This is a genomic window from Mesorhizobium sp. M0954, assembly GCF_040319155.1.
Lineage (GTDB): Bacteria > Pseudomonadota > Alphaproteobacteria > Rhizobiales > Rhizobiaceae > Mesorhizobium.
In genome coordinates, this window is record NZ_JAMYNR010000035.1 from 1 (window position 1) to 56288 (window position 56288).

General features: G+C 63.4%; 54 protein-coding genes, 1 tRNA gene and 3 pseudogenes (1 of these 58 running past the window's edge). 47 read left to right on the top strand and 11 right to left on the bottom strand.

Annotation, left to right across the window (positions count from 1 at the left end):
- Positions 1 to 419: pseudogene (locus tag NKH93_RS29590) on the top strand (primosomal protein N'); the annotation flags it as partial.
- Between the two features lie 9 nt (positions 420 to 428).
- Here NKH93_RS29590 and NKH93_RS29595 read toward each other — a convergent pair.
- A complete protein-coding gene (locus tag NKH93_RS29595; RefSeq protein ID WP_352471284.1) occupies positions 429 to 884 on the bottom strand; it encodes a type II toxin-antitoxin system VapC family toxin in 456 nt (151 codons plus the stop codon).
- On the bottom strand, positions 881 to 1126 hold the full coding sequence (locus tag NKH93_RS29600; protein WP_254018681.1) for a type II toxin-antitoxin system Phd/YefM family antitoxin: 246 nt from the start codon (positions 1124 to 1126) through the stop codon (positions 881 to 883). The genes NKH93_RS29595 and NKH93_RS29600 overlap by 4 nt, the downstream gene beginning before the upstream one ends.
- 209 nt (positions 1127 to 1335) lie before the next feature.
- Here NKH93_RS29600 and NKH93_RS29605 point away from each other — a divergent pair, with 209 nt between their 5' ends.
- The 7 genes from NKH93_RS29605 (at position 1336) to lepB (ending at position 8210) form a co-directional block, all read left to right on the top strand.
- Complete coding sequence (locus NKH93_RS29605; protein ID WP_352681771.1) at positions 1336 to 1731, top strand: AGROH133_08824 family phage infection protein; 396 nt, start codon at positions 1336 to 1338, stop codon at positions 1729 to 1731.
- Positions 1732 to 1977: 246 nt separating this feature from the next.
- Positions 1978 to 2538 (top strand): F0F1 ATP synthase subunit delta, encoded by a 561-nt coding sequence (locus tag NKH93_RS29610; RefSeq protein ID WP_352636906.1) that lies wholly within the window; start codon positions 1978 to 1980, stop codon positions 2536 to 2538.
- The gene (gene atpA / locus NKH93_RS29615) at positions 2538 to 4067 is read left to right on the top strand and encodes a F0F1 ATP synthase subunit alpha (protein ID WP_352450899.1); all 1530 of its coding nucleotides are present in this window, start codon (positions 2538 to 2540) and stop codon (positions 4065 to 4067) included. The genes NKH93_RS29610 and atpA overlap by 1 nt, the downstream gene beginning before the upstream one ends.
- 28 nt (positions 4068 to 4095) lie before the next feature.
- A complete protein-coding gene (locus NKH93_RS29620) occupies positions 4096 to 4980 on the top strand; it encodes a F0F1 ATP synthase subunit gamma (protein ID WP_352681769.1) in 885 nt (294 codons plus the stop codon).
- A gap of 67 nt (positions 4981 to 5047) precedes the next feature.
- Positions 5048 to 6613 carry a F0F1 ATP synthase subunit beta gene (atpD, locus tag NKH93_RS29625; protein ID WP_023678097.1) on the top strand — a complete coding sequence of 522 codons (1566 nt, stop codon included), beginning with the start codon at positions 5048 to 5050 and terminating at the stop codon, positions 6611 to 6613.
- A gap of 118 nt (positions 6614 to 6731) precedes the next feature.
- Entirely contained in the window at positions 6732 to 7139 is a 408-nt protein-coding gene (locus NKH93_RS29630) for a F0F1 ATP synthase subunit epsilon (protein ID WP_352489184.1), read from the top strand.
- A gap of 90 nt (positions 7140 to 7229) precedes the next feature.
- Positions 7230 to 8210, top strand: a complete 981-nt coding sequence (gene lepB / locus NKH93_RS29635; RefSeq protein ID WP_502896518.1) for a signal peptidase I — start codon at positions 7230 to 7232, stop codon at positions 8208 to 8210.
- A gap of 1 nt (position 8211) precedes the next feature.
- On the opposite strand, the gene uxuA is transcribed toward lepB, so the two are convergent.
- Together uxuA and NKH93_RS29645 are read right to left on the bottom strand one after the other, a co-directional pair.
- Positions 8212 to 9390: a mannonate dehydratase gene (gene uxuA, locus NKH93_RS29640; protein ID WP_352974563.1), complete on the bottom strand. Its 1179-nt coding sequence runs from the start codon at positions 9388 to 9390 to the stop codon at positions 8212 to 8214.
- Entirely contained in the window at positions 9387 to 10913 is a 1527-nt protein-coding gene (locus NKH93_RS29645; RefSeq protein ID WP_352974568.1) for a mannitol dehydrogenase family protein, read from the bottom strand. Before NKH93_RS29645 ends, uxuA begins: the two co-directional genes overlap by 4 nt.
- Before the next feature lie 175 nt (positions 10914 to 11088).
- Here NKH93_RS29645 and uxaC point away from each other — a divergent pair, with 175 nt between their 5' ends.
- From uxaC to recQ, 9 genes are all read left to right on the top strand, one after another.
- The gene (gene uxaC / locus NKH93_RS29650) at positions 11089 to 12498 is read left to right on the top strand and encodes a glucuronate isomerase (protein WP_352974571.1); all 1410 of its coding nucleotides are present in this window, start codon (positions 11089 to 11091) and stop codon (positions 12496 to 12498) included.
- A gap of 37 nt (positions 12499 to 12535) precedes the next feature.
- On the top strand, positions 12536 to 13513 hold the full coding sequence (locus NKH93_RS29655) for a TRAP transporter substrate-binding protein (RefSeq protein ID WP_352613284.1): 978 nt from the start codon (positions 12536 to 12538) through the stop codon (positions 13511 to 13513).
- A gap of 103 nt (positions 13514 to 13616) precedes the next feature.
- Positions 13617 to 14144, top strand: coding sequence for a TRAP transporter small permease (locus NKH93_RS29660; RefSeq protein ID WP_352613552.1), 528 nt, complete (start codon positions 13617 to 13619; stop codon positions 14142 to 14144).
- A gap of 4 nt (positions 14145 to 14148) precedes the next feature.
- Entirely contained in the window at positions 14149 to 15429 is a 1281-nt protein-coding gene (locus NKH93_RS29665; RefSeq protein ID WP_292656436.1) for a TRAP transporter large permease, read from the top strand.
- A gap of 12 nt (positions 15430 to 15441) precedes the next feature.
- Positions 15442 to 16218 (top strand): FadR/GntR family transcriptional regulator, encoded by a 777-nt coding sequence (locus NKH93_RS29670; protein ID WP_352540929.1) that lies wholly within the window; start codon positions 15442 to 15444, stop codon positions 16216 to 16218.
- Positions 16219 to 16246: 28 nt separating this feature from the next.
- Positions 16247 to 17104, top strand: a complete 858-nt coding sequence (kduI, locus tag NKH93_RS29675) for a 5-dehydro-4-deoxy-D-glucuronate isomerase (protein ID WP_352974587.1) — start codon at positions 16247 to 16249, stop codon at positions 17102 to 17104.
- Positions 17101 to 17868, top strand: coding sequence for a 2-dehydro-3-deoxy-D-gluconate 5-dehydrogenase KduD (kduD, locus tag NKH93_RS29680; protein WP_352974591.1), 768 nt, complete (start codon positions 17101 to 17103; stop codon positions 17866 to 17868). Before kduI ends, kduD begins: the two co-directional genes overlap by 4 nt.
- Before the next feature lie 24 nt (positions 17869 to 17892).
- Positions 17893 to 18231: a cupin domain-containing protein gene (locus tag NKH93_RS29685; protein ID WP_352974594.1), complete on the top strand. Its 339-nt coding sequence runs from the start codon at positions 17893 to 17895 to the stop codon at positions 18229 to 18231.
- A gap of 362 nt (positions 18232 to 18593) precedes the next feature.
- Entirely contained in the window at positions 18594 to 20429 is a 1836-nt protein-coding gene (recQ, locus tag NKH93_RS29690) for a DNA helicase RecQ (RefSeq protein WP_352974598.1), read from the top strand.
- A gap of 21 nt (positions 20430 to 20450) precedes the next feature.
- Here recQ and NKH93_RS29695 read toward each other — a convergent pair whose 3' ends face one another.
- On the bottom strand, positions 20451 to 20669 hold the full coding sequence (locus NKH93_RS29695) for a hypothetical protein (protein ID WP_245274746.1): 219 nt from the start codon (positions 20667 to 20669) through the stop codon (positions 20451 to 20453).
- Between the two features lie 210 nt (positions 20670 to 20879).
- Positions 20880 to 21797, bottom strand: coding sequence for an alpha/beta fold hydrolase (locus NKH93_RS29700; RefSeq protein ID WP_352918554.1), 918 nt, complete (start codon positions 21795 to 21797; stop codon positions 20880 to 20882).
- A 742-nt stretch (positions 21798 to 22539) separates the two neighbouring features.
- On the opposite strand from NKH93_RS29700, the gene NKH93_RS29705 reads away from it, so the two are divergent.
- Both NKH93_RS29705 and NKH93_RS29710 read left to right on the top strand, forming a co-directional pair.
- Positions 22540 to 23136 carry a TetR/AcrR family transcriptional regulator gene (locus NKH93_RS29705; RefSeq protein WP_352974602.1) on the top strand — a complete coding sequence of 199 codons (597 nt, stop codon included), beginning with the start codon at positions 22540 to 22542 and terminating at the stop codon, positions 23134 to 23136.
- 77 nt (positions 23137 to 23213) lie between these two features.
- On the top strand, positions 23214 to 23789 hold the full coding sequence (locus NKH93_RS29710) for a DUF308 domain-containing protein (protein ID WP_352974605.1): 576 nt from the start codon (positions 23214 to 23216) through the stop codon (positions 23787 to 23789).
- Between the two features lie 74 nt (positions 23790 to 23863).
- On the opposite strand, the gene NKH93_RS29715 is transcribed toward NKH93_RS29710, so the two are convergent.
- A tRNA-Ser gene (locus NKH93_RS29715) sits at positions 23864 to 23953 on the bottom strand.
- 336 nt (positions 23954 to 24289) lie between these two features.
- Between NKH93_RS29715 and NKH93_RS29720 the strand changes: the two genes are divergently transcribed.
- From NKH93_RS29720 to NKH93_RS29730, 3 genes are all read left to right on the top strand, one after another.
- On the top strand, positions 24290 to 24997 hold the full coding sequence (locus NKH93_RS29720; protein ID WP_352834007.1) for a 50S ribosomal protein L21: 708 nt from the start codon (positions 24290 to 24292) through the stop codon (positions 24995 to 24997).
- A gap of 98 nt (positions 24998 to 25095) precedes the next feature.
- Positions 25096 to 25365, top strand: coding sequence for a 50S ribosomal protein L27 (gene rpmA, locus NKH93_RS29725; RefSeq protein WP_023678077.1), 270 nt, complete (start codon positions 25096 to 25098; stop codon positions 25363 to 25365).
- Positions 25366 to 25484: 119 nt separating this feature from the next.
- A complete protein-coding gene (locus NKH93_RS29730; RefSeq protein WP_352834005.1) occupies positions 25485 to 26072 on the top strand; it encodes a GNAT family N-acetyltransferase in 588 nt (195 codons plus the stop codon).
- Positions 26073 to 26082: 10 nt separating this feature from the next.
- Here the strand turns inward: NKH93_RS29730 and NKH93_RS29735 are convergent, their stop codons facing one another.
- Complete coding sequence (locus tag NKH93_RS29735; protein ID WP_352834002.1) at positions 26083 to 26952, bottom strand: endonuclease/exonuclease/phosphatase family protein; 870 nt, start codon at positions 26950 to 26952, stop codon at positions 26083 to 26085.
- A gap of 172 nt (positions 26953 to 27124) precedes the next feature.
- Between NKH93_RS29735 and obgE the strand changes: the two genes are divergently transcribed.
- The 5 genes and pseudogenes from obgE to NKH93_RS29760 all read left to right on the top strand — a co-directional run bounded on the left by obgE (position 27125) and on the right by NKH93_RS29760 (position 32729).
- Positions 27125 to 28156 (top strand): GTPase ObgE, encoded by a 1032-nt coding sequence (obgE, locus tag NKH93_RS29740; RefSeq protein ID WP_352450880.1) that lies wholly within the window; start codon positions 27125 to 27127, stop codon positions 28154 to 28156.
- A gap of 2 nt (positions 28157 to 28158) precedes the next feature.
- On the top strand, positions 28159 to 29313 hold the full coding sequence (gene proB / locus NKH93_RS29745; protein WP_352974614.1) for a glutamate 5-kinase: 1155 nt from the start codon (positions 28159 to 28161) through the stop codon (positions 29311 to 29313).
- 13 nt (positions 29314 to 29326) lie between these two features.
- Complete coding sequence (locus tag NKH93_RS29750; RefSeq protein WP_023678072.1) at positions 29327 to 30613, top strand: glutamate-5-semialdehyde dehydrogenase; 1287 nt, start codon at positions 29327 to 29329, stop codon at positions 30611 to 30613.
- A gap of 163 nt (positions 30614 to 30776) precedes the next feature.
- Positions 30777 to 31364: a nicotinate-nucleotide adenylyltransferase gene (locus tag NKH93_RS29755; protein ID WP_031212055.1), complete on the top strand. Its 588-nt coding sequence runs from the start codon at positions 30777 to 30779 to the stop codon at positions 31362 to 31364.
- A 74-nt stretch (positions 31365 to 31438) separates the two neighbouring features.
- Positions 31439 to 32729, top strand: a pseudogene (locus NKH93_RS29760) (MFS transporter).
- Between the two features lie 26 nt (positions 32730 to 32755).
- Here NKH93_RS29760 and NKH93_RS29765 read toward each other — a convergent pair.
- On the bottom strand, positions 32756 to 33613 hold the full coding sequence (locus NKH93_RS29765; RefSeq protein ID WP_352745856.1) for a mechanosensitive ion channel family protein: 858 nt from the start codon (positions 33611 to 33613) through the stop codon (positions 32756 to 32758).
- Positions 33614 to 33852: 239 nt separating this feature from the next.
- On the opposite strand from NKH93_RS29765, the gene rsfS reads away from it, so the two are divergent.
- The 8 genes and pseudogenes from rsfS to NKH93_RS29805 form a co-directional block, all read left to right on the top strand.
- Positions 33853 to 34230, top strand: a complete 378-nt coding sequence (gene rsfS, locus NKH93_RS29770) for a ribosome silencing factor (protein ID WP_023678068.1) — start codon at positions 33853 to 33855, stop codon at positions 34228 to 34230.
- A gap of 61 nt (positions 34231 to 34291) precedes the next feature.
- On the top strand, positions 34292 to 34774 hold the full coding sequence (gene rlmH, locus NKH93_RS29775) for a 23S rRNA (pseudouridine(1915)-N(3))-methyltransferase RlmH (protein WP_023678067.1): 483 nt from the start codon (positions 34292 to 34294) through the stop codon (positions 34772 to 34774).
- A 151-nt stretch (positions 34775 to 34925) separates the two neighbouring features.
- On the top strand, positions 34926 to 36269 hold the full coding sequence (locus NKH93_RS29780; protein ID WP_352974621.1) for a murein hydrolase activator EnvC family protein: 1344 nt from the start codon (positions 34926 to 34928) through the stop codon (positions 36267 to 36269).
- Positions 36270 to 37595, top strand: coding sequence for a S41 family peptidase (locus NKH93_RS29785; protein ID WP_023678065.1), 1326 nt, complete (start codon positions 36270 to 36272; stop codon positions 37593 to 37595).
- Between the two features lie 203 nt (positions 37596 to 37798).
- A complete protein-coding gene (locus NKH93_RS29790; RefSeq protein ID WP_352974624.1) occupies positions 37799 to 38995 on the top strand; it encodes a divergent polysaccharide deacetylase family protein in 1197 nt (398 codons plus the stop codon).
- Position 38996: 1 nt separating this feature from the next.
- A complete protein-coding gene (locus tag NKH93_RS29795) occupies positions 38997 to 39518 on the top strand; it encodes an RNA pyrophosphohydrolase (RefSeq protein WP_352974627.1) in 522 nt (173 codons plus the stop codon).
- Positions 39519 to 39547: 29 nt separating this feature from the next.
- A complete protein-coding gene (alr, locus tag NKH93_RS29800; RefSeq protein WP_352974630.1) occupies positions 39548 to 40699 on the top strand; it encodes an alanine racemase in 1152 nt (383 codons plus the stop codon).
- A 117-nt stretch (positions 40700 to 40816) separates the two neighbouring features.
- Positions 40817 to 42094 (top strand): annotated as a pseudogene (locus NKH93_RS29805) (D-amino acid dehydrogenase); the annotation flags it as partial.
- A 37-nt stretch (positions 42095 to 42131) separates the two neighbouring features.
- Here NKH93_RS29805 and NKH93_RS29810 read toward each other — a convergent pair.
- A complete protein-coding gene (locus NKH93_RS29810; protein WP_352683316.1) occupies positions 42132 to 43013 on the bottom strand; it encodes a LysR family transcriptional regulator in 882 nt (293 codons plus the stop codon).
- Positions 43014 to 43233: 220 nt separating this feature from the next.
- Between NKH93_RS29810 and NKH93_RS29815 the strand changes: the two genes are divergently transcribed.
- The 3 genes from NKH93_RS29815 to NKH93_RS29825 all read left to right on the top strand — a co-directional run bounded on the left by NKH93_RS29815 (position 43234) and on the right by NKH93_RS29825 (position 45952).
- The gene (locus NKH93_RS29815) at positions 43234 to 44730 is read left to right on the top strand and encodes a CoA-acylating methylmalonate-semialdehyde dehydrogenase (protein WP_352613323.1); all 1497 of its coding nucleotides are present in this window, start codon (positions 43234 to 43236) and stop codon (positions 44728 to 44730) included.
- Positions 44731 to 45037: 307 nt separating this feature from the next.
- The gene (locus tag NKH93_RS29820; RefSeq protein WP_352471247.1) at positions 45038 to 45334 is read left to right on the top strand and encodes a hypothetical protein; all 297 of its coding nucleotides are present in this window, start codon (positions 45038 to 45040) and stop codon (positions 45332 to 45334) included.
- Between the two features lie 303 nt (positions 45335 to 45637).
- On the top strand, positions 45638 to 45952 hold the full coding sequence (locus NKH93_RS29825) for a hypothetical protein (protein ID WP_352471246.1): 315 nt from the start codon (positions 45638 to 45640) through the stop codon (positions 45950 to 45952).
- Between the two features lie 13 nt (positions 45953 to 45965).
- Here the strand turns inward: NKH93_RS29825 and NKH93_RS29830 are convergent, their stop codons facing one another.
- A complete protein-coding gene (locus NKH93_RS29830; protein WP_502893709.1) occupies positions 45966 to 46556 on the bottom strand; it encodes a GntR family transcriptional regulator in 591 nt (196 codons plus the stop codon).
- Between the two features lie 166 nt (positions 46557 to 46722).
- Between NKH93_RS29830 and NKH93_RS29835 the strand changes: the two genes are divergently transcribed.
- From NKH93_RS29835 to NKH93_RS29875, 9 genes are all read left to right on the top strand, one after another.
- Positions 46723 to 47616 carry a dihydrodipicolinate synthase family protein gene (locus NKH93_RS29835; RefSeq protein WP_352471244.1) on the top strand — a complete coding sequence of 298 codons (894 nt, stop codon included), beginning with the start codon at positions 46723 to 46725 and terminating at the stop codon, positions 47614 to 47616.
- A 48-nt stretch (positions 47617 to 47664) separates the two neighbouring features.
- Positions 47665 to 48915, top strand: coding sequence for an NAD(P)/FAD-dependent oxidoreductase (locus NKH93_RS29840; RefSeq protein ID WP_352974641.1), 1251 nt, complete (start codon positions 47665 to 47667; stop codon positions 48913 to 48915).
- A gap of 28 nt (positions 48916 to 48943) precedes the next feature.
- On the top strand, positions 48944 to 49945 hold the full coding sequence (locus tag NKH93_RS29845) for a 4-hydroxyproline epimerase (protein WP_352683322.1): 1002 nt from the start codon (positions 48944 to 48946) through the stop codon (positions 49943 to 49945).
- Positions 49946 to 50280: 335 nt separating this feature from the next.
- Positions 50281 to 51183: a branched-chain amino acid ABC transporter permease gene (locus NKH93_RS29850; protein ID WP_352454929.1), complete on the top strand. Its 903-nt coding sequence runs from the start codon at positions 50281 to 50283 to the stop codon at positions 51181 to 51183.
- Positions 51184 to 51187: 4 nt separating this feature from the next.
- Entirely contained in the window at positions 51188 to 52816 is a 1629-nt protein-coding gene (gene livM, locus NKH93_RS29855) for a high-affinity branched-chain amino acid ABC transporter permease LivM (protein ID WP_352767577.1), read from the top strand.
- Positions 52816 to 53982, top strand: a complete 1167-nt coding sequence (locus NKH93_RS29860; RefSeq protein ID WP_352540330.1) for an ABC transporter ATP-binding protein — start codon at positions 52816 to 52818, stop codon at positions 53980 to 53982. Before livM ends, NKH93_RS29860 begins: the two co-directional genes overlap by 1 nt.
- On the top strand, positions 53982 to 54710 hold the full coding sequence (locus NKH93_RS29865; RefSeq protein ID WP_352471239.1) for an ABC transporter ATP-binding protein: 729 nt from the start codon (positions 53982 to 53984) through the stop codon (positions 54708 to 54710). The genes NKH93_RS29860 and NKH93_RS29865 overlap by 1 nt, the downstream gene beginning before the upstream one ends.
- Before the next feature lie 19 nt (positions 54711 to 54729).
- Positions 54730 to 55077, top strand: a complete 348-nt coding sequence (locus tag NKH93_RS29870) for a DUF6867 family protein (RefSeq protein WP_352471238.1) — start codon at positions 54730 to 54732, stop codon at positions 55075 to 55077.
- A 138-nt stretch (positions 55078 to 55215) separates the two neighbouring features.
- Positions 55216 to 56288, top strand: the 5' portion of a protein-coding gene (locus tag NKH93_RS29875) for a branched-chain amino acid ABC transporter substrate-binding protein (protein WP_352471237.1). It continues 46 nt past the right edge of the window; 1073 of the gene's 1119 nt are visible here — the first part of the coding sequence; the start codon lies at positions 55216 to 55218; the stop codon falls past the right edge of the window.

Genomic DNA, 56288 nt, shown 5'->3' on the forward strand with positions numbered 1-56288 from the left:
GCAAGGAAAGCCTCGGCCTGCTGCAGACCTTCCAACCCGACCACCCGGTGATGCGCGCGATCGTCTCAGGCGATGCCGAGGCCTTCTACGAGCGCGAGATCGCCGAGCGTGAGCGGGCGGGGCTGCCGCCCTTCGGCAGGCTCGCCGGCGTCATCGTCAGCGCGGCGACACGGGCCGAAGCCGAAGGGCACGCCCGTGGCCTGCGCCGCGCCGCGCCGCAAGCCACCGACCTGTTCGTGCTCGGCCCGGCCGAGGCGCCGCTGTCATTGATCGGCGGCCGCCATCGCTTTCGCCTGCTGATCCAGGGCGAGCGGCGCGCCGACATGCAAGGGTTCATTCGCACCATGTTGGCCGAGGGACCGAAGATAAGGGGCTCGGTGCGAGTCCAGGTCGACATCGACCCGCAGAGCTTTTTGTAAGCTGTCGAATTACCCTTTCGAGGCGCGTTCGGTGAATGGGTTCAGGTAAGGCACGTCGAGAATCGCAAAATGCCGGGTGTTGGCCGTCAAAACTGACAGGCCGTGCAAACGGGCAGTAGCTGCGATCAGAACGTCCGCCAGACCCGGATTGGCGCCTCTGGCGATAGTGGCGTCTTCCAGTTTTCCGGCTTCTCGCGCGATTGCTAAATCGATGGGAAGGATGCGCTGGTTGAACTCTAGAAGCAACCTTTCGAACCACTCATTGATGCGCTCTGCCTTCATATGCCCGCCCGCCCGCTTCAGTTTCGCGATTCCTCGTTCCACCTCCAAGATGACGATCGACGAGAGCTGCCAAGAGCCGCGTTCTCCTTGTTCGGCAACCCAGTTCTGCACGTGTGCCGGAAGCAGAGGCCGACCAGGTGCAAATGCCGAGAGAAAAGACGTATCAAGCAGATAGCCGGTCAAAACTCCACTTCCCGCGACGGCGATTCGTTTCGCTCAAGCTCGATGCCGCCTGGATACTGAAGCAGGAAATCCACGAAGTCTTTTTGGCTGTTCTGCGGATAAAGTTTCCGTCCCTCACCGATTGGCACCACCATGACTGCGGGCTTGCCGTGCTTGGTGATAACCGTGGGCTCACCGTTCTCAGCAGCCTCCACGAGCGCGGAAAGGCTGGCCTTTGCCTCTCGTAGTTGCATCGTCTTCATGCGCGGAACCTCTTGTGGTCTCATGTAGTCACAATATAGGAATTGTGCAGAAAAAAACAGCCCGTTGTGTAACGTCCTGTTAGCCCGGTCGATACAACGGCGCTCGCGTTGGGCTGACGCCCCGTAAATTGCGACGGCCCATCTGGCGCATGTCTCTTGCTTCGCTAGAATGCCCGAAAATTTTGAATATCCATTTACGAGGGGACAACATGGAATTTGCGTTTCCATGGCCGATGAGCCAGGGCGAGTGGCTGGCATGGTCGAGCGCCGTCGTGACCTTGCTGTTCGGCCTGCTGCTGTTCCTGGCGCCAGGATTGGCATTCCGCATCCTGCGGCTGCAGGTCAGACCGGAGAAGGCAGCGGCGATCGCCGAGGGGCGCGGCCGGATGTCGGGCTTCTATCTCGGCCTCAGCCTGTGCTGCATCCTCTTGGCGCAGCCGCTGCTCTATATGGCGCTCGGCTTCTCCTGGCTGTTCACCGCCTTCGGCCGGCTGCTATCGATGATGTCGGATGGCGCCAACACGCCGTTCAACTGGGCTTCCATCGTCGTCGAGCTGGTGCTGGCGGCGCTGCCTCTGGTCTTCGCCTTCGGCTTTTTGCCCTGAATCAGGGATCAATCCGGGGTTGGTTGCTGAACTCGCCCGGCGGATGCGACAATAGTGCCTGAAAACCATGCCGGACGACGCATTGCGGTCTGAAAATGCCTGTGCTAGACGGCAATCGACTTTCGACCGGGGATAGCGGAAGCCGCGCCTCCGTGCTTGGAAAAATGCAGTAAGGTCAAAGATTTAGCCAGAGTTTTTGCTCGCGCCAACAATCTGCGGCCTGTCAGACAAGAGAAAAGACGGTCCGTGGCCCAATCGTCATCGCCAATCTCAGGTGTCGCAGAACGCTATGCGGGTTCGCTGTTCGAACTCGCGCTGCAGACCAATTCGGTCGCCAGCGTCGAGGCCGACCTCAACAGTTTCGAAGCGATGCTCGAAGGCAGCGCTGACCTTTCGCGGCTGATCAGGAGCCCTGTCTTCTCCAGCGAGGACCAGGCCAAGGCGATCGCCGCGATCGCCGACAAAGCGGGGATCACCGGCCTCACCGGCAATTTCCTGCGCGTCGTTGCCCAGAATCGCCGGCTGTTTGCCGTGCCCGGCATGATCAAGGCGTTCCGCCAGATCGCCGCCGAACACCGCGGCGAGACCGCTGCCGAGGTCACCTCGGCGCATGCGCTGACGCCTGCCCAGGAAACCGAGCTGAAAGCTGCGCTGAAAAGCGTCGCCGGCAAGGACGTGGCGATCACGGTCACCGTCGATCCATCGCTGCTCGGCGGACTGGTGGTCAAGATCGGCTCGCGCCAGATCGATACGTCGCTCAAAACCAAACTCAATTCGCTCAAGCTTGCACTGAAAGAGGTCGGCTGATGGACATCCGCGCCGCGGAAATTTCCGCAATTCTGAAAGACCAGATCAAGAATTTCGGCAAGGAGGCCGAGGTCTCCGAAGTCGGCCAGGTGCTGTCCGTCGGTGACGGTATCGCCCGCGTCTACGGCCTCGACAATGTCCAGGCCGGCGAGATGGTCGAGTTCCCCGGCGGCATCCGCGGCATGGCGCTCAACCTCGAAGCCGACAATGTCGGCGTTGTCATCTTCGGCGCCGACCGCGACATCAAGGAAGGCGACACCGTCAAGCGCACCGGCGCCATCGTCGACGCGCCCGTCGGCATGGGCCTGCTCGGCCGCGTCGTCGACGCGCTCGGCAACCCGATTGACGGCAAAGGCCCGATCCAGGCCACCGAACGCAAGCGCGTCGACGTCAAAGCGCCCGGCATCATCCCGCGCAAATCGGTGAACGAGCCGATGTCGACCGGCCTCAAGGCCATCGACGCGCTGATCCCGGTCGGCCGCGGCCAGCGCGAGCTGGTTATCGGCGACCGCCAGACCGGCAAGACCGCGATCATCCTCGACACCATGCTCAACCAGAAATCGGTGCACGACAACGGCCCTGAGAAGGAAAAGCTGTACTGCGTCTATGTCGCCGTCGGCCAGAAGCGCTCGACGGTGGCGCAGTTCGTCAAGGTCCTGGAAGAGCGCGGCGCGCTCGACTATTCGATCATCATCGCCGCGACCGCCTCCGATCCGGCGCCAATGCAGTTCCTGGCGCCGTTCACCGCCTGCACCATGGGCGAATATTTCCGTGACAACGGCATGCACGCGCTGATCAGCTACGACGACCTGTCGAAGCAGGCCGTCGCCTATCGCCAGATGTCGCTGCTGCTGCGCCGTCCGCCGGGCCGCGAAGCCTATCCCGGCGACGTCTTCTATCTGCACTCGCGCCTGCTCGAGCGCGCCGCCAAGCTCAATGACGAAAATGGCGGTGGGTCGCTGACGGCGCTGCCGATCATCGAAACGCAGGCCAACGACGTGTCGGCCTATATCCCGACCAACGTCATCTCGATCACCGACGGCCAGATCTTCCTGGAAACCAATCTGTTCTTCCAGGGCGTCCGTCCGGCGGTCAATGTCGGCCTGTCGGTGTCGCGCGTCGGCTCCTCGGCGCAGATCAAGGCGATGAAGCAGGTTGCCGGGTCGATCAAGGGCGAGCTCGCGCAGTACCGCGAAATGGCTGCTTTCGCGCAGTTCGGCTCCGATCTCGACGCCGCCACGCAACGCCTGCTAAACCGCGGCTCGCGTCTGACCGAGCTGTTGAAGCAGCCGCAATTCTCGCCGCTCAAAGTCGAGGAGCAGGTCGCGGTGATCTTCGCCGGCGTCAACGGCTATCTCGACAAGCTGGCGGTCAACCAGGTCGGCAAGTTCGAGCATGGTCTGTTGTCGCATATGCGCTCGGCCGGCAAGGACGTGCTCGACGGCATCCGCAAGGAGAAGGCGCTGTCCGACGATCTGCGCGCCAGGCTGAAGGCAGAAATCGACGCCTTCGCCAAGACCTTTGCTTGAGCAGGACGGACGGGATCAGGTTTGAAGCATGCCTTCGTTAAAAGACCTTCGTAACCGTATCGCCTCGGTCAAGGCGACGCAGAAGATCACCAAGGCGATGCAGATGGTCGCCGCGGCGAAGCTGCGTCGCGCGCAGGAAGCGGCGGAAGCGGCGCGTCCCTATTCGGAGCGTATGGGCGCGGTGCTGGCCAATATCACCCAGGCGATCGGCGGCGGCGGCGATGCCCCGGCACTGATGACCGGCACCGGCAAGGACGACGTGCATCTGCTTGTCGTCTGCACGGCCGAACGCGGTCTGTGCGGCGGCTTCAATTCGCAGATCGCCCGCTTTGCCCGCGACCACATCCGCAAGCTTCTGGCCGACGGCAAGCAGGTCAAGATCATCTGCGTCGGCAAGAAGGGGTTCGACATATTGCGCCGCGACTACGGGGCGCTGATCATCGAGCGTGTCGACCTGCGCGAGGTCAAGACGCTGGGCTTCGTCAATGCCGATGCCATCGCCAAGAAGGTGATCCACCTGTTCAACGAAGGCGGCTTCGACATCTGCACGCTGTTCTATTCGCAGTTCAAGTCGGTGATCAGCCAGATCCCGACGGCGCAGCAAATTGTCCCGGCGGGCGCGCCTGCGGCTGCCGCGGAAGTGAAGGACGGCGGCAGCGCCGTCTACGAATACGAGCCGGAGCCGGGCGAGATCCTCTCCGATCTCATCCCGCGCAACATTTCCGTGCAGGTTTTTCGCGCGCTGCTCGAGAATGCTGCCGGCGAGATGGGCGCCAAGATGAGCGCCATGGACAATGCGACGCGCAACGCCGGCGACATGATCAACAAATTGTCGATCACCTACAACCGCCAGCGGCAGGCGCAGATCACCAAGGAATTGATCGAAATCATTTCGGGCGCCGAGGCGCTCTAGGCACGCCCACAAGGAGGTCATCGACCTCAAGCGTGTGAGAAACAAAGAGACGAAAAGGGTAAAGACGATGGCGAAAGCAGCGACCCCCAAGACGGCAGCCCCTAAGGCCGCGGCACCAGCGAAGGCTCCGGCAGCAGCAAAGGCCGCTCCGGCCAAGAAGGCGGCAGCAACCAAGGCCGCCGCTGTGAATACGCCGGCCGCCACCATCAAGAAAACCGGCCTGGCAGGCAAGGTTCGCCAGGTCATCGGCGCCGTTGTCGACGTCCAGTTCGGCGAACATCTGCCGGCGATCCTGAACGCGCTTGAGACGATCAATGTCGGCAATCGCCTCGTGCTCGAAGTGGCCCAGCATCTGGGCGAAAACACCGTGCGCTGCATCGCCATGGACTCGACCGAAGGTCTGGTCCGCGGCCAGGACGTCTATGACACCGGTGCACCGATTACCGTGCCGGTCGGCCCGGGCATGCTCGGCCGCATCATCAACGTCATCGGCGAGCCGGTCGACGAGGCAGGCCCGGTCGACGGCATCGAGATGCGCTCGATCCACCAGCCGGCGCCGACCTATGTCGAGCAGTCGACGGAAGCGCAGATCCTGGTCACCGGCATCAAGGTGCTCGACCTGCTGGCCCCCTATGCCCGCGGCGGCAAGATCGGCCTGTTCGGCGGCGCCGGCGTCGGCAAAACGGTGCTAATCCAGGAACTGATCAACAACGTCGCCAAGGCGCATGGCGGCTTCTCGGTGTTCGCCGGCGTCGGCGAGCGCACCCGCGAAGGCAACGATCTCTATCATGAGTTCATCGAGTCCGGCGTCAACAAGAAGGGCGGCGGCGAAGGCTCCAAGGCAGCGCTCGTCTATGGCCAGATGAACGAGCCGCCGGGCGCGCGTGCCCGCGTCGGCCTGACCGGGCTGACGGTTGCCGAATATTTCCGCGACCAGGGCCAGGACGTGCTGTTCTTCGTAGACAACATCTTCCGCTTCACGCAGGCGGGCTCGGAAGTGTCGGCGCTGCTCGGCCGCATTCCTTCGGCCGTGGGCTACCAGCCGACGCTGGCTACCGACATGGGCGCGCTGCAGGAGCGTATCACCACGACGACCAAGGGTTCGATCACCTCGGTGCAGGCGATCTATGTGCCGGCCGACGACCTGACCGACCCGGCACCGGCGACCTCGTTCGCCCACCTCGACGCGACGACCGTGCTCAACCGCGCGATTTCGGAAAAGGGCATCTATCCGGCGGTCGATCCGCTCGATTCGACCTCGCGCATGCTCGACCCGATGGTTGTCGGCGAAGAGCATTACCAGGTCGCCCGCCAGGTGCAGTCGATCCTTCAGCGCTACAAGTCGCTGCAGGACATCATCGCCATCCTGGGCATGGACGAGCTGTCGGAAGAGGATAAGCAGACGGTGGCCCGCGCCCGCAAGATCGAGCGCTTCCTGTCGCAGCCCTTCTTCGTCGCCGAAGTGTTCACCGGCGCACCGGGCAAGCTGGTCGACCTCGCCGACACCATCAAGGGCTTCAAGGGCCTTTGCAACGGCGACTACGACCATCTGCCAGAAGCCGCCTTCTACATGGTCGGCGGCATCGAGGAAGCGGTCGAGAAGGCACAGCGCCTGGCCGCTGAAGCGGCCTGATGGTGAATGGTCAATAGTGAATTGTGAATGGGGAGTAGCGGATAGGAAATCGGGGCTGAGTGAAGGTCATTCTTTCTGACCGTTCACCATTCACCATTCACCAGTCGCTAGATTGATCATGCCTGAAGCTTTCAAATTCGAACTGGTCTCGCCGGAGCGCCTCTTGGTTTCCGAGCAGGTCGAATCCGTCGTCATCCCGGGCGCCGAAGGCGAGATGACTGTCATGGCGCATCACGCACCGGTCATGACCACAATCAAGCCGGGCGTCGTTACGCTGAAGACCGCGCAAGGCAAGGAAGAGCGCTATGTGGTGTTCGGCGGCTTTGCCGACATCGTTCCGGCCGGCTGCACGCTGCTCGCCGAATCGGCTGTGGCCGTCGGCGACATCGACCGCGCCGACCTTGCCCGCCGCATCCAGGAGGCGAGGGAAGACGCCGCCGACGCCAAGGACGACCAGACCCGCAGCAAGGCCGAGCAGTTCCTCAACCAGCTCACCACGCTCGAAGGCGCCATCCTGCCGGCTTGAGGTTCGCTCAAATGACTAACTGAAAAAGCGGGCTTGCCCCGCTTTTTTGTTTGGTGGACAGTCTGGCTGCCTTGGCGTGGGGGGTGGCCGATGACAAAACAAGCAGTGCAACAAGAAACTATCTCGCGATCCAGATGGTCGACGGCCCTGGTGTCGGCCTTTGGCGGCCCGTTTGGCGGGTTCCTCTGGATCGGCAGCGGCAAACTGGCGGTCGCTAGCCTGGTGGTGATCAGCGCCGTCGTTTTCGCGCTTGTTTACATTGGCTTTCCGGTATTGCCTGGCGTCGATCTTGCTTGGTGGGCCAATTTTTCAGGGATCGGTTTGATGGCCCTGTGGGCAGCGATCGTTGTTCCCTTCGCGCACCGGTTCAAGCCGGACAGATGGTACGCGCGTGGGCTTTCGGTGCTGGTGCTCGTCTTTCTGACTTCGTATCCGGCTGCATTCGCAATACGCGCGTTCCTGCTCCAGCCTTTTTCGATTCCCTCCAGCAGCATGGTGCCGACGTTGCAGGGAGGCGACTATCTCTTCGTCTCCAAAATGGCATACGGCTACAGCCGCTACAGCGTGCCGTTCAACTTGCTTCCCGTTGATGGACGTATATTCGGCGCGGAACCCAAAAGGGGAGATCTGGTTGTCTTCAAGTTCCCGCCCGATCCGAGCGTGGACTACATCCAGCGGATCGTCGGCCTTCCCGGCGAGAAGATCCAGATCATCGGCGGGGTGCTTCACATCAACGATGTCGCAGTGGGACTCGACGATATCGGCACTTTTTCGTCCGACGAGTTCTCGAAAGCCAAACTTCAACGCGAAACTCTGCCGGGGGGCGTCACCACCCATTCCGTCCTCAACCTTACCGACAACTCGATCGGCGACAATACGCGTGTGTTTGAGGTGCCCGAAGGCCACTACTTCGTGCTTGGTGACAATCGCGACAATGCCTCCGACAGCCGGTTCAGTGTCGGGTTTGTTCCCTATGAAAATCTGGTCGGCAAGGCCGTGCGGCTGTTCTGGAATTCCAAAGGTACCGATTATTCGTCTCGACAGACGCTGAACGGCCAGGCGAGCAAGTAGCTCAAACTGTCAGTGCCTCTACTGCGCGCATGACGCCGCGCAGTTCGGCGAGGCCCTTCAGGCGGCCGATGCAGGAATAGCCGGGGTTCACCTTCTTGCCGATGTCATCGACAATGGCATGGCCATGGTCCGGACGCATCGGGATCTGCCAGTCCGCCCTGCCTGCCGCCTTGCGCCGCCGCTCTTCGCCAATCAGCGCCGACACAACCGCCACCATGTCGGTGTCGCCGTCGAGGTGCTCGGCTTCGTGGAAGGAGCCGTCTGGCTCCTTGGTGACGTTGCGCAGATGGGCGAAATGGATGTTTTCGGCGAAGGCCTTGGCCATTGCGGGCAGATCGTTCTGCGCGCCCGCGCCGTAGGAGCCGATGCACAGCGTCAGCCCGTTGGCTGGCGAAGCGACCGCGTCGAGCAGCGCGCGGGCATCATTGGCGTTGGAAACGATGCGCGGCAGGCCGAACAGCGAAAAGGGCGGATCGTCGGGGTGGATCGCCAATCTGACGCCGGCCTCTTCGGCCACCGGCACGATCTCGCGCAGGAAGGCAAACAGGTTTTCGCGCAGGCCTTCGGTGGAGACGTCCTTGTAGAGGTCGAGGGCGCGGCGGAAGCTTGCGCGATCGAAGATGAATTCGCGCGCCGGGACCCAGCCGATCAGGTTGCGCTCCAGCCTTGCCTTGTCGCTGTCGCTCATCCCTTGCAGTCGCGCACGCGCGGCCTCGACGCGGGCCGGTGGGTGGTCGGCCTCCGCCCCTTCTCGCTCAAGGATGAAGACGTCATAGGCGCAGAGCTCGACGACATCGAAGCGCAGCGCCGTGCCGCCATGCGGCATCGGGTAATCGAGGTCGGTGCGCGTCCAGTCGGTGATCGCCATGAAATTATAGCAGACGGTATTGATGCCGGCGGCGGCGACGGCGCGGATCGAGGCCTTGTAATTGTCGATCAGGCTGCGCCAGTCGCCGCTGCGGGTCTTGATGTCCTCGTGCACGACGATGCTCTCGACCACGTCCCAGGTCAGGCCTGCTGCCTCGATCTCGGCCTTGCGCCTGGCGATCTCGTCTGCCGGCCAGGCGCGGCCGTCGTTGAGGTGGTGCAGCGCGCTGACGATGCCGACGGCGCCGGCCTGACGGACATGGGCAAGCGTCACCGGATCGTCCGGCCCGAACCAGCGCCAGGTCTGTCTCATGGCTTCTCACTCCCTATGCCAAGCGCCGCCAAAGCTGCGGCAGTGCCGCCCCGCCGCAGGCGCTCGAGATGGGCTGCCGTCAGATCGATCAGTGTCATGCGGTGGGCATGGTCCTTGGCGAAGCCGGCGAGATCGAACATCGCTGTCACCGTTTCATCAGCCGGCCGGCTGCCGAGCGCCGTAAGCCGAGTGTCGATCGGGTCGGTGAAATGGGCTTCCGGCAAGGTTTTGCCGCGCGCCTCGCAAGCGGCGATCCAGGCCGCCACCACCAGCATGAGATGCGCGGGCGGGTCACCGGCGCCCAACCGATCAACGGCCGAGGCGACGATGCGCTGCGACAGCTTCTGGCTGCCGTCATTGGCGATCTGCGCGGTGCGATGGGCGAGCGCGGTGTTCGAATAGCGTTCGGCGAGCTGGGCCGTGTAGCCGGCCGTATCGAGCCCGGCGTCCTGCGGCAGCGTCGGGATGGCCTCGGCCCATAGTCCGTCGACGAATTGCCGGATCGCCGGATCGGCAAAGGCGCGGTCGACCGTGTCGTAGCCGCTGAGCAGGCCGAGATAGGCGATTGCCGAATGCGAACCGTTGAGCAGCCGCAGCTTCATGTCCTCGAAGGGCCCGACGTCGCCGACCATGGTGACGCCGAACTTTTCCCAGGCCGGCCTGCCTGCCGGGAAATCATCCTCGACCACCCATTGGCAGAACGGCTCGGTCATCACCGGCCAGGCATCCTCGACGCCGAGCTCGACGGCGATACGCGCCCGGTCGGCATCGGTGGTCGCCGGCACGATGCGGTCGACCATGCTCGACGGGAAGGCGACGCCGTCGGCGATGTGTGCGGCGAGCCTGGCATCGCCTGAAGTGGCGAGCCTGGCATCGCCCGAAGTGGCGAGCCTGGCATCGCGCAGTGCGGCGAATTCGACCAGCAGGCGGTGCAGTGTGGCACCATTGGCCGGAAGGTTGTCGCAGCAGAGCACGGTGAAAGGCTGGATGCCGGCGGCACGGCGGCGCGACAGCGCCTCGGTCAGGAAACCATGCGCCGTCCGTGGCATTTGCGGGTTGGCCAGATCATGGATGATGTCGGGGTGGGTATTGTCGAGGCCGCCGCCGGCTGCCCTCAAATAGGCCTTTTCGGTGATCGTCAGCGTGACGATGCGGGTGCGCGGATCGGTCAGGGCGGCGAGCACCGCAGCCGGATCTTCCGGCGCCACCAGCAGCGACAGGATCGAGCCGACGACGCGCAGCTCTTCGCCGACGCTGCTCCTGATCGCCAGCGTGTAGTGGCCATCCTGCGGCGCCAGTGCGTCGCGCGTGTCAGGACTGCGCAAGGACACGCCGACAATGCCCCAGTCCGCCTCGCCCGCCGCCAGGCAGTCGTCGACATAGGCCGCCTGGTGGGCGCGATGGAAGGCACCGACGCCGAGATGGACGATGCCCGGTGCAATAGCGCCGCGGGCGTAGCGCGGGACCGCGACCGAAGCCGGCAGTGCCTTCAGCGTGCTGTTGGAAAGGCGTCTACTGATCATTGCGCCACGTGTCTGATCGAGATTGTTGGGTCACTGCTGGCAGGCGGCGTAACACCCGATGCAGTCACGCACAATGGGCAATGGCCGACGAAAAGTCATCATACAACAACCAAGTTTTTGTATGTTGACATTATTTCTTTCCAACCCTACCGATGTCCGGATTGGGAGGATTTACGTGGCCGCATTGACGGATCCGGACTTGCTGTTTGCCGCCGAGGTGCGCCCGCGTTCGCTGGCCCGCGATCTCTACGCCACGGTCAAGGACCTGCCGATCGTCAGCCCGCACGGCCACACCGATCCGCGCTGGTATGCGCTCAACGAGGCGTTTCCCGATCCGGCGCAGTTGCTGATCGTGCCGGACCACTACATTTTCCGCATGCTGTTCAGCCAGGGCGTTCGGCTTGAGGAGCTTGGTGTGCCGACGCTTGACGGCTCGCCGGTGGAAACCGACGGCAGAACGATCTGGCGGTGCTTCGCCGAGCATTATTACCTGTTCCGCGGCACGCCGACCCGGCTGTGGTTCGACCATGTGCTTGCCCATCTGTTCGGCATCGACGAGCCGCTGACGGCCGCAACCGCCGACCGCCATTACGATATGATCTCGACCTTGCTGCAGTGGGAGAATTTTCGCCCGCGAGCGCTGTTCGAGCGCTTCAACATTGAAGTCATCGCGACGACCGAAGGCGCGCTCGACGATCTCAGATGGCACCAGATGATCCGCGACAGCGGCTGGGAAGGCCGCGTCATCACCGCCTATCGGCCGGATGCGATCGTCGATCCCGACTTCGAAGGCTTTTCGGCCAATCTCGACCGGCTTGGCGAGATCACCGGCTGCGACACCGGCAATTGGGCCGGCTATCTCGATGCGCATCGCCAGCGGCGCGCCTTCTTCAAGAGCTTTGGCGCGACTTCCTCCGACCACGGCCATCCGACGGCCGAAACCGCCAATCTCTCGGATGCCGCCGCGCAGGAGCTGTTCAACCGCATCCGCCGGGGCTCGGACGACGAGCGCGAGCGAAAGCTGTTCCGCGCCCAGATGCTGACCGAGATGGCCAAGATGAGCCGCGACGACGGACTGGTCCTGCAGATCCATCCCGGCTCCTGGCGCAATCATTCGCCTTCCATCTTTCACAAGTTCGGCAGGGACAAAGGCTTCGATATTCCGACCCGAACCGACTATGTGACGGCGCTGAAGCCGCTGCTCGACTGCGTCGGGCTGGAGCGCGACCTCACCATCATCCTCTTCACCCTCGACGAGACCAGCTATGCGCGCGAGCTGGCGCCGCTCGCCGGCGTCTACCCGGCATTGAAGCTCGGGCCGGCCTGGTGGTTCCACGACAGCCCCGAAGGCATGCGCAGGTTCCGTGAGATGACCACCGAAACCGCCGGTTTCTATAACACCGTCGGTTTCAACGACGACACCCGCGCCTTTCCATCCATACCGGCCCGCCATGATGTGGCGCGCCGGGTCGATTGCGCTTTTCTGGCGCGTCTCGTCGCCGAGCATCGGCTCCGCGAAGACGAGGCGCATGAGCTGGCGCAGGAACTTGCCTATACGCTCGCGAAAAAGGCGTACCGGCTCTAACGGCGCTTGCCGCCATCGTTCAAACGGGAGGAAACCAATGCTGCATTTTTCAAGACTGGCGGGAGCTACGCTACTTGCCGCCGCACTGCTGGCCGGATCGGCAAGCGCCCAGACGGTCCTGCGCTCGTCCGACACGCACCCGGACGGCTATCCGACGGTCGAGGCGGTCAAATATTTCGGCAAGCTGGTGAAGGAGCGCACGGCCGGCCGCTATGTGGTCGAGATCTATCCTTCCGCGCAACTTGGCGAGGAAAAGGACACGATCGAGCAGGTGCGCACCGGCGTGATCGATCTCAACCGCGTCTCGATGGCGCCGTTCAACGGGCTCATCCCCGAGACCACCGTGCCCTCGCTGCCCTACATCTTCCGTTCGGAAGAGCATATGCACAAGGTCATGGACGGGGCGATCGGCGACCAGATCGCGGCGGCGTTCGACCAGGTCGGGCTGGTGTTGCTCGCCTTTTACGACGGCGGCTCGCGCTCCTTCTATAATTCGAAGAAGCCGATCAACACCGTAGCCGACATGGCCGGGATGAAGTTCCGCGTCATCCAGTCCGACATCTTCGTCGACATGGTGGCGGCACTCGGCGCCAACGCGACGCCGATGCCGTATGGCGAGGTGTATTCGGCGATCGAGACCGGAGTCATCGACGGCGCGGAGAACAATTTTCCGAGCTACGACACCGCCAAGCACGCGGAAGTCGCCAAGTACTATTCGCTCGACGAGCACACGATGGTGCCGGAAGCCTTCGTCATGGCGAAGTCGAGCTGGGACAAGCTGACGCCGGAAGACCAGGCGATCTTCAAGGCGGCCGCCAAGGAGAGCGTCGCCAAGCAGCGCGAGCTGTGGACCGCCAAGGTCAAGGAATCGCGCGCCAAGGTCGAGGCGGCCGGTTCGCAGATCACGACGCCGGACAAGCAGCCCTTCATCGACGCGATGGGGCCGGTCTACGAGAAGCACGTCAAGGACGACAAGCTGAAGGCCATGGTCGAAGCCATCAAGGCCGTGCAGTGATCAAGCGGCGGCGCGGACATTCCGTGCCGCCATCCTCCTGGGGAGAAAACCGGTGACTTCCAGCCCAAGACCAACACCGCTTCTGTCCGGCGTCGCGCAAGTGATGTCGCGCGTCAGCACGGCGGCGCTGTCGATCGCCGGCATCGGGCTGGTGCTGATGACCGCCTTCGTCGCCTGGCAGGTATTCGGCCGTTATGTTCTGAACCGTTCGCCGAGCTGGACCGAGCCGGGCTCGGTGATGCTGATGAGCTGGTTCATTTTCCTCGGCGCTGCCGTCGGCGTGCGCGAGAACTATCACCTCGGCTTTGACGTCCTGCTCTACGTGCTGCCGAAAGGCGGCAAGCGCTGGCTGCGGATGATTTCGGACCTCGTCGCGCTCGCCTTCGGCATCGGCATGATCTGGTACGGCAGTCAGCTGGTCGCATTGACCTGGGGCTCTGTCTTGCCGTCGCTCGGCATATCGGGGGGTTGGGACTACGTCCCGCTTGTCGCGGGAGGCGCGCTCATCGTGCTCTTCACGCTGGAGCGCATTGTGCTTCGCCTCTCCGGCGCGCCGATCGACGATGCCCTCGATGAACTGCCGCCGGCCGAAGTCGCGGCCGAACTCGACACCGCCAACCTGAAGGTCTGACGCCATGGAACTGTGGATTCTCTTCGGCGTCTTCACCCTGCTGATGCTTATCGGCACGCCGATCGCTTTCTGCCTGGGCGTCGCAAGCCTCGCCACCGTCCTCTATATGGGCCTGCCGCCGCTGATCGTGTTCCAGCGCCTGAATTCCGGCATGAGCGTCTTTTCGCTGCTGGCCATTCCGTTTTTCATCTACGCCGGCGACTTGATGGTGCGCGGCGGCATCGCCAGCAAGATCGTTGCCTTCGCCGGCTCGCTCGTCGGCCATTTGCGCGGCGGCCTCGGCCAGGTCAACATTGCAACCGCTACACTGTTCGGCGGCATTTCCGGCTCAGCGGTTGCGGAGGCAGCGGCGGTAGGCGGCCTGATGATCCCGCAGATGAAGGCGCGTGGATATGGAGCGGACTACGCCGTCAATGTCACGTCGATGGCGGCCCTGATCGCGCTGCTGCTGCCGCCGTCGCACAACATGATCATCTACTCGATCTCGGCAGGCGGAAAGATCTCGATCGCCGATCTGTTCACGGCCGGCATCATCCCGGGCCTGCTGCTGGCCCTGTCGCTGATGGTCACCGCCTATATCGTGGCGCGCTCCCGCGGCTATCCGACCGAGGCGTTTCCGGGCTTCACTGCGGTCGCGCATCTTTTCGCCGTCGCCGTGCCCGGCCTGCTGCTGATCGCGATCATCTTCGGCGGCGTGCGATCGGGCGTCTTCACCGCCACCGAGAGTTCCTGTATCGCCGTCATCTATGCGCTGCTCGTGACCGTCTTCGTTTACCGGCAGATGACCTGGGAAGGGTTCGTTCATGCCACCCATGGCGCCGTGCGCACCACGGCCATGGTGCTGCTCATCATCGGCATGGCGGCGGCGTTCTCGTGGCTGATGGCCTTCCTGAAAGTGCCGGCAGCGCTCATCGCCTCCATGAATGCGATCTCGGACGATCCGCTGGTCGTGCTTCTGCTGCTCAACCTCTTGATGCTGTTCCTCGGCACGTTCATGGACATGGGGCCGACGATCATCATTTGCACGCCGATCTTCCTGCCCGTGGCGCAGGCCTACGGTGTCGATCCGGTGCATTTCGGCGTCATCATGATCCTCAATTTCGGCATCGGGCTGAACACGCCGCCGGTGGGCGCAGTGCAGTTCGTGGCGTGTGCCGTGGGCAAGATATCCGTCTGGGAATCGATGCGCTCGATCTGGCCGTTCTATGCGGCAGGCCTCGTCGTGCTGGCGCTCGTCACTTACATTCCGGCCATTTCGCTATGGCTGCCGAGCGTCTTCAAATAGGGGGTGCGCGACATGGCCTCGGACACCGCAGTCGGGCTCCGCGTCGAACGAAGACCGAAGCTTTCGGAAACCGTTGTCGCTGCGATCCGCAAACAGCTGCAGGCGGGCGAGATCCAGCCCGGGCAAAAGCTGCCGACCGAGGGTCAGCTGACTGAAACCTTCGGGGTCAGCCGCACCGTGATACGCGAGGCGCTGGCCAAGCTTGCCGCGGACGGCCTGGTCGAGCCGCGCCAAGGCGCCGGCGTCTTCGTCACCGAGCATATCTCGACAGCGTTCGGTGCCCTGGCAGCGGAGATGGGCAGCAAGGATTCGATCGCCCTCAACGTGCTCGAAGTCCGGTTGGCAATCGAGATCGAATCCGCAGGGCTTGCCGCCATCCGCCGCAACGCCGCGCAGGAAGCGGCGATCCAGGAAGCCTTCTTCGAATTCGAACGGCTGCTCCTCAACAGCGAGCCGACAGGACCGGCCGACCTTGCCTTCCACCGCGCAATCGCCAGCGCCACCAACAATCCATTCTATGTCGAGATGCTCGACGTGCTCGGCCGCCGCGCCATCCCTTGCGACGTGACCTCGCCCTGGTCGACCGAGATCGCCCAATCGGACGCCTATCAGCGCGGCCTGCAGCGTGAGCATCTGGTGATCCTCAATGCGATCTCGTCAGGCGATGCCGAGGCGGCCCGGGAGGCGATGCGCGCGCATCTCGGTGCCAGCCAGCAGCGCTATCGCGAGCGCCTGCACGCGCGCCAGGTTTTTTATGCCGACTCGGTCAAGGCCGCGGGAACCGAATAAGCAATTGAGGCAGCCCCATGGGACAGCAATGAATCACACCGACAATCATACCGATTTCACCTCCCGCTTCGCCATCGACCCTGTTTCTGCCGCGGCGATGGGGACGGACGAGCTGCGATACAATTTTCTCATCGAAGGCCTGTTCCGGCCCGGCAGCATCAGCCTGACCTACACCTATTACGACCGCATGATCGTCGGCGGCGCCATGCCCGCCGGCGCACCCCTGCCGCTGCAGGCGATCAAGCCGACCGGGACCAAGAATTTTCTCGACCGCCGTGAGATGATCATCGTCAACATCGGCAGCGCGGGCGTCGTGAAAGCCGGCGGTCAATCCTTCGAGCTGCAGGCGCGCGACATGCTTTATCTCGGCATGGGCACCGATGAGGTATCGTTTGCCGCGACCAATCCGGCAGCGCCGGCTAAGTTCTACCTGCTCAGCGCGCCGGCGCATCAGAGCCACCCCAACCGGCTGATCCGCATCGGCGATGCCAAGCGGCTCGATCTCGGCAGCCAGGCGACTTCCAACGAGCGCTCGATCTTCCAGTTCATCCATGCCGATGGCGTAAAGACCTGTCAGCTTGTCGTCGGCATGACGCAGCTTGCCCCCGGTTCGGTCTGGAACACCATGCCATGCCATGTGCATGACCGGCGCATGGAGGCCTATCTCTATTTCGACCTGCCGGAGGCGGCGCGAGTGTTTCACTTCATGGGCGAACCGGACGAAACGCGCCATCTCGTCATGCGCAACGAGGAGGCGGTGCTGTCGCCGGGATGGTCGATCCATTCGGGCGCCGGCACCTCGAACTACGCCTTCATCTGGGCGATGGCCGGCGACAATGTCGACTATACCGATGTCGACCTGGTGGCGATGGAGGAGCTCAAGTGAGCGATCTCTCGGCCTTCAGCCTTGCCGGCAAGCGCATCCTCGTCACCGGCGCCAATACCGGCATCGGCCAGGGCATCGCCGTGTCGATCGTGCGCGCCGGCGGCGCGGTCGTCGGCGTCGGCCGGTCGGCGATGGACGAGACGGCGGAGAAGGTTGCGGCTGTCGGCGGCCGCTTCGAGGCGGTCCGCTGCGATCTTGGTGATGATGCAACTGCCCAGGCGATGCTTGACCGCGTCTGGGACGGCACCGGACCGCTCGATGGCCTGGTCAACAATGCGGGCATCATCCGGCGTGCCGATGCGGTCGACCTCACCGAAACCGACTGGGACGACGTCATTGGCGTCAATCTCAAGACGGTGTTCTTCCTCAGCCAGCGCTTTGCCAGGCGCGTGCTTGCCGAATCTGGACGGCGTGGCAAGATCGTCAACATCGCTTCGGTGCTGAGCTTTCAGGGCGGCATTCGCGTCGCCTCCTACACCGCCTCCAAACACGGCGTGCTCGGCATCACCCGGCTGCTGGCATGCGAATGGGCGGCAAAGGGCATCAACGTCAACGGCATTGCGCCGGGCTATATCGAGACCAACAACACCGAGGCGCTGCGCACCGATCCCGACCGCAGCGCCTCGATCCTGGCGCGCATTCCGGCCGGCCGCTGGGGCGCGCCGGAAGACATCGGCGACGCAGCCGTCTTCCTGCTGGCGCCAGCGTCCAATTACATGCACGGCGCGGTGGTGCCGGTGGACGGCGGCTGGCTGGCACGATGAACAACAAAAGGTGAGAGTTTGGCGATGACCGGAACCAAAATCTTCTCGCATGCCGGCGAGGCTGCGTGGACGCCGACGCCGGATGGCAACCGAAGGCGCGTGCTCCTGCACACGGATGAGCTGATGATGGTCGAGTTCGGTTTCGACAAGGGAGGCGTCGGCGCGCTGCATTCGCACCCGCATGTCCAGGCAAGCTACGTCGCCGAAGGCCGTTTCGAGGTCACCATCGACGGCAGGACCGAGGTCCTGGAAACGGGAAGCAGCTTCATCGTTCCGTCCAACCTTATCCATGGCGTCAAGGCGCTGGAGGCGGGACGGCTGGTCGACAGCTTCACGCCGCTCCGCGCCGATTTCCTCGACTGAGCTGCGGGCCGAAGATCAGGCAGCCGGTTCTCGGAACGAAAAACCCGCGCCTCCGGAGAGACGCGGGCGTGTTGCCTGGGCGCTTGTGGCGCCGCGGTACTCAAAACATCACCGCAGAACCTGAACCTGCCGAATGATGGTGAAGATAGGATTAACCGCTCCGAGGCGGTGCGATATTCACAGCCAAGGCGAATAGGGGGCTGGAACGACGGTCCGATATCGGCCAATGAGAGAAAAGTTCGCCTCAGGCGGTGCCGCGGACAGGACCAGAGGGGTCGATAAATGTTCGAATCTGCTGTCCAGGCAATCACCTGGCGATTCGCCGCGGCATTTCGGCAGATCGTATCCCCGAAAGTTCTGTAATGCAGGCAGCAGCGAGCATCCCTGCAGAGGGTTCCAAGCGGCGCGTCCTCAGGGATGTATTCGGCTTCGATGATTTTCGTCCCGGCCAGGCGCCTGTTATGGAGGCGCTGCTGGCCAGGCGCCATGTGCTGGCCGTCATGCCGACCGGCGCCGGCAAATCGCTCTGCTACCAGGTCCCGGCGCTGGTGCTGGGCGGGCTCACCATTGTCGTTTCGCCGCTGGTGGCCCTGATGCAGGATCAGGTCGCCGCATTGCGCCTTGCCGGTGTGGCGGCTGATACGATCAATTCCTCGCTCGACCGCGATGCCAATGTCGCTGCATGGCGCCGTGTCGCGGCAGGCCAGACGCGCCTGCTCTATCTTGCACCGGAGCGGCTGATGACCGTGCGAATGCTCGAGGCGTTGACCAAGCTCGATGTCCGGCTGATCGCCATCGACGAGGCACATTGCATCTCCCAATGGGGACCGGCGTTCCGGCGCGAATACGAAGAATTGTCGAGACTACGTGATATCTTCCCGAAAGTGCCGATTATTGCGCTGACGGCGACGGCGGACGAGACGACGCGCACCGACATTGCCGGGCAACTGTTCGAAGGGCGCGTCGATACCGTGGTGCTCGGCTTCGACCGGCCGAACATCAAGCTAGGCATCGAGCCCAAGCAAGACAGCAAGCGCCAATTGCTAAACTTCGTGCAGCGCCATGCAGGCCGCAGCGGGATCGTCTATTGCCTGTCGCGCAAGAAGACCGAAGAGATGGCGGCGTTTCTCGAGCGGAACGGCGTACGCGCGTTCGCCTACCATGCCGGCATGAGCAAGGACGCGCGTGAAGCGAATCAAAACGCTTTCATGACCTTGTCCGGCGTGGTGATGGTGGCGACCATCGCCTTCGGCATGGGGATCGACAAGCCCGACGTCGCCTATGTCTTCCACACCGACCTGCCGGGCAGCTTGGAGGCCTATTATCAGGAAATCGGGCGGGCAGGCCGCGACGGGCGAGCGGCCGAGGCACATATGCTCTTCGGTCTCGGCGATATACGCATGCGCCGGCTTTTCATCGAAGACGAGGATGCGCCGGCTGAGCACAAAAGGCGCGCGCATGGCCGACTCGATACGCTGATCGGTTATTGCGAGACGACGCAGTGCCGCCGTCAGATCCTGCTTGGCTATTTCGGCGAAAGTGCTTCGCCTTGCGGCAATTGCGACAACTGCCTCGACCAGGCGCCGCATGCGGATGGCGAGGCGGAGGCGCGGATCATCCTGGCGGCGATCGCACAGACCGGCGAGCGCTTCGGCGTCGCCCATGTCGTCGATGTCCTGCTCGGCCATGAAACCGAGAAGGTCCTGGACAGGAACCACCACAGGCTTGCCAGCTTCGGCACCGGTCTGGCGCATAAAAAGAGTTTCTTGCTGTCGCTGCTCCGCCAACTCGTCGCGGGAGGGTTCCTGACATTGGACCCAGCCGGCCATGGCGGCCTCGCCATTGCCGAGAAGGGCCGTGCGCTGGCCCGGGGCGAGGCTTCGTTCCGGTATCGCGTGGACGCGCGCCAGTCATCGCGAGGCAAGATACGTCCTGAGGATACCGCAGCAGGCACGGAAGGTCTGGATTCGGCGCTGCTGGCCGCGCTCAAGGCTGTGCGGCTGCGTCTTGCCCGGGAACGCCAGGTGCCGGCCTTCGTGATCTTTTCGGATCGTACACTGATCGATATGGCCGAACGCTGTCCGCGTGATCTGGACGCCTTCGCCGCGGTCAACGGCGTCGGCGCCGCCAAGCTCAAGGATTTCGGCGAGATATTCCTCGGCGCGATCGCTGCGCATCAATCCGGGGTGGCGGGCTGAAGACCCACTTCAGTGACGCAATCAGCACCGGCTTCGTCTCGCCGCGGCAATCGCAGCCTCCTGCTGCCGCAAGCGCTCGATCTTCGCACTCTGGCGGGCAGCCACGGTCGAGGCGACACGCTGCCCTCCCAACAGCCAGCCCGGAATGTTGGTGTGGACGACTTTGCCACGAGCGATGGCTGTCGCCGACATTTCGTCGGCGACAGCGCCCATCGCCACGTTGAGCTCGACGCAACTCATCTTGTCGTATTTCGCAGCATCAAAGGATGCCGGCAAAGGCGATGCGCAACTTCCGACAAACATGAGGCTGCATATCAGAGGCGTGGCCGTGGAGATCGCCTTCATTCCCTTATCAAGCACATTGATGCCGGACGGGCGGATTTCCGGAGGGTTCTCGATCTCAGGCGGCGAAGCGCTCCCGAGGTTCCGCGTAACTGAAGCATGTGACCTCTACAATACCCTGTGCTGACCGACCTGTTTGTCCTCGAAGAATTCCGAGAGAGCCGCTGCCGTCTTGTCGGGGTGCTCTTCCGGGAAAAAGTGCCCGCCTTGGACAGCGTGTCCTGCCACTCTGTCGGCCCATTTCCTCCAGATGGCCAGCGGCCCGCCTTCTTGCGCATACCAGTTCTCCAGGGCGCCTTCGCCACTCCATAGCGCCAGTAGCGGACAGTCGATGCGACGACCGTTTGCGCGGTCCAACGCGTCATGTTCACGATCGATCGTCGCAGCGGCGCGATACTCTTCGCAGATGGCATGAATATGCGCGGGATCGCGAAGCGCATCAACATAGGCGTTCCTGACCTCTTTGGAGACCATTTTCGCTGACGATCCCCACTGCGTTATTGCATCGTCGACGACAGCATCGGGAGCCGCTCCGATCAGACGCTCCGGCAGGGGCTCCGGCTGGGCAAGAAGGCTCCAGGGCCAGAAGCCAAGCGCCAGTCTGGCATCCGCCCGATCCCATGTTGCGGCGGTGGGGATGATGTCGAGGACGGCGATTTTGAGCACTTTGTCGGAATGGTCCAGCGCCAGGCGATAGGCAACCCGCCCGCCACGATCATGTCCGGCAACCATGAACCGCTCAAACCCCACTTGCTTCATGGCCTGAACCATGTCGCCGGCCATGGCGCGCTTGGCGTATGGGCTATGATCGGCAGAGGAAAACGGGCATCCGCTTTGCCCATAGCCTCGAAGGTCGGCGGCGACGACCGTGAAGCGGGGCGCCAAGGCTGCGGCGATATCCCTCCACATCAGATGCGTTTCTGGAAAACCGTGAAGAAGCAGCAGCGGCGGACCGGTGCCTCCGACCCTTGCGAAAATCGTCGTATCGTCCAGTCGTAGGCTGGTGGCTCTGAAACCTGCAAACACCGTCAGCTTCCTCCGCGCCCTTAGGAAAGCTCCCTAAGGGCGCTAACGGCCGCCTGGGGCGTAAACCCCGGCCGCGATGGCCGGGGTTCAAGCCGGCCAGTTGCTAGAATCGAAACCAGACCCAGACGCGCCTGCGGAAGCACCGCCTGCGCCGATAGCCGTTTCGCCAGTAAACGCGACAGACCCTTCTCCAGGCGCGCCGGCGGCGCCGGCGCGGCATGTGCCACCGGCGATGATAGACTGGTTGCAACTCTGCTTGAGTTTCGTCGTCGTCGAAGGTCTCGACATCCGGCGCCTCGAGTTCATCGAGAATGCCCCTTCTGGCAGTTGGAACGCCGGCCACCGCATTGATTGGCCGAACCGTGCTTGCAAGGGCCGCGGCCCCGGCAATGCCAAACATTCCTGTCAAAAATAGTCGCCGATCCATGGAAACCTCCCAGTCTTCAACCAGCGATAGAACAAGCTGACGATGGGGAAATAGCGCAGTCGGTGCAAACGCCTAGTGCCGCACGGCGACTAGCGGTGGTCCGGTCGGCCGGAGGGTGTTACCTCGTCCTCGAAGTGGGATGGCTACCTCGATCGACAAACACCCGGAGCTTTCTGAATGGATGGAGGGCCGTGAACGACGAAGATGGGACCTACGTCTACGCCATAGCTACCTAATTCCACGCTACTGCTCTCTGTTTGTCGCTCGCGTTGCAAAAAGGCTTGACTGCCATCCTACCAGAAGGTAGGTAAAAGCATGAGCAACTTGTCTACCACCTCTGACGACATCCTGGCTTGTGCGCGTTCGCTGATCGTGGCTGGCGGCTACAACGGTTTCAGTTATGCTGACATTGCTGATGTGGTCGGGATCCGTAAGGCGAGCATCCATCACCATTTCCCAAGCAAGGTCGATCTGGTTCGGACGCTGGTTGCGCGGTATCGCGAAGAAACTGAAGCGGGGATTGCAAATGTCGAACTTCACGAATCCGATCCGCTCGAACAGTTGCGGATCTATGCCGGGTATTGGGAAGCCTGCATCGCGAACGCCAGCGCCCCGTTTTGTATCTGCGCGCTGTTGGCAAGCGAGCTCCCCGTGCTGCCCGAGGAAGTTAGCCTTGAGGTCCGGGCGCATTTCCGCTCGCTGTCGGCTTGGCTGACATCCGTGATGGAGCGCGGTGCGCGGCACGGCCAATTTCGACTGATGAGTACCCCTCGTGCCGAGGCTGAAGCGTTCATGGCGACCGTTCACGGCGCGATGCTTTCAGCACGGGCCTATGGCGATCCGAAGATATTCGCCGTCGTGACCGGCCCGCTCCTGGAGCGGCTCCGCGCTTCCCCCCGGATACCAGCCTAGATCTCAACTAACCATACTAGCGATCACTCCGCGACGTTCGTCGAGAGCCCCTACCTACTAGTCGAAAGGACAATCCAATGACGGTTCACAGTGGCGATCTCTCCCGCGCCAGCCAGGAACAATGGCTCAAGCTCTATTACTTCGCTCGGACGACGTTCTCGGCTGTCTGGGTGGCGGCTGCCTTTACGGTGGGACAGCATTCCGGGGTGGTCGCGGCGGTTTTGCTCGTGGCTTATCCTGCATGGGATGCCCTGGCCAATTTTGTCGACGCATCGCGCAGCGGAGGATTGGGACAGAATCGCACCCAGGCCATCAACGTCGCGGTCAGTGTGGCGACAACGTTCGCGGTCGTTGTTGCGCAGAAGATGAGCATGAACTGGGTGCTGGGCGTGTTCGGCCTATGGGCGATCCTGTCCGGCCTGCTTCAACTCGGTACCGCTGTCCGCCGTTGGAAGAGCTCTGGTGCGCAGTGGGCGATGGTCCTGAGCGGAGGGCAGTCAGCACTGGCAGGCACGTTTTTCATCGCACAGGCGCGGATGCCGATGCCGCCATCGATCACCAACGTGGCCGGCTATGCCGCAGTAGGCGCCCTCTACTTCCTGGTTTCGGCGGTGTGGCTGAGCGTGAGCCAATTGCGGCGGAAGGCTGCATAGCGTGCCGTCTTAAGCCATTACCGGCGCGATGAGAGATGCTGTTACCTATGGGTCCGGAATGGACAATTCCGAAGTGGCGGAGAGGGAGGGATTCGAACCCCCGATGGGCTTGCACCCATGCCGCATTTCGAGTGCGGTGCATTCGACCACTCTGCCACCTCTCCGCGGTCATGGTCCGCCGTTGCCGGCGCGGCGCACTAGATAACGGCTGGACAGGCAGGTTACAAGGGCCAATCTGCCCCGGCGCCGCAGCTTCTGTCCGTGCTTCTTCGAGGCTCCGGTGGTCACTGCTCGATATTTGCAAGGTCTGGGCTCAACCCATTCGCAGCTTGCCCGCGGCGCTTGCCTTGACTCAAGCCGAACCTTCGGTTAGGGACAGCGCGCAATCGGCGTGGAGGGATCTTCCGCGCCGCTTGTTTTTTGAACCCGCAGACGACAAAAAGACGGCCGAACCGCCTGAAGCGGTTCATCAAGGCCGACCGAACAGCGAAAGGCAAAAAATGTTCGCAGTCATCAAAACGGGCGGCAAGCAGTATCGCGTTGCCGCCAACGATCTCCTGAAGATCGAAAAACTCGAAGCCAATGTCGGCGACATCGTCGAGATCGGTAACGTGCTCGCGCATGGCGAAGGCGAGAACGTCACATTCGGTGCGCCGTTCGTCGATGGTGCGATGGTCACCGCCGAAGTCGTCGAGCAGGGCAAGAACCGTACCGTCATCGCCTTCAAGAAGCGCCGCCGGCAGAATTCGCGCCGCAAGATCGGCCATCGCCAGCTTTTGACCACCGTCAGGATCGCCGAGATCCTGCTGGGTGGCGCCAAGCCGGCGAAGAAGGCCGCCGCCAAGACCGAAGCGAAGGCTGAAGTTGCAGCCAAGACCGAGGCGAAGGCTGAAGCCGCGCCGAAGGCAGCAGTGAAGGCAGAGGCTGCGCCGAAGAAGGAAGCCAAGGCCGAGACGACCGAGGACAAGGCTGCCGAAGCCGCCGCACCGTTGTTCAAGGCGCCGAAGGGCGAGCCGGACGACCTGACCGTGATCAAGGGCATCGGCCCGGTCGCCGCCGGCCAGCTCAACGAACAGGGCATCACCACCTTTGCCCAGATCGCCAAGCTGTCCGACAAGGACGTCGCCAAGATCGACGAGCACATGCCGTTCAGCGCCGACCAGATCAAGGACTGGCGTGAGCAGGCCAAGGAATTGGCGAAGAAGTAGAACGAACCGACGCAATCGTCGCCGGATCGGACTTGAAACGGAACGCGAACGCGTTCATAAGATCGTTTAGGCGCCTCGCGGCGCATCGGAGTAGTTAGATGGCACACAAGAAAGCTGGCGGATCGTCGCGCAATGGTCGCGACTCCCATTCCAAGCGGCTCGGCGTGAAGAAGTTCGGCGGCGAAGCCGTGATTCCGGGCAACATCATCATTCGTCAGCGTGGCACGACGTGGCATCCCGGCACCAATGTCGGCATTGGCACGGACCACACGCTGTTTGCGCTCGAAGCTGGCGCAGTCACCTTCAACAAAAAAGCCAATGGCCGAACCTACGTATCGGTGAACCCGATGACGAAGGCAGCGGAGTAGCCGGTTCCGCACGAGAACACCGGCACCCATCTCGGGACCGGTGTCTGGCCAAGCCAGGAAATGGATCAGGGGAGATGGGTTTCCATCTCCCCTTTTTCTTGTGCCTGGAGGACTTTGATATGGTTGCCGAAGCGGAAGACTCAGACGACGAAAGTTACACGATAGATTGCCCGGTGCTCGCGACCGAGCGGCTGGTCATGCGTGCCCCGCGTGAAAGCGACATCGAGCAATTGGTGGCGCTCGCCGACAACCGCCATGTCGCGGAAATGCTGGCTCGCATGCCGCATCCCTATGGCGAGGCCGAGGCACGCGCTTTCCTGGCCATGACGGCATCGCGCCGGGCCGGAATCGCCTATGCGCTGACGCTGGCCGGCACCGAGACCTTCGTCGGCTGTGCCGGGCTCAACACCACGGATCGTGGGCTGGAGCTCGGCTACTGGATCGGCGAGCCGCACTGGAAACGCGGCTACGCGACGGAAGCAGCGCACGCACTGGTCGACCTTGCCTTCCAGAGAACCACGATCCAGGTGCTGCACGCCTCGACGCGGGTTATCAATCCGGCCTCGCGCCGGGTCATCCACAAATGCGGCTTCCAGTATGCCGGCCAGGGCATGCTGAACTCGATCGTTGCCGGTCAGGTGCCGGTCGAACGCTACCGCCTCGATCGCAAGACCTGGACCAGCCTGCGGAACTGGGTGCATTTTTGATGGGTGCGGCTCACGTCATCTCGAGCCAGACCGGCAAGTGATCCGAACCGGCCGCTTGCCGGTCGACCCACAGGCGCTTCAGCGACTTGGCAAGCGAGGCGCTGGTGAAGATGTAGTCGATGCGCTTGTAGCGGCTGGTATCGTCCGGCCGCTTGGGGTCGACCCAGGTGACGAGATCGGCGCCGCCAGCGCCGAGGCGGGTGGCAGCATCGATGGCGAGGTCGGCGGTCACCGGCATGCCGAATTCATGGTCAGCCTGACCGGCGAGTTCGACATGTTCCGGCGATCCGGCCAGCATGTTGAAGTCGCCCATGACGACGAAGGCTTCGGGACAAGGCAGGTCCGGCAAGCCGATCTCGGCGACGCCGGAGAGCCCGCCGCCCTCGAGCGGGTAGTTCAACAGGCGCTGGCGCAGAAAGCGGATCTGGCTCAGCCGTTCAACCGGGCTGCGATGGTCGAGATGGGTGGAATAGAAGCGGATCGGACCAAGCGGCGTTTCGATCAGCGCCTCCAGCGCGCCGCGCTGGAAGTTCATCGCTTCGACACTGCGGCTGCGCGGCAAAAGGAGATTGCGCGACAGATGGATCGGCGTCCTCGACAGCACCATGTTGCCGAGCTGGAAGGTGGTCGTGATGGCGCGGCCGTTCTCCAGGCGCGAGCCGGCGTCGGCTTCGAAATTGCTGCCGTAGACGGCAAAATAGTCGGGCAGCGCCTCGCCGAGGTCGGCCACCATGTCGCGGCCGCCATTCTTCGGGTTGGCGCGGGTGACCTCCTGCAGCGCGATCACGTCGGCGCCGCGCACGGCATCGGCGATACGGCCGACATCGTAGCGGGCGTCGAGACCGACGCCGTAGTGGATATTGTAAGTTACCAGTTTCATTCCGACATCTCGCGCTTTGGAAAGCCGAAGATCGATTTTCGGCAAGGGTCAACCAAATGCTACGCGTCCAGAGCTACGCGCGACGTTACAGTAGCAAAAACGGCCCTCGCCCTTCGTCCCGCCTTGCTTTAGAGCAATCCCGCAAAGCCAATAACAGAAACCATACAATCCGATGAAATTTCTCGATCAAGCCAAGGTCTACATCCGCTCCGGCGACGGCGGCGCCGGTTCGGTGTCGTTCCGGCGCGAAAAGTTCATCGAGTTCGGCGGCCCCGACGGCGGCGACGGTGGCCGCGGCGGCGATGTCTGGGTCGAGGCGGTCGATGGGCTGAATACGCTGATCGACTATCGCTATCAGCAGCATTTCAAGGCCAAGACCGGCACGCACGGCATGGGCCGCAACATGACTGGCGCCAAGGGTGCCGACGTGACGCTGAAAGTGCCGGCCGGAACGCAGGTCTTTGCCGAGGACAATGAGACGCTGATCTGCGATCTCACGGTCGTCGGCCAGCGCTTTCTTTTGGCCAAGGGCGGCAATGGCGGCTTCGGCAACCAGCACTTCAAGACCTCGACCAACCAGGCGCCGCGCCGCGCCAATCCCGGACTGCCGGGCGAAGAGCTCAACATCTGGCTCAGGCTGAAGCTGATCGCCGATGCCGGCCTCGTCGGGCTGCCCAACGCCGGCAAGTCGACCTTCCTGGCGGCGGTCACCGCGGCCAAGCCGAAGATCGCCGACTATCCCTTCACCACGCTGCATCCCGGCCTTGGCGTGGCCCGCATCGACGGTCGCGAATTCGTCATTGCCGATATCCCGGGCCTGATCGAAGGCGCGCATGAAGGTGTCGGCATCGGCGACCGCTTCCTTGGCCATGTCGAGCGCACGCGTGTCCTTCTGCATCTTGTCTCGGCGCAGGAAGAAAATCCGGCCAATGCCTACAAGACCGTGCGTGCCGAGCTCGAAGCCTACGGCAATGGGCTGACCGACAAGGTCGAAATCGTCGCGCTTTCCCAGGTCGACATACTCGATGCCGACGCACGCAAGAAAAAGACCGCCTCGCTGAAACGTGCCGCCGGCCGCGCGCCGATGCTGCTTTCGGCGGTCACCGGCGAAGGCGTCGAGGCGGTGTTGCGCGCGCTGATCGCTGTGGTGGCCGATGCACGCGAGGCGGTCGCTGCGCCGGTCGAGACGCGCTGGAACACATAGCCATGGCCGCGCAATCGCTGAAAAATTATCGGCGCATTGCCGTCAAGATCGGCTCGGCGCTGCTTGTCGACCGCACGACGGGCCTGAAGCGCGACTGGCTGGCCTCGCTTGCCGACGACATCGCCATGCTGGCCAGTGGCGGCGCCGAAATTCTCGTCGTGTCTTCCGGGGCGATTGCACTTGGCCGCACCATCCTCGGTCTCGGCAAGCGGGCGCTGAAGCTCGAGGAGAGCCAGGCTGCTGCTGCCGTCGGGCAGATCGCATTGGCCGGCGCCTGGTCGGATGCGCTCGGCAAGAATGGCTTGAAATCGGGCCAGATCCTGCTGACGCTCGGCGATACCGAAGAGCGTCGCCGCTATCTCAACGCGCGGGCGACGATCTCGACACTGCTCAAGATGAAGGCGGTGCCGGTCATCAACGAGAACGATACGGTGGCCACCTCCGAAATCCGCTATGGCGATAACGACCGGCTGGCGGCGCGCGTCGCCACTATGATGGGCGCCGACCTTTTGGTGCTGCTCTCCGACGTTGACGGGCTCTACACGGCACCGCCGGCGCGTGACCCGCAAGCTCGATTCATTCAGGTCGTCGACCGCATCACTCCCGACATCGAAGCGATGGCGGGTGCCGCTGCTTCGGAATTGTCGCGCGGCGGCATGCGCACCAAGCTCGACGCCGGCAAGATCGCGACCGCCGCCGGCACCGCCATGATCATCACATCGGGCACGCGGCTGTCGCCGCTGCTGGCAATCGAGCGCGGCGAGCGTGCCACCTTCTTCCGGCCGAGCGCCAATCCGGTCAAGGGCTACAAGACCTGGATCGCCGGGCAGCTCGAACCTGCAGGACGGCTGACCGTCGATGCCGGCGCCATCGGCGCGCTGCTCTCCGGCAAGTCGCTGCTACCGGCCGGCGTCAAACTGGTCAGCGGCAATTTTGCGCGTGGCGACACGGTGGCGATCCTGTCGCCCGAGGGCCGCGAGATCGCGCGCGGGCTGGTTGCCTATGATGCCGCCGATGCCGTAAGGATCGCTGGCCTGAAGACGACCGAGATCGAAACGGTGCTCGGCTACGAGGCGCGTTCGGCGATGATCCACCGCGACGATCTTGTGGTGAGCCATGCCGGTGGCGAGCAAGTAGTCGGTGACCAGGTTACATAGCGGAGGATGAGCCATGCTGACGCTGCATGAAAAATCCCGGGATGATACCGTGGCGCTGATGGCCGATATCGGCCGCCGCGCGCGTGCCGCGGCCCGCCCGCTGGCCATAGCTGCGGCCGAGCGCAAGCACGCGGCGCTGTTCGGCATGGCTCAGGCGATCCTTCGGCATGAGCAGGACATCCTCGACGCCAATGCCATCGACATCAGAAATGGCAGGGAGGCTGGCCTATCGGCAGCGTCGATGGATCGGCTGAAGCTCGATCCCGCCCGCATCCGCGCCATGGCAGACGGTATCAGCGAGATCGCCGGGTTACGCGATCCGGTCGGCGATGTCATTGCCGCATGGGACCGGCCGAACGGGTTGCATATCGAACGGGTGCGCACGCCGCTCGGCGTCGTCGGCGTCATCTATGAGAGCCGGCCTAACGTGACCGCCGATGCCGGCGCGCTCTGCCTCAAGGCGGGCAATCCGGTGATCCTGCGCGGCGGCTCGGATTCGGCGAATTCTTCCGCCGCTATCCATGCCTGCCTGGTCGAGGGGCTGAAGGCAGCCGGGCTGCCGGAGGATGCCATACAATTGGTGCCGACCACCGATCGCGCCGCCGTCGGCGAAATGCTGAAAGGACTTTCCGGCAATCTCGAGGTCATCATTCCACGCGGCGGCCGCAGCCTGGTCGAGCGTGTGCAGAACGAGGCGCGGGTGCCGGTCTTCGCGCATCTCGAGGGCATCTGCCATCTCTATATCGACCGATCGGCCGATCTCGACATGGCGGTCAAGATCGCGGTCAATGCCAAGATGCGGCGCACCGGGGTGTGCGGTGCTGCCGAGACGCTGCTGGTCGACCGTGCCGCCGCCGGCACGCACCTGGTACCGATCCTCGAGGCCTTGCGGGCGGCAGGCTGCGAGATCCATGCCGATGCCGAGGCGCTGAGGCTTTATGCCGATGCCCAGCCCGCGACCGATGCAGACTGGGTGACCGAGTATCTCGATGCCATCATTGCGGTGAAGCTGGTCGACGGCATTGGCGGCGCCATCGAGCATATCGAGACGTTTTCCTCGCATCACACCGAGGCGATCATCGCCGAGGACGCCACAGCAGTCGACCGGTTCTTCAACGAGGTCGATTCGGCGATCCTTCTGCACAACGCCTCGACCCAGTTTGCCGATGGCGGCGAGTTCGGCATGGGCGCCGAGATCGGCATCGCCACCGGCAAGATGCATGCACGCGGGCCGGTCGGCGTCGAGCAACTGACCTCGTTCAAATACCGCGTACGCGGGTCGGGACAGGTGAGGCCTTGAGCGCCGGTCTTACCCTCCCCCTTGTGGGGAGGGTGGCGAGCATCGCGAGCCGGGTGGGGGTGCGACGCTGAACTCTGCAACACCCCCACCCCGCTCCGCTTCGCGGATCGACCCTCCCCACAAGGGGGAGGGTAAGGAATCCGTATCCTCCCACTATCTGCACATGCCGCATGCCGGGAAAGGCGTGGCGGTCGGGCTGTTCGGCGGTTCATTCAACCCACCGCATGCCGGCCATGCGCTGGTCGCCGAGATCGCGCTCAGACGGCTTGCGCTCGATCAGTTGTGGTGGATGGTGACGCCGGGCAACCCGCTCAAGAATGCCGGTGACCTGGCGCCGCTGGCCGAGCGGCTGCAGCTATCCGAAAAGATCGCCAAGAACCCGAAGATCAAGGTCACCGCCTTCGAGGCGGCCCACCGCGTCCGCTTCACCGCCGACACGCTGGCGCTGGTCAAGGCGCGGAACCCGGGCGTCGATTTCGTCTGGATCATGGGCGCCGACTCGCTTCGCGACTTCCACCGCTGGCAGCGCTGGCGCCGCATCGTGATGACGTTTCCGATCGCGGTGGTCGACCGGCCGGGTGCGACGCTGTCGTTCCTGTCGTCGGTGGTCGCCAAGACCTTCGACTATGCCCGCGTCGACGAAGGCGACGCACCGCGGCTCGCCCGCATGACGGCGCCGGCCTGGACCTTCATCCACGGCCCGCGTTCGTCGCTGTCGTCGAGCGCGATCCGCAAGGTGGCAAAGGGCTGAACCGGCGCGGAAGGCAAGTCCGGTGATGTCGCTTTTGCCGCTGCCTTGACCTGCTTGATGGGCGATCCTCGGTCATGACGATTCTCGAGCGCGACCAGGACAAGAACGGTCTAGGGCAGCCGGCGCCGTCGATCGCCATTGCCAGCATCCTCTTGTCGATGGCGCTGATCGCCGTCGGCAATGGGCTGATGTTCGCCTATATCCCAGTCCGGCTCGGCGCCGAGGGCTTCGATCCGACATGGGCGGGGCTGATCGTCACCGGCCTTTCGGCTGGCGGCCTTGCCGGCTGCATCCTGACCGGGCCGCTGGTGCGGCGTGTCGGCCATGCCCGCGTGTTCATGGTGCTGTCGGCACTGATCGTGCTGTCCAACGCCGCGGTCGGCGCCGGGCCGCACCCCTTGCCATGGATCGCTGCACGGGCACTCTACGGCTTTGCCATATGCGGCCTGTTCATTGTCGCGCAGAGCTGGCTGAACGATGTCGTCGCCAACGCCATCCGCGGCCGGGTCATGGCTATCTTCTACGTTGCCTATGTCGCCGGGCTCGGCGTCGGCTACTCGACGCTGGCGTTGATCGATATCCGCGCGGCCGACGCGCCGCTGATCGGCATTGCCTTCACCGCGCTGTCGATCCTTCCCGTCGGGCTGACGCGGCTTGCGCAGCCGCCGGCGCCGCAAGCGGCGTCCGTGGCGCTCGCCCGCGCCTGGCGGATCTCCCCGGTCGGAGTTGCCGGCATGCTTGCCGTCGGCGGCCTGTCGATGACGATCTCGGGTTTTGCGCCGATCCATGCCACGGCCAAGGGCTACAGCCAGGCCGACGTCGCCTTGCTGCTTTCGGCAATGCCGGTCGGCACGCTGATCCTGCAGATTCCGCTCGGCTGGATTTCCGACCGCACCGACCGGCGCTTTGTGCTGATCGCGGCGTCGGCGCTTGCCGCCGCGGCGGGCCTGTTTGCCCTCGGTTTCGACGGCGGCGCGCTGGCGGCGCTGCTCGTCATCTATGTGGTCTGGGACGGCGCCTCGGAATCGATCTATTCGCTTGCCAGCGCCCATGCCGGCGACCGCGCCGGCAAGGACGACATGGTGGCGTTGTCGAGCTCGCTTTTGTTTGCCTGGTCGCTGTCCGGCTTCGTCGTACCCGGCATTGTGACCGGACTTTCCGCCGTCTACGGCACGCAGGCCTTCATCTATGTGGCAATCGTCATTGCCACCGCCTACTGCCTGTTCGTTCTCTGGCGCGTCGTCATGGTGCGGCCGGTGCCCGCCACGCGAGACCGGCAGTTTCGCGCCAATGACGGCGCAGGCGCCGTTGCCTGTCGATCTCGCCTTCGCGCCTGAAGATCAGCGCCGGCGCGAAGGACTTTGAACGCCCTCCAGCTGGTTTCAAATCCTCTATTGCCGCGTGGCTGAGGCATCCGGCTGAGGCGCTTTCGGTGCCGGCGCCGGGACCGAAAGGCCTTCGGCATCGAATGCCTGCTTGACGCTCTTGGTGAGGTCGATCTGGGCGGCGAAGAAATCGGCAGCCGCCGTCCAGTAGCGCAAGGTGATGGCGACGGTGCTGTCGCCGACAGTCGCGACAAAGGCGATCGGCGCCGGCTGCCGCCTGACGCGCCGGTCGGCGGCGGCGACACCGAGCATGGTCTTCTGCGCAAAATCGATGTCGTTCCAGGAGCCGATGCTGAGCGTGATGTCGCCGCGGCGCACACCGTTGCGGGTGAAGTTGCGGACCGGCTGGTTCCACAGGGTCGAGTTGGGTGCAAGCACGTAGACGCCTTCGACCGTCCTCAGCGTTGTGGCAAACAGCCCGATCTCCTCGACGGTGCCGGATATCGCGCCGACTTCGACATATTCGCCGATGCGGAACGGCCGCAGCGCCAGGAGCATGATGCCGGCGGCAATGTTCTGCAGCGTGCCTTGCAGCGCCAGGCCGATGGCCAGGCCGGCGGCACCGATAGCGGCAATGATCGAAGCCGTCTGCACGCCGAACTGGCCGAGAACCATGATCACGACCAGTCCCAGGATGGCGTAGCGGACGACCTGCGAGAAGAAATGGCGGAGCGTTTCGTCGAAGCCGCTGATATGGCCGAGGCCGGCATAGATCGAACGCTCGGCGAGGCCGGCGACGATGTAGCCGATGACCAGCAGGATGACGGCGCCGACCGCCGAAAGCGAGTAGGAGACGATCAGCGTGCTGAGTTGCGCCAGGCCGGATTGCACGGTGAGGAGGGCGTTCTGGGGATCGATCGGCATGTCGGGATTCCGGTTCGTGGATGAGCCGATAACCGCTGCGGGGCGAGGCGGTTCCGATTTTCTGGCCCGAAAAGCCGGATATTCGGCCGCTGCCGGGTGCCTGCTTGCGAGCGGTGTCTTGAAACTGCAACCTAACTCTGCCTATCTAAGCAGTGTCACCTGATTTCAGAGGTGATTTGGTTGTTCTTGCTGCGAAAGGAAATACACTGAGAACAGCACTGCGGAAGAAGGCCGACATCGTGCCTTCGCCGGCCGGGATCAGCGTAAACGACGCCGTGTCCCGCGCCATCAAGACAGTCCTTGCCAGTCTGGAAGACTCCAAGGCCGAAAACATCGTCTCAATCGACATTCAGGGGAAATCGAGCCTCGGCGACTACATGGTCGTCGCGTCTGGCCGATCGCACCGTCATGTCTCGGCTGTTGCCGATCATCTCCTTAAGGCGCTCAAGGATGCCGGGCTCGGCACTGCGCGCGTCGAGGGGCTGGCTGGCGCCGACTGGGTCCTGATCGATTCGGGCGACATCATCGTCCATGTCTTCCGTCCCGAGGTCCGCGACTTCTACAATCTCGAAAAGATGTGGCAGGCGCCCGATCTCGAGGAGGAGACCCTCCACTGAGCCGTATTCGTCTTGATGCATGTCGTTGTCCGACATGCATCAGCGGCTCTTCGAGGCAGGGATGAAGATTACGGTTCATGCCGTGGGCCGAATGAAAGCCGGCCCCGAGAAGCAGTTGGCCGACCGCTATTTCGAGCGTTTTGCCAGGAGCGGTCCTGCCGTAGGCCTCGAATTCGCCGGGATCGTCGAGATTGCCGAAGGTCGCGCGCAGACGGCCAATGAGCGCCGGCGCGAGGAAGGCCAGAAGCTGCAGACGCACTTGCAACCGGGCACGGCGCTGATGCTGCTGGATGAGCGCGGCAAGAACCTTTCCTCCGAGGATTTCGCCGGCCGCATAGGTTCGCTGCGCGATGGCGGGCGCAAGGCGCTGGTGATCGCCATTGGCGGCGCCGACGGCCATGACCAGTCACTGCGCGACCTGGCTGATCTGACGGTGTCGCTCGGCGCGCTGACCTGGCCGCATCAGCTGGTCCGCGTGATGCTGGGCGAGCAGCTTTACCGGGCGGCCACGATCCTTTCCGGTCACCCCTACCATCGTTCATGAACTCGGCTCCGTCGGCGAATTGATGCCAGCCGCCCGGATTTTTGCCCCAATGCTCATCGACAGTTTGGGCTCATGGGGTTTGTCGATGACGGCCGGGGCTCGAACATGGTTGATGGTTCGTTAACGAAGCCGCGCATAGAGTTGGGCTTCAATGTCTGAAGACTGGAAATCACGAACGGGCTCCTGGCGCGTGCGCTACGGCATCGCCGTGGCGACGATCGCGCTTTCGCTCGGCGTCGCGCGGGCCGAGAACACGCTCGACCTGGCGCCCGACCCGGACCAGAGCCGCGCCGAATACGAAAAAGTATCGAAAGAGATCACGCTGTCGTCCGAGCGGCTGGCCAAGCTCGCCGCCGACATAGCGGCTGTCAAGAAGGACCACGCCTCGATCACCGCGGCGCTGATCCAGTCGGCGATGACCGAGCAGAAGCTCGGCCAGGACATCGAGGACATTGGCGGCAAGCTGGAAGGGCTGAAGGCGCAGGGGCAGAAGATCCGCGCCTCACTGGCCGCCAGACGCGACGTTCTGGCCGAAGTGCTCGGCGCGCTGCAGCGCATGGGGCTCAATCCGCCGCCGGCGATCCTGGTCAAGCCGGAGGACGCATTGTCGTCGGTGCGCAGCGCCATCCTGCTCGGTGCCGTGGTGCCGGAACTGCGCCAGCAGACCGACATGTTGCTGGCCGACCTCAAGGAGCAGTCGCGGGTGACGGCCTCGATCGAGGCCGCGCGGGCGCGGCTGACGGCAGCTGTCGGCGAGCAGGCGGCGGAAAAAAAGCGGCTCGGCATGCTGCTCGAAGCCAAGCAGAAGCTCGCCGCCGATACGCAAACCGCGCTGGCCGTCGAAAAGCAGCGGTCCGCGACGCTGGCGGCCAAGGCCGGCAGCCTGAAAGAACTGATCGCCTCGCTCGAGGCCGACAGAGCCCGCAAGGCGGCGGATGCGGCCAAGGCAGCCGAGCAAAAGACGGCCGACGCCGACAAGGGCCCGGTATCGGCTGCGGCGCCGACGGAATTGGCCTCGCTGCCGGTGCCGGAGAGCAACAGGCTCACCGCTGCCGCGCCGTTTTCCGCGCTTCAAGGGCAGATCGCGCTGCCGGTCACCGGCAGGATCAAGCGGCGCTTCGGGGCCGACGACGGTAACGGCGCGATGATGCTCGGTGACATGGTTGCGACACAATCGGGAGCCATCGTCACAGCGCCGGCGGATGGAAATGTGCTTTATGCGGGGCCTTTCCGCTCTTACGGTCAACTCTTGATCCTGAATGCGGGTGACGGCTATCATGTCGTCCTGGCGGGGATGAGCAGAATCAGCGTCGCGTCTGGCCAGTCGGTGCTCGCAGGTGAGCCGGTCGGCGCGATGGGAGAGGCCCGGGTGGCGAGCACCTCGGCATCGAAGAATGGAAATGCCACGCCGGAGCTCTATGTCGAGTTCCGCAAGGATGGAAAACCCGTCGATCCGGCCCCATGGTGGGCGGACCGTTTTTCTGGAAGGACGTGAATGATGCGGAAACTGTCGCTTCTGTTTGCCGGTGCGCTGATGGGTGCATCGGCGATGAGCCTGGTCTATGGCGCGCCCGGCTCGACAGCGAAAGCTGCGGGCTCCGAGACCTATAAGCAACTGGCGATCTTCGGCGATATCTTCGAACGGGTACGGGCGAATTATGTGACGCCGCCCGACGACAAGTCGCTGGTTGAAAATGCCATCAACGGCATGCTGTCGTCGCTCGACCCGCACTCCTCCTACATGAATGCCGAAGAAGCGCAGGACATGCGCGTGCAGACCAAGGGCGAATTCGGCGGCCTCGGCATCGAGGTCACCATGGAGAACGACCTGGTCAAGGTGATCACGCCGATCGACGATACGCCGGCCGCCAAGGCAGGCGTGCTCGCCGGCGACTATATCGCCAAGATCGACGGCGAGGAGGTCCGCGGCCTGACGCTCAACGACGCCGTCGAGAAGATGCGCGGGCTGGTCAATACGCCGATCAAGCTCACCATCTTGCGCCAGGGCGCCGACAAGCCGATCGAACTGACCGTCGTGCGCGATATCATCAAGGTCAAGGCGGTCAAGTTCCGGGTCGAAAACGACATCGGCTACATGAAGATCACCTCCTTTACCGAAAAAACCTATGACGACCTCGAGAATGCCATCGACACCATCAAGAAGCAGGTGCCGAACGACAAGCTCAAGGGCTACGTGCTCGACCTGCGTCTCAATCCGGGCGGTTTGCTCGACCAGGCGGTGAGCGTGTCGGATGCCTTCCTCGACCGTGGCGAGATCGTCTCGACGCGCGGCCGCGATCCGAAGGACGTCACCCGCTTCGACGCGCGGGCCGGCGACGACATCGGCGGCAAGCCGCTGATCGTGCTCGTCAATGGCGGCTCGGCCAGTGCCTCGGAAATCGTCGCCGGCGCGCTGCAGGATCTGCGCCGCGCCACGGTGGTCGGCACGCAGTCCTTCGGCAAGGGTTCGGTGCAGACCATCATTCCGCTTGGCGAGAACGGGGCGCTGCGGCTGACGACGGCGCTCTATTACACGCCGTCCGGCAAGTCGATCCAGGGCAAGGGCATCACGCCCGACATCAAGGTCGACCAGCCGCTGCCGGCGGAACTGCAGGGCAGGGACCTGACGCGCGGCGAATCGGACCTCAAGGGCCATATCAAGGGCGCCGACGAAAGCACGACCGGTTCGGGTTCGGCAGCCTATGTGCCGCCGGAACCGAAGGACGATTTGCAGCTCATCTATGCCGAGCAGCTGCTGCGCGGCCAGAAGACCGATCCGGCGTTCCCGCCGAATCCGCAAAAGGCCGTGTTGAACCAGTAAGGGCGGGCAAGCCGGGCCAAACAGGTCTGGCTGCCTGAGCGAAGCGATGCGATGCTGCCGGGGCCGCGAGGCTCCGGCAGTTTGATTCGGGGGCCGCGGCCGGCATGCTGCGCGTCCAGTGAAGCAAGGGGACGCGCCGACATTTTGGATTTTGTGCCTCCGGAGAAGGTTTACTTCGGGGATGCACGCCGGGGGGTGCGGGCTTGGCTGATATCGGCAAGGACATAGAACGACCTCTCGGACAGGCGATCCGGCTGCCGCACTCAGGCAGCGGGATCAGCGCCGGTACGGTCGCGGCCGCGCTTGTCGTGCTGTCCGTGGTCGGCGTCTCCAGCGCGATCGCCTTGCGAGACAAGCCGTTCCGGAAGCTGCAAGAAGTAGCCGTTTCGACGCCGACGACGCCGGCGGCGGATACCGCCGCCGCGCCCGCCAAGGCGACGCCCGAAACGGCAGCGCCAAGCAACGCAAGCGGGTCCAACATAAGCGGGCCGCAGACGGGCGGTCCGCAGATCATCCATGTCCAGACCGAGGGGGGCGACGCTCCACCCGAGGCGGCCATAGTCATTCGCGACCCTTCGACGATCGGCCAGAACCTCAGGATCGCGCATATTCCCGACAAGGCGCTGGTCGAGGCCAGCGAAACCGGTCCGTTGCCGATCCGCGCCCCCGACGGCAGGCGCCCGTTCGATGTCTATGCGCGGCCGTGGTCCGGGGCTCGCGGTGCACGCGTCGCGCTCGTCATCGGCGGGCTTGCCGTGTCGCAGACCGGCACGCAGGCAGCCATCGCCAAGCTGCCGGCGGAAGTGACGCTGGCCTTCGCGCCGCAAGGCAACAGCATCGGCCGCTGGATGCAGGTGGCGCGGCAGAGCGGCCATGAGGTCATCATGCAGGTACCGCTTGAGCCGTTCGACTATCCGAACGTCAATCCCGGCCGTAACACGCTGACCGTGGCTGCAACGCCGGACGAGAATTTGAAGAATTTACGCTGGGCGCTGTCGCGAACGACCAACTACACCGGCGTCATGAACTATATGGGCGCCCGCTTTTCGGCCGACGCGACGGCGATGGGGCCGTTGATGGCCGAGCTTGGCAAGCGTGGTCTGGCCTATGTCGACGACGGTTCGTCGGCGCGCAGCCTGGCACCCGAACTGGCGCTGAAGGACGGCGTGCCGTTCGTCGGCGGCGATACGGCGATCGATGCGGTGCAGGACCGCGGCGCCATATTGAAGAAACTGGATGGGCTGGAAGCGACGGCACGGGCGAAAGGGTTTGCCGTCGGCATCGGCTCGGCTTTCGACCTGACGGTGGATACCGTGTCTTCCTGGGTGACCGAGGCCAAGAAGCGCGGCATCGAGATCGTGCCGGTTTCGGCGGTGGCCATAGATCCGGAAAAAGGCTGAGATGGCAAAGAGCAAGCTCGTTGACCCCGAGGCGCTGCCCTACCGGCCCTGCGTAGGGGTGATGGTCCTCAATGAGGCCGGCCTGGTCTGGGTCGGCCGTCGCATTGCCGAGCCGGACAGCGAATTCGCTGGAACGACGCAGCTCTGGCAGATGCCGCAGGGCGGCATCGATGATGGCGAGGAGCCGCTGCCCGCGGCGGCGCGTGAACTTTACGAAGAGACCGGCATGCGCTCGGTGTCGCTGCTGGCCGAGGCGCCGCACTGGATCAAATACGACCTGCCGGCGCATCTGGTCGGCGTCGCCTTCAAGGGACGATATCGCGGCCAGACGCAGAAATGGTTTGCCTTCCGTTTCCACGGCGACGAAAGCGAGATCGCGATCAATCCGCCGCCGGGTGGCCACAAGGCCGAGTTCGACCGGTGGGCGTGGCGGCCGATGCTGGAATTGCCGGGCCTGATCGTGCCGTTCAAGCGCAAGGTCTACGAAGACGTGGTGGCGGCGTTCCGGCACCTGGTGGCGTAGCCGCCGGCCTTCCGTTAAAACAGGTCGGCATGAACAACATCTCCAGCAAATCTCTTCCGCCGACCGTCACCCTGAGCGAACCGATCAGCGAAGCCGCGGCAGGGGCGATCCTGACCATCGATCTCGGCGCCGTCCGTGAGAACTACCGGCGGCTGAAGGCGCGGCTGGGCGGCGTCGGCTGTGCTGGAGTGGTCAAGGCCGACGGCTATGGGATTGGCGCGGCGCCGGTGGCGGCGGCGCTGATGGGTGAGGGCTGCAATACTTTCTTTGTTGCGCATTTGGCCGGCGGCATCTTGCTGCGCAAGGCGCTCGGCTCAGATCCGGCCATTTATGTGCTGAACGGCATTCCGCCGGGTGCGGAAACGGAAGCGGTTGTGGCAGGGCTTTGCACCGTACTCAACAGCGCCAGCCAACTCGCGGCATGGCGCGAGATGGCCGGGCGGGTGGGCCGTAAGTTGCCGGCCGCCCTCCAGGTCGACAGCGGCATGTCGCGGCTCGGCATGACGCCATCCGAGGTGAAGGCAGTCGCGCAGGATCCGCAGGCTTTCGACGGTGTCGAACTGACGTTCGTGATGAGCCATCTCGCCTGCGCCGACGAACCCGAGCAGCCGGCCAACGAGCGGCAGCGGCTGGAATTCGAACGGCTGCGCCGGATGCTGCCGGAAGCGCCGGCTTCGTTTGCCAACTCATCAGGCATTTTTCTCGGACAGCGCTATCACTACGACCTCGTTCGTCCGGGTGCCGCTCTCTATGGCATCAATCCGACGCCGGCGAAGGAAAACCCGATGCTGCCGGTGGTGCGATTGCAGGCCAAGGTCATCCAGACGCGGATATTGGAGGCCGGCGCCGGTGTCGGCTACGGTCACACTTTCCACGCCAAGGCCCCGCTTGCCGCGGCGACGATTTCGCTCGGCTACGGCGATGGCTGGCATCGTCGCGCCGCTTCCGCCGCCTGGCTCGAAAATGTGCGGCTGCCCTTCGTCGGCCGGGTTTCGATGGATACGATCATCCTCGACATTTCCGCACTGCCGCCCGGCAGGCTGAAGGCCGGCGACCTCGTCGAACTGATCGGACCGTCGTCGCAGACGGTGGACCAGGTAGCCGGCCAGGCCGGCACCATCGGCTATGAGGTCTTGACCAGCCTCGGCCACCGTTTCCACCGGCGCTATGTGAATGGCTAGGACGCAAGGTTGTTGTCCTCACGCATGTCTTTTCCCTAAGCATCGGCACTTGGCTGGCGCCACAGAATCCGGCAGACATGAGGCGGCGATGATCCCGGTCTCGAATCCCGACGAGATGCCGCCGCGGAGAACCAAACGATGAAGATCTTCGTGCTGGGCGGCGGCGTGATCGGGGTCACCACCGCCTATTTTCTTGCCGAGGCCGGTCATCAGGTGACGGTGATCGATCGCCAGAAAGGCCCGGCGCTGGAAACCAGCTTTGCCAATGCCGGCGAGATCTCGCCCGGCTATGCCTCGCCCTGGGCCGGGCCCGGCGTTCCGCTGAAGGCCATCAAATGGCTTTTGATGAAGCACGGTCCACTGGTGGTGCGACCGGCCCTCGATCCGCATATGTGGATATGGCTGGTCAAGATGCTGCGCAATTGCACGGCTGAACGCTACGCGCTGAACAAGGCGCGCATGGTGCCGCTGGCCGAGTACAGCCGCGACACGCTGAAGGCGCTGCGCGAGGCGACCGGCATCGCCTATGACGAGCGCGCCAAGGGCACGCTGCAGCTCTTCCGAACGCAAAAGCAGCTCGACGGCGTCGGCGGCGATGTCGAGGTGCTGAAGGCCTATGGCGTCCCCTACGAGGTCCTCGACCCCGACGGCTGCATTGCGGCCGAGCCTGGGCTGGCCGGCGTGCGCGAGAAATTCGTCGGTGGCCTGCGGTTGCCCGGCGACGAAACCGGCGACTGCAAGATGTTCACCGACAGGCTTGCCGAGCTTTGCGCGGCACGCGGCGTCACCTTCGAATACGACACGGAGATACGGCGCGTCGTCAAGAAGCGCGATCGCATCACCAACATCAGCACCAGCAAGGGCTGGATGGTCGCCGATGCCTATGTGATGGCGATGGGCAGCTATTCGGCACGGTTCATGCGCATGCTGAAGCGGCCCATCCCGGTCTACCCGGTCAAGGGCTATTCGATCACCCTGCCGATCAAGGACGCCGCCGCCGCGCCGGTCTCGACCGTGATGGACGAGAGCTACAAAGTAGCGATCACCCGGCTCGGCGACCGTATCCGGGTCGGCGGCACGGCGGAGATTTCCGGCTTCGACCTGCGGCTGCATGAATCGCGGCGGCGCACGCTCGAGCATTCGGTCGGCGACCTGTTTCCGGGCAGCGGCGACATGCGATCGGCGACCTTCTGGTGCGGGCTGCGGCCGATGACACCGGACGGGCCGCCGCTGATCGGCCGCACCGATTTCTCCAATCTCTATCTCAACACTGGCCATGGCACACTCGGCTGGACCATGGCCTGCGGCTCGGCCAAAGTTCTGGCCGACATCATCTCCAGCCGGGTGCCCGACATCGACGTCGGCGATCTCGGGCCCGGACGATACGCCAAGTAAGACGCCCACCAGCTAAGACAGCCAGCGGCCGGCAGGCTCACGCGAACAAACCCCTGTCCCGTTCGACGGCCTTGGTAATGAAGCTCGCGACGACCTGGACGCGGCGCAGCGGCCTGACCGATTCATGATAGACCAGCCAGTAGGCGCGGCGGATGGGTGCGACGATATCGAGAGGCACCAGCTCCGGCATCGAGCGGGCAACGAAGGTGTGCAGGATGCCGATGCCGGCGCCGGAACGCACCGCTTCGGCCTGGCCGAGCGCGGAGGAAATGGCGAAGCTGGTCTGCCAGTCGGGGCTGAATTCGGCCGCGTAGTCGAGCGAGGGACTGACGATTAGGTCCGGCACGTAGCCGATCAGCGTATGCTGGCCTAGCTCGGCGGCGGTTCCGGGCAGGCCATGGGTGTCGGCGTAGGCACGCGACGCGAACAGGCCGAGCGTGTAGTCGACCAGCTTTCCCGCCACCAGGCGGCCTTCCGTCGGCCGTTCGACGGTGATGGCAATGTCGGCCTCGCGCCGGGACAAAGAGAAGGAGCGTGGCACCGGCACCAGCTGGATGGTGAGCTCACGGTGCAGAGCGGTCAGCGCGCCGAGGCGCCTGGCCAGGAAGGCGACGCCAAAGCCGTCCGGCGCGCCGATGCGCACGGTGCCCGAGATGTCGTCGCCTTCGCCTGAAACGGTCGAGCGCGCGGCGATCATGTCGCCCTCCATGCGTTCGGCAATCTCGAGGAAACGCTCGCCCGCCGGCGTCAGCTCACTGCCGGTGGTAAGCCGGCGAAACAGTTTTGTCCTGAGCGCGGCCTCGAGGGCGGCAATGCGGCGCGAGACGGTCGCGTGATTAAGCTCCAGCCGCCTGGCGGCGCCGAGGATCTGGCCGGCCCGCGCTACGGCAAGGAAGATACGGGCATCATCCCAGTTCATGAGGGTGGTCCGGATAATGACGATTACGGCAGCGCTCGACGGCGAAGAAACTCAATTTCTCAATCCCATGGCGTACACCGCACATCTCTATCATTTGCGCTATTTGATGCACAGACACCCACCGCTATCTATTTTGTGCACAACGGTTGCGTTTTCGCTCGCGTTGCCATCGCTTCCGCAAAGGCGGAGAATGCCTCATCACAAACCAGGGAGAGAGACCATGATCGAATACGGTCATTTCATCGGCGGCAAGCGCGTCGCCGGAACCAGCGGCCGCAAGCAGGACGTCATGCAGCCGATGGACGGCACGGTGCGCGGCACGGTGGCGCTGGCTTCGCAGGCGGAATTGCGCGCGGCGGTCGAAAACGCCAAGGCCGCACAGCCCGGCTGGGCGGCGACCAATCCGCAGCGGCGCGTACGCGTCCTGATGCGGTTCCTCGAGCTGGTCGCCAAGGAGTATGACGCGCTGGCCGAGATATTGGCGCGCGAACACGGCAAGACCATCGCCGACGCCAAGGGTGACATCCAGCGCGGCCTCGAAGTGGTCGAGGTCTGCATCGGTGCGCCGCATATGATGAAGGGCGAGTTCACCGATGGCGCCGGCCCCGGCATCGACGTCTATTCGATGCGCCAGCCGCTCGGCGTCGTCGCCGGCATCACGCCGTTCAATTTTCCGGCGATGATCCCGCTGTGGAAGATCGCGCCGGCCATCGCCTGCGGCAATGCCTTCATTCTCAAGCCGTCCGAACGCGACCCGGGCGTGCCGATGCGCATTGCCGAACTGTTTATCGAGGCCGGTCTGCCGGCGGGCATCCTCAATGTCGTCAATGGCGACAAGGAAGTGGTCGACGCCATCCTCGACGATGCTGACATCAAGGCCATCGGTTTCGTCGGCTCGACACCGATCGCCCAGTACATCTATTCGCGCGGCTGCGCGGCCGGCAAGCGCGTGCAGTGCTTCGGCGGTGCCAAGAATCACATGATCATCATGCCGGATGCCGACATGGACCAGACCGTCGACGCGCTGATCGGCGCCGGCTACGGCTCGGCCGGCGAGCGCTGCATGGCGATCTCGGTGGCCGTCCCGGTCGGCAACGACACCGCCAACCGGCTGATGGAAAGACTGGTACCGCGCGTCGAGAGCCTGAAGGTCGGTCCGTCGACGGATTCTTCCGCCGATTTCGGCCCGCTGGTGACGGCGCAGGCGTTGGAACGGGTCAAGTCCTATGTCGACACCGGCGTCAAGGAAGGCGCCAAGCTGGTCGTCGACGGCCGCGGCTTTTCCATGCAGGGCTACGAGAACGGCTACTATATGGGTGGCTGCCTGTTCGACAACGTGACCGCCGACATGCGTATCTACAAGGAAGAGATCTTCGGGCCGGTGCTGTCGGTGGTGCGCGCACCGACCTACGAGAACGCCATCAAGCTCGCCAACGAGCACGAGATGGGCAATGGCGTCGCCATCTTCACCCGCGACGGCGACGCGGCGCGCGACTTCGCCTCGCGGGTTCAGGTCGGCATGGTCGGGATCAACGTGCCGATCCCGGTGCCGATCGCCTACTACACCTTTGGCGGCTGGAAGGCGTCCTCCTTCGGCGACCTCAACCAGCACGGGCCGGACGCGTTCCGCTTCTACACCAAGACCAAGACGGTAACGTCGCGCTGGCCGTCCGGCGTGAAGGACGGTGCCGAGTTCGTCATCCCGACGATGAACTGACCGAACGGTTTCCTGTCAGCGCGTCCTCGCCTTCGGCTTGGGGCGCGCGGGCCGGCGTGAAGGATGGCGCCGAATTCGTCACCCCGACGATGAACTGATCCAAATCGCAGAAAGCAAGAAAAGGCCCGGGCACCAAGCTCGGGCCTTTTTGCCGCGGTCTTCATCGGCATGAACACTAATGTGATGGAACCAAGAAGGCAGCAATCTTCTTAGGTTGCAGTCCTGCCGCGAAGGAGATGCTGGCAGATCAACCAACGGCGCTGGTGACGGCTCCGGGGGATATCGTCCGGCGCAAAGGAGGTGTCAGATGGCACGTCTCATGGCGACTATAGCTTGCGCTGCGATGGCCCTTTCCGCCGTCCCGGCAATGGCTGCGGAGCAATGTGCGGCACGCGCCGATATGGTCAAGGCGCTCGGCGAGAAGTTTCATGAAAACCCGAGCGCGGTCGGCGTCGTCAATCCGAATGTGGTGCTTGAAGTCTTCGTTTCCGACAAGGGCACATGGACCATCCTCGCCAGCGACACAAAAGGTCAAAGCTGCGTGATTTCAGTCGGCGAAGGCTGGGAGAGCGCGATGACGAAAGCGGCGCTGCCAGGCACCTGAACGATTTATCACGGGTCTGCGCGCCTCGGCATGGCCGCGCGGCCTGTGGCTCATTCTTTCGGCGACAGCCGTAAAACGGATCTGCAGGCGCCCGCTTGGGCGCCTGCTTGCGCTTTTCCATTATCGATACCATATATCGAGAACATAATGGGAACATCTTAAATCGTTCCCACCAATGGCAGACCGGAACACAGAAAGGAACGACGCGATGATGATGACGTCGGAACCGGCCTGGATCGCTCCGGCAAAATGAGGCCGTCAAACCCCTCCTTTGCCGGAACGTGATGGCAAAGGAGGTGCCCTATGGCACGCAAATCGCTGTTGAGATGGGTGAAAACCCTGGTTCTTGCTGGCGCATTGGCGGTGGGTACGAACACCGCAGGCGCGCAATATCAACACTGCGTTGAACATGGCGAGCTCGTCGCCCATTTGAGCGAGAAGTTCCAGGAAAGGCAGTTTGCTTTGGGGCTGATCGGTCATGAGGCGGTCATGGAAGTCTTTGTCGCCGAGACCGGAACCTGGACCATCGTCGTCACCGATATCGCCGGCAGAAGCTGCATCGTCGCGGCCGGCGACAATTGGGAAAACGTGATGGCCCTGCCCGGCCAGGGCGCATGACGAAATGGCAGGCTCAGCGTGTGGCAGCTGCCTCGGCATGGCCGCGCAAAAGCGCCATCAGGCGCTTGGCGTCCTTGGCCGCGGCATCTTCGTCGCCGGCGAGGATCGAACGGATCAGTGCGACATGATGCTCGGCGGATTCGGCCAAGCCGGTATCGGCCTTGTAGCGGAACCAGAAGCGACGGCTATGGGTTTGCAAGGGTGCCGCCAGGCGCGCGGCGAACGGGTTGTCGGCAGCCAGGGCCAGCGCCTCGTCGAGCGCCTTGTCGGCCTGGATAAAGTAGAACACATTTTCCGAAATCACCGCCTTTTGCATGGCAAGGGCAGCGTCATGGAACAGGTCGGCGGCCTCGCGGGTGACGAAGCGGGCGGCCGAGCGGGCAAGCACCACCTCGACGCCACGGCGGGCGTCGAGGACACGCAGCCAGTCGCCGGGGTGAAGCGGCGCGATGGCGATGCCGGCGCGCGGCCGGACCTCGAGCAGGCCCTCCCAGGCCAGCCGCTGGATTGCTTCGCGAACCGGGGTGCGGCCGAGGCCGAGCCTGTCAATCAGCGCCCCCTCGGTGATGAAGCTCGCCGGCGCCAGTTCGAGAGTTACGATCATGTGCTCGAGCCTGCGGTAGGCCTTCGCAGTTGCCGGCTCGGAGCCCGGGCTGTCATATACCAATGCGGCATCTCCTGATATATTGTTGATATATCATATCAGATTCAACGTTGACAGCCGGCTTCTTAAGAAATATACGACTGATATATCAGATGGAGCGATCGACATGTGGGCCGGAGTCTTCCCCGCCGTTACGACCAAATTCACCGAGGACGACGGCCTCGACCATGCCGAGATGGAGCGCTGCTTTGCGCTGCAGATGGAGGCCGGCTGTGACGGCATCATCGTCTGCGGGTCGCTCGGCGAAGGCCCGATGCTGTCGCACGACGAGAAGATCGCGGTGCTGAAGACCGCGCAGAAGATCGCCGGCAAGAAACCGGTGCTGTTGACGGTCAACGAGGCCGGTACACGCGAGGCGGCGGCGATCGCGCGCCGCGCCGCCAAGGAAGGCGCCAACGGTTTGATGGTGGTGCCGAGCCCGATCTACCATACCAATGCCGAGGAGACGGTCGCGGCACTCAGCGCCGTCGCCGCGGCCGGCGACCTGCCGGTGATGATCTACTCCAACCGGCTTGCCTACCGCGTCGACGTTACCGTCGACCAGATGGAGGAGTTGGCGAAGGACCAACGCTTCGTCGCCATAAAAGAGTCCTCCGACGACATCCGCCGCTCGACCGAGATCATCAACCGCCTCGGCGACCGCTACGACCTGTTCACCGGCGTAGACAATCTCGCCTTCGAGGCGCTGTCGGTCGGCGCCATCGGCTGGGTGGCGGGCCTGGTCACCGCGTTCCCGCGCGAGACCGTCGCCATCTACCAGCTGATGCGACAGGGCCGCCGCGAGGAGGCGTTGAAGATCTACCGCTGGTTCCGGCCGCTGCTCGACCTCGACGTTTCGACCTATCTGGTGCAGAACATCAAGCTTGCCGAAGTGCTGGCGATCAACACCAACGACCGCGTGCGCATGCCGCGCCAGCCATTGTCGGGCGAGCGGCGCAAGGCAGTCGAAAAGATCGTCAGGGATGCGCTGGCGGTGCGGCCAGAGCTGCCGACATTCTGATCCAGTCGCTTTGAAGGCATTTGCAGATGTGCAGCGCGGCGCACGGCAATGAATGATAATGCTACGCTCGATGTCGCCATCATTGGTGGCGGCTTCATCGGCATCTGCGCCGCCGCCCTTCTGGCAGAGGCGGGGCGAAACGTGACGATCTTCGATCGGACGGGGATCTGTGAGGAAACCAGCTCCGGCAATGCCGCTGCCTTTGCCTTCTCCGATGTGCTGCCGCTCGCCCACAAGGGCATGATCAAGCAGTTGCCGAAATGGCTCGCCGACCCGCTCGGCCCGCTCAGCATCCCACCCGCGTATCTGCCGAAGCTGCTGCCCTGGCTGGTCCGCTTCTGGCGCGCCGGCCGAAGCGACCGCTATGAAGCCGGCCTTGCCGCGCAGGCCGGGATGATGAAGCTCGCCGAGGCGGAATGGATGGGCTTGCTCGACCGTTCCGGCACACGGCCGATGCTGCATGAGGACGGCTCGCTGGAACTCTACGACAGCGAGACCGAGTTCAAGGCTTCACTGCCCGGCTGGGCGGCAAGGCAGCGCTTCGGCATCGGCTTCGGCCATGTCGAGGGGAGCGCTCTCACAGCCCTGCAGCCCGGTCTGTCGCCGCGCTTCGTCAAGGGAACGTTCGTGCCGGGGTGGAAAACCGTTGCCGATCCCAAGCTGCTTGGAAAGGCCTTGTGGGCCTATGCCGAGAGGTTGGGCGCCGTGTTCGAAAGGGCCCGGATCGAGCGTGTCGAGGCGGGACAGGACGGCGCGATCCTGACCACGGCCGACGGCACGCGGCGACGGGCGAAGCACGTCGTCATCGCTGCCGGGGCCTGGTCGCATCTGCTGGCGAGACATCTCGGCGACGGAATCCCGCTGGAGACCGAGCGTGGCTACAACACGACGTTGCCGAAGACTGCCTTCGACGTAAAGCGGCAATTGATCTTCTCCGGGCATGGCTTCGTCATCACGCCGCTCGAGACGGGCCTGCGCGTCGGCGGCGCGGTCGAACTCGGCGGCCTTGAGAGGCCGCCCAATTATGCGCGCTCGAAAGCGCTGCTCGAAAAGGCGCAGAAATTCCTGCCGGGACTGGATCCGGCCAATGGACGCGAATGGATGGGGTTCCGGCCGTCGCTGCCGGACTCGCTGCCGGTGATCGGGCGGTCGCAACAAACGCCGTCGGTGGTGTATGGTTTCGGCCACGGTCACCTCGGCCTGACCCAGGCCGCGGTGACCGGGCGCTTGATCCGCGAGCTCGTTCTCGGGCAGAATCCATCGCTCGATCTCGGCCCGTTCAGCCCGCAACGGTTTTGAGTTCGAAGACAGTCAGTTGGGAGCCGGCATGGCCAAGAATTCCTTCTTCTGCATAGACGGCCACACCTGCGGCAATCCGGTGCGGCTGGTCGCCGGCGGCGGGCCTTTGCTCAAGGGCTCGACGATGATGGAGCGGCGAGCGCATTTCCTGGCCGAATATGACTGGATCCGCACCGGGCTGATGTTCGAGCCGCGCGGCCATGACGTGATGTCCGGCTCGATCCTCTATCCGCCGACGCGTGAAGATTGCGACATCGCCATCCTGTTCATCGAAACCTCGGGCTGCTTGCCGATGTGCGGCCACGGCACCATCGGCACGGTAACTTTTGCCGTCGAGCATGGGCTGATCAAGCCGAAGACACCGGGCGTGCTCAGGCTGGATACGCCGGCGGGCTTGGTCGTAGCGGAGTACAGCCAAGTCGGCGACTATGTGGAGGAGGTGCGCATCACCAATGTGCCTTCCTTCCTCTATGCCGAGGCTCTGACGGTCGAATGCCCCGGGCTCGGCGAGATCAGCGTCGATGTCGCCTATGGCGGCAATTTCTACGCCATCGTCGAACCGCAAAAGACCTATCGCGACATGGCCGACCATTCGGCCGGCGAACTGATCGCCTGGAGCCCGGTGATGCGGCAGCGGCTCAACGAGAAATATTCCTTCGTCCACCCGGAGAATCCCGGCATCGATAAGCTGTCGCACATATTGTGGACCGGGGCGCCGACCAACCCGCAAGCCGATGCCCGCAACGCCGTCTTCTACGGCGACAAGGCAATCGACCGCTCGCCCTGCGGCACCGGCACCTCGGCGCGGATGGCGCAGCTTCACGCCAAGGGCAAGCTTGGGGTCGGCAACGACTTCGTCCACGAATCGATCATCGGGTCGCTGTTCAAGGGCAGGGTGGAGAAAGAGGTCACCGTCGCCGGCAAGCCGGCAATCATTCCGTCGATCGGCGGGTGGGCGCGGATGACCGGATTGAACACGATCTTCATCGACGACCGCGACCCGTTCGCGCACGGCTTCGTCGTCAAATAGAGAAAACGCTGACGCAAGCGAAAGAAAGAGAGCGCGAACGGATTGCCTTCGACGGCGCAACGATCCCGCTCATCAACTTATTTTGACGGCGATTTCTTCGAAATGGGTCGCATGCTGCGATTGAATCGTCAAAGACATTGCGTTAGGCCAATGGTAGGGTCCGCGATGGTCCAGGGGGCGGACGGGAACAAAACGGGCAATCGGACGACGTGCGGCGAAAACACGCGTAATGATCGAAAAATCACGTTGCAATCCGGGCTCGAAACTTTACGACTAGGGAAAATACGAAAAGGAATGCGTCTGCATGGGCGACATTCCAGGGGAGCCACGACAGCATGCAGTATTTTGTCCAGCAGCTTATCAACGGGCTGACGCTGGGATCGATCTATGGGCTGATAGCGATCGGCTATACGATGGTCTACGGCATCATCGGCATGATCAATTTCGCCCATGGCGACATTTTCATGATCGGCGCTTTCACCGCGCTCATCGTTTTCCTTATCCTTGGTGCGTTGTTCTATTCGCTGCCGATCGTCGTTGCGCTGCTGATCATGATGATCGTCGCGATGCTGCTGACCAGCCTGTATAACTGGACGATCGAGAAGGTGGCCTACCGGCCTTTGCGTGGTTCATTCCGGCTGGCGCCGCTGATCACCGCGATTGGCATGTCGATTGCGCTATCCAATTTCGTCCAGGTGACGCAAGGGCCGCGCAACAAGCCGGTCCCGCCAATGGTGTCCAAGGTCTACAACATCGAAGGCATCAGCGTCTCGCTGAAGCAGATCATCATCGTCCTGGTCACCATAGTCCTGCTGGCGCTGTTCTGGTACCTGGTCAACAAGACCTCGCTCGGCCGGGCGCAGCGCGCCTGCGAGCAGGATCGCAAGATGGCCGCACTGCTCGGCGTCGACGTCGATCGCACCATCTCGATCACCTTCATCATGGGCGCCGCCCTTGCCGCCGTCGCCGGCACGTTGTTCCTGATGTATTACGGCGTGGTGGTGTTTTCCGACGGCTTTACGCCCGGTGTGAAGGCGTTTACTGCCGCGGTGCTCGGCGGCATCGGCTCACTGCCCGGCGCCGTGCTCGGCGGGCTGATGATTGGCTTCATCGAAAGCATGTGGTCGGCTTATTTCTCGATCGACTACAAGGACGTCGCCGCCTTCTCCATCCTGGCGATCGTGCTGATCTTCCTGCCTTCCGGCATTCTCGGCCGGCCAGAAGTCGAAAAGGTCTGAGATCATGGCGGTTACCGTGTCTCCGGAAAGCACCGTCGTCGCCACCCCGGTCCAGCGCGCTTTTCGCGAAGCGCTCTATGCCGGCGCCATCTCGCTTGGCCTGTTCGTGCTGTTCATCGGCCTGAAGACCGACCAGAACATCTCCAACGAACTGATCCTGGTGCAACGCTGGGGCTTGCTCGCCGGCGTCGTGATCGCCACCATGGCAGGACGCTTCCTTTATGTCGCCTATGGCCAACCCTTCCTGGCGAACCAGAAGATCGTCGACGTCGCCACCGGCCTGCTGCCGGTCAGCCTGGCTTCGCGATTCTTCCGCCTTCCCGCGTTCATCGTGGCGCTCGCCGTCGCCGTTATTCTGCTCGCGCTCAGCAGCTTTCTGACCGAGGCCTTAGGGCCGGAACTTTCCGATTTTGTGCGGTTCCTGCGGGCGCTCGCAATCATCTATGCGCTGGCTTGGCTGATATATCGGTTCCGGGCCTTCATTCACGCTCATTTCTCGGCATTGGGCATAACCGCACTGGCGCTCTACCCGATTATCGTGGTGTTGGTGCTGGCTCTATATGCCGGGTCGATGGCCGCCGGTTTCCAGGGCTCGCTGAAATATGTCGACAATTACGGCATCCAGATCCTGATCTACGTGATGCTGGCTTGGGGGCTGAATATCGTTATCGGCTTGGCCGGCTTGCTCGATCTCGGCTATGTCGCCTTCTACGCCGTCGGTGCCTACGCCTATGCGCTGCTCGGCACGCATTTCGGCCTCTCCTTCTGGATCCTGCTGCCCGCCGCCGGCCTGATGGCTGCGTTCTGGGGCGTGATGCTCGGCTTCCCGGTGCTGCGCCTGCGCGGTGACTATCTGGCGATCGTGACGCTCGCCTTCGGCGAAATCATAAGGCTGGTGATCATCAACTGGCGCGAGGTGACCAACGGCTCGGCCGGCATTTCCGGCATCCCGAAGGTGTCTTTCTTCGGCCTGATGTCGTTCAACGTTTCCGATCCGAACTACATCTCGAAGGTGCTCGGCATCGCCCAATCGGGTGCCTACTACAAGATATTCCTCTACTATTTGATCCTTGGGCTCTGCCTGCTGACGGCCTTCGTCACCGTGAGGCTCAGGCGCCTGCCGGTCGGCCGCGCCTGGGAAGCGCTGCGCGAGGACGAGATCGCCTGCCGCTCGCTCGGTATCAACACCACCACCACCAAGCTCACGGCCTTTGCCACGGGCGCGATGTTTGGCGGCTTCGCCGGCTCGTTCTTTGCCGCGCGGCAAGGCTTCGTCAGCCCGGAATCCTTCGTCTTCCTGGAATCCGCGATCATCCTTGCCATCGTCGTGCTTGGCGGCATGGGCTCGCTGGTCGGCATTGCCGTCGCCGCCATGGTGATGATCGGCGGCACCGAAATCCTGCGCGAACTGGATTTCCTCAAGACCGGCCTGAGTTGGGGCAACATCAAGGTTATACCCGGGTTCGGCCCCGACTTCACGCCGGAGCTTTATCGCATGCTGTTGTTCGGCATGGCCATGGTCATCGTCATGCTGTGGAAGCCGCGCGGCTTCGTCGGCAGCCGCGAGCCGACAGCCTTCCTCAAGGTGCGCAGGGCGGTGTCGGGGTCCTTCACCAAGGAGGGACACGGCTGATGAACGCGAGCCCCTCCGTGAACGATGCCATCCTGCAGGTCGATCATTTGTCGATGAAGTTCGGCGGTCTCGTCGCCATCGGCGACCTGTCGTTCCAGGCCAAACGCGGCGAGATCACCGCGCTGATCGGTCCCAACGGCGCCGGCAAGACCACCGTGTTCAATTGCATCACCGGTTTCTACAAACCGTCGGAAGGCATGATCACGCTCAATCGGCGCGACGGCTCGACCTTCCTGCTCGAACGTTTGCCGAACCATGAAATCCCGGCGCGGGCCAAGGTGGCGCGCACCTTCCAGAACATCCGCCTGTTCTCGGGCATGACGCTGCTGGAGAACCTGCTGGTCGCCCAGCACAACAAGCTGATGAAGGCGTCCGGCTATACCATTCTCGGCCTGTTCGGTTATAGCGGATACAGACAGGCTTCGGCGGAATCGGTTGAACTGGCCGAGCACTGGCTGGAGAAGGCCGATCTCGTCGACCGCGCCGACGATCCTGCCGGCGATCTGCCCTATGGCGCGCAGCGACGACTCGAAATTGCTCGCGCCATGTGCACCGGCCCTGAGCTTCTGTGCCTCGACGAGCCGGCCGCCGGCCTTAATCCGAAGGAATCGGCGGCGCTCAATGCACTGCTGATGGACATCAAGGACAACACCGGCACGTCGATCCTTTTGATCGAACACGATATGGCGGTGGTTATGCAGATTTCAGACCATGTCGTCGTGCTCGAATACGGGCGCAAGATCTCCGACGGCAACCCGCAATCGGTGCGGACCGACCCGCGCGTCATCGCTGCCTACCTCGGCGTCGAAGACGAGGACGTCGAGACGGTGCTGACCGAAGTCGGCGACGAGGACGTCATCGAGCAACTGGATACGGGTCCGGATGCGGCGCATGGACCGGGCACATCGTCTTCGTATCTCGCCGGACCGGTGGCCGATACGGTCGGCCATAGCGAGGGCGAACGCGTCACCGTGTCAAAGGGCGCTTCGAAAGCCGGGCAGATCGATGCAAGGTCGAGTGCCGCGGCAAAGTCCGGATCGCCGGCCAAAGCCAAATCGGCCGCGAAATCTTCTGCCGCAAAATCTTCCACTGCAAAGCCGGCCTCCAAGGCTCCGGTGAAGTCAAAAACTCCCGGCACCTCTAATCGGCGTGGAGGGCGGAAATAATGGCCGGCACAACGCTGCTCGATATCAAGGGCGTCCAGACCTACTACGGCAACATCAGGGCGCTGAACGGCGTCGATGTCACGGTCAAGCAAGGTGAGATCGTAGCGCTGATCGGTGCCAACGGCGCCGGCAAGTCGACGCTGATGATGACCATCTTCGGTGCTCCCCGCGCCCGCGCGGGTACCATCACATTCGCCGGTACCGACATCACCCAGATGCCGACCCACGAGATCGCGCGCATGCGCATCGCCCAGTCGCCGGAAGGGCGCCGCATTTTCCCGCGCATGACGGTGATGGAAAACCTGCAAATGGGCGCCAGCCTCGACAACCTCGAGCATTATGACGAGGACGTCGAGAAGGTGTTCACGCTGTTTCCACGCCTGAAGGAACGCATTGCCCAGCGTGGTGGCACGCTGTCCGGCGGCGAGCAGCAGATGCTGTCGATCGGGCGCGCGCTGATGGCGCGGCCGAAGCTGCTTTTGCTCGACGAGCCGTCGCTTGGCCTGGCGCCGCTGATCGTCAAGCAGATATTCGACGCTATCCGGGAGCTGAACCGCACGCAGGGACTGACGGTGTTCCTGGTCGAGCAAAACGCCTTCGGCGCTCTGAAGCTCGCCACGCGCGGCTATGTCATGGTCAACGGCAACGTGACGATGAGCGGCACCGGCAAGGAGTTGCTCGCCAATCCGGAGGTGCGCGCCGCCTATCTCGAAGGCGGCCATCACTGAGTTTCAGGAGACATCAATCATGCAGGGCATTGTCTATGAGGAACCTTCGATCTGGCAGTTCTTCTTCGTCACCTGCCTGCTCGGCGGCTGGGCGGCGTGGATGACGGGCAAGGCATGTGCGCAGACGTGGCGCAGCTTCGCCCAGTTGTTCGCCTACATGCTGGGGCTCGGCATCGGCGTAAGATTCATCCATCATGCGCTGTTCGGCGGAACGATGTTTTCGCTGCATTACTACGTGGTCGACACCATCGTGCTGATGATATTGGGCTTCATTGGCTACCAATACACGCGCACCAACCAGATGGTAACGCAGTATAATTGGCTTTACGAAAGAGCCTCTCTTTTGAGCTGGAAACCAAAAGGTTGACATTTATCATTAACGGCGCTTCAGGGATGAATCGGCGTGACAAGTGCCTGAAAATCGGCAAAGTACTCTTTCTGCGAGCAAGAGTGGGCATCGCATGAAAGCAACATCCACGCCCACTCGGTAAATGGGAGCGTTTCAATGAAAAAGTCACTTTTGTCCGCCGTCGCCCTGACCGCGCTTGTCGCGTTCAGCGGCAGCGCGTGGGCTGACATCCTGATCGGCGTTGCCGGTCCGATCACTGGCCCGAACGCAGCATTCGGCGCGCAGTTGCAGAAGGGCGCCGAACAGGCTGCCGCCGATATCAACGCGGCTGGCGGCATTAACGGCGAGCAGATCAAGATCGAGGTCGGCGACGACGTGTCGGATCCGAAGCAGGGCATCTCGGTCGCCAACAAGTTTGTCGCCGATGGCGTCAAATATGTCGTCGGCCACTTCAATTCGGGCGTCACCATTCCGGCGTCAGAGGTCTATGCCGAGAACGGCATTCTCGTCATCACGCCTTCCGCGACCAACCCGAAGCTGACCGAGCGGGGCCTGTGGAACACGTTCCGTACCTGCGGACGCGACGATCAGCAGGGCAAGGTTGCCGGCGACTACCTCGCCGCGCACTTTAAGGACGGCAAGATCGCCGTCGTCCACGACAAGACGCCTTACGGCCAGGGTCTCGCCGACGAAACCAAGAAGGCACTCAATGCTGATGGCGTGACCGAAGCCATGTATGAGGGCATCAATGTCGGCGACAAGGACTTCTCGGCGTTGATCGCCAAGATGAAGGATGCCGGCGTCAACGTCGTCTACTATGGCGGCCTGCACACCGAGGCCGGCCTGATTATGCGCCAGCTCGCCGATCAGGGTCTCAAGGCCCAGTTCATGTCCGGCGACGGCATCGTGTCGAACGAATTGGCCTCCATCGCTGGCGATGCCGTCGACGGCACGCTGATGACGTTCGCTCCCGATCCGCGCAAGAACCCGAACGCCAAGGAACTCGTGGAGAAGTTCCGCGCCGCCGGTTTCGAGCCTGAAGCCTATACGCTCTACTCCTACGCCGCGCTGCAGATCGTCGCCGCCGCCGCCAACAAGGTCGGCTCTTCCGACGACGCGCAGAAGGTTGCGGAAGAGATCAAGAAGAGTGGCCCGTGGAAGACCGCCATCGGCGACATCGGCTATGACGCAAAGGGCGACATCACCCGTCCCGACTACGTCATCTACAC

What these genes read in the sequence shown, in the direction of transcription:
- NKH93_RS29600 (WP_254018681.1), bottom strand. Translation starts at nt 1,126, where the DNA reads ATGAAGACGATGCAACTACGAGAGGCAAAGGCCAGCCTTTCCGCGCTC.
- NKH93_RS29605 (WP_352681771.1), top strand. Translation starts at nt 1,336, where the DNA reads ATGGAATTTGCGTTTCCATGGCCGATGAGCCAGGGCGAGTGGCTGGCA.
- atpA (WP_352450899.1), top strand. Translation starts at nt 2,538, where the DNA reads ATGGACATCCGCGCCGCGGAAATTTCCGCAATTCTGAAAGACCAGATC.
- NKH93_RS29620 (WP_352681769.1), top strand. Translation starts at nt 4,096, where the DNA reads ATGCCTTCGTTAAAAGACCTTCGTAACCGTATCGCCTCGGTCAAGGCG.
- atpD (WP_023678097.1), top strand. Translation starts at nt 5,048, where the DNA reads ATGGCGAAAGCAGCGACCCCCAAGACGGCAGCCCCTAAGGCCGCGGCA.
- NKH93_RS29630 (WP_352489184.1), top strand. Translation starts at nt 6,732, where the DNA reads ATGCCTGAAGCTTTCAAATTCGAACTGGTCTCGCCGGAGCGCCTCTTG.
- lepB (WP_502896518.1), top strand. Translation starts at nt 7,230, where the DNA reads ATGACAAAACAAGCAGTGCAACAAGAAACTATCTCGCGATCCAGATGG.
- uxuA (WP_352974563.1), bottom strand. Translation starts at nt 9,390, where the DNA reads ATGAGACAGACCTGGCGCTGGTTCGGGCCGGACGATCCGGTGACGCTT.
- NKH93_RS29645 (WP_352974568.1), bottom strand. Translation starts at nt 10,913, where the DNA reads ATGATCAGTAGACGCCTTTCCAACAGCACGCTGAAGGCACTGCCGGCT.
- NKH93_RS29655 (WP_352613284.1), top strand. Translation starts at nt 12,536, where the DNA reads ATGCTGCATTTTTCAAGACTGGCGGGAGCTACGCTACTTGCCGCCGCA.
- NKH93_RS29660 (WP_352613552.1), top strand. Translation starts at nt 13,617, where the DNA reads ATGTCGCGCGTCAGCACGGCGGCGCTGTCGATCGCCGGCATCGGGCTG.
- NKH93_RS29665 (WP_292656436.1), top strand. Translation starts at nt 14,149, where the DNA reads ATGGAACTGTGGATTCTCTTCGGCGTCTTCACCCTGCTGATGCTTATC.
- NKH93_RS29670 (WP_352540929.1), top strand. Translation starts at nt 15,442, where the DNA reads ATGGCCTCGGACACCGCAGTCGGGCTCCGCGTCGAACGAAGACCGAAG.
- kduI (WP_352974587.1), top strand. Translation starts at nt 16,247, where the DNA reads ATGAATCACACCGACAATCATACCGATTTCACCTCCCGCTTCGCCATC.
- NKH93_RS29685 (WP_352974594.1), top strand. Translation starts at nt 17,893, where the DNA reads ATGACCGGAACCAAAATCTTCTCGCATGCCGGCGAGGCTGCGTGGACG.
- recQ (WP_352974598.1), top strand. Translation starts at nt 18,594, where the DNA reads ATGCAGGCAGCAGCGAGCATCCCTGCAGAGGGTTCCAAGCGGCGCGTC.
- NKH93_RS29695 (WP_245274746.1), bottom strand. Translation starts at nt 20,669, where the DNA reads ATGAGTTGCGTCGAGCTCAACGTGGCGATGGGCGCTGTCGCCGACGAA.
- NKH93_RS29705 (WP_352974602.1), top strand. Translation starts at nt 22,540, where the DNA reads ATGAGCAACTTGTCTACCACCTCTGACGACATCCTGGCTTGTGCGCGT.
- NKH93_RS29710 (WP_352974605.1), top strand. Translation starts at nt 23,214, where the DNA reads ATGACGGTTCACAGTGGCGATCTCTCCCGCGCCAGCCAGGAACAATGG.
- NKH93_RS29720 (WP_352834007.1), top strand. Translation starts at nt 24,290, where the DNA reads ATGTTCGCAGTCATCAAAACGGGCGGCAAGCAGTATCGCGTTGCCGCC.
- rpmA (WP_023678077.1), top strand. Translation starts at nt 25,096, where the DNA reads ATGGCACACAAGAAAGCTGGCGGATCGTCGCGCAATGGTCGCGACTCC.
- NKH93_RS29730 (WP_352834005.1), top strand. Translation starts at nt 25,485, where the DNA reads ATGGTTGCCGAAGCGGAAGACTCAGACGACGAAAGTTACACGATAGAT.
- NKH93_RS29735 (WP_352834002.1), bottom strand. Translation starts at nt 26,952, where the DNA reads ATGAAACTGGTAACTTACAATATCCACTACGGCGTCGGTCTCGACGCC.
- obgE (WP_352450880.1), top strand. Translation starts at nt 27,125, where the DNA reads ATGAAATTTCTCGATCAAGCCAAGGTCTACATCCGCTCCGGCGACGGC.
- proB (WP_352974614.1), top strand. Translation starts at nt 28,159, where the DNA reads ATGGCCGCGCAATCGCTGAAAAATTATCGGCGCATTGCCGTCAAGATC.
- NKH93_RS29750 (WP_023678072.1), top strand. Translation starts at nt 29,327, where the DNA reads ATGCTGACGCTGCATGAAAAATCCCGGGATGATACCGTGGCGCTGATG.
- NKH93_RS29755 (WP_031212055.1), top strand. Translation starts at nt 30,777, where the DNA reads ATGCCGCATGCCGGGAAAGGCGTGGCGGTCGGGCTGTTCGGCGGTTCA.
- NKH93_RS29765 (WP_352745856.1), bottom strand. Translation starts at nt 33,613, where the DNA reads ATGCCGATCGATCCCCAGAACGCCCTCCTCACCGTGCAATCCGGCCTG.
- rlmH (WP_023678067.1), top strand. Translation starts at nt 34,292, where the DNA reads ATGAAGATTACGGTTCATGCCGTGGGCCGAATGAAAGCCGGCCCCGAG.
- NKH93_RS29780 (WP_352974621.1), top strand. Translation starts at nt 34,926, where the DNA reads ATGTCTGAAGACTGGAAATCACGAACGGGCTCCTGGCGCGTGCGCTAC.
- NKH93_RS29785 (WP_023678065.1), top strand. Translation starts at nt 36,270, where the DNA reads ATGATGCGGAAACTGTCGCTTCTGTTTGCCGGTGCGCTGATGGGTGCA.
- NKH93_RS29795 (WP_352974627.1), top strand. Translation starts at nt 38,997, where the DNA reads ATGGCAAAGAGCAAGCTCGTTGACCCCGAGGCGCTGCCCTACCGGCCC.
- alr (WP_352974630.1), top strand. Translation starts at nt 39,548, where the DNA reads ATGAACAACATCTCCAGCAAATCTCTTCCGCCGACCGTCACCCTGAGC.
- NKH93_RS29810 (WP_352683316.1), bottom strand. Translation starts at nt 43,013, where the DNA reads ATGAACTGGGATGATGCCCGTATCTTCCTTGCCGTAGCGCGGGCCGGC.
- NKH93_RS29815 (WP_352613323.1), top strand. Translation starts at nt 43,234, where the DNA reads ATGATCGAATACGGTCATTTCATCGGCGGCAAGCGCGTCGCCGGAACC.
- NKH93_RS29820 (WP_352471247.1), top strand. Translation starts at nt 45,038, where the DNA reads ATGGCACGTCTCATGGCGACTATAGCTTGCGCTGCGATGGCCCTTTCC.
- NKH93_RS29825 (WP_352471246.1), top strand. Translation starts at nt 45,638, where the DNA reads ATGGCACGCAAATCGCTGTTGAGATGGGTGAAAACCCTGGTTCTTGCT.
- NKH93_RS29830 (WP_502893709.1), bottom strand. Translation starts at nt 46,556, where the DNA reads ATGATCGTAACTCTCGAACTGGCGCCGGCGAGCTTCATCACCGAGGGG.
- NKH93_RS29835 (WP_352471244.1), top strand. Translation starts at nt 46,723, where the DNA reads ATGTGGGCCGGAGTCTTCCCCGCCGTTACGACCAAATTCACCGAGGAC.
- NKH93_RS29840 (WP_352974641.1), top strand. Translation starts at nt 47,665, where the DNA reads ATGAATGATAATGCTACGCTCGATGTCGCCATCATTGGTGGCGGCTTC.
- NKH93_RS29845 (WP_352683322.1), top strand. Translation starts at nt 48,944, where the DNA reads ATGGCCAAGAATTCCTTCTTCTGCATAGACGGCCACACCTGCGGCAAT.
- NKH93_RS29850 (WP_352454929.1), top strand. Translation starts at nt 50,281, where the DNA reads ATGCAGTATTTTGTCCAGCAGCTTATCAACGGGCTGACGCTGGGATCG.
- livM (WP_352767577.1), top strand. Translation starts at nt 51,188, where the DNA reads ATGGCGGTTACCGTGTCTCCGGAAAGCACCGTCGTCGCCACCCCGGTC.
- NKH93_RS29860 (WP_352540330.1), top strand. Translation starts at nt 52,816, where the DNA reads ATGAACGCGAGCCCCTCCGTGAACGATGCCATCCTGCAGGTCGATCAT.
- NKH93_RS29865 (WP_352471239.1), top strand. Translation starts at nt 53,982, where the DNA reads ATGGCCGGCACAACGCTGCTCGATATCAAGGGCGTCCAGACCTACTAC.
- NKH93_RS29870 (WP_352471238.1), top strand. Translation starts at nt 54,730, where the DNA reads ATGCAGGGCATTGTCTATGAGGAACCTTCGATCTGGCAGTTCTTCTTC.